Here is a 44,419-nt window from a genome sequence, read left to right as displayed (position 1 = left end):
TGGAGCGGATGATGCGCGACGCCAAGATCACTCAGATCTACGAGGGCACCAACCAGATCCAGCGGATGGTCATGGCCCGCCAGATCCTCAGGTAGCCAGAGAGCCGGGCCCGGCGGCCGGAAGCCGCACCTCGAACAGCGCGCCGCCGCCGGGGGCCTCGCGGACGGCGAGGTCCCCGCCGTGCGCCAGCACCAGGTCGCGGGCGATGGCGAGCCCGAGCCCCGCGCCGCCCTCGTCGCGGCTGCGCGCGTCGTCCAGGCGCACGAACCGCTCGAAGATCCGCTCGCGGTCGGCGGGCGGCACTCCCGGGCCGTCGTCGGCGACCCGCACCACCGCCGTTCCCGCCTCCTCGCCCACCGACAGGCGGACCTCCGAGCGCGCGTGGCGCTGGGCGTTGTCGAGCAGGTTGCCGACCACCCGCGACAGCCGCCCCGGCACGCCCATGACGCGCGGATCGGCCTCGATGGACGCCCGCACGGCGATCCGGTCGCCGGGCGCGCGGCGCTCCAGCTCGTCCAGGGCGAGCCCGCCGAGCGCGACGGGCCGGGCCGGCGGACGGTCCCCGGCGTCGATGCGGGCGAGGAGCAGCAGATCCGCGGCGAGCCGCTGGAGCCGCAGGACGTCCTCGACCAGCCCGCCGACGTCCAGCAGCTCCGGATGCGCGGCGGCGACCTCCAGCTGGGTGCGCAGCGAGGCGATGGGGCTGCGCAGCTCGTGCGAGGCGTCCGCGACGAACCCGCGCTGCCGTGCCACCGACTCCTCCAGCGCGGCGAGCGTCGCGTTCGTGGTGGCGGCCAGTCCGGCGATCTCGTCCCGCGCGTCCGGCACCGGCACCCGCCGGGCCAGGTCGCCGGAGGAGGTGATCTCGGCCAGCTCCGCCCGGACGGCCTCCACCGGGCGCAGCGCCCTCCGCGTGACCAGCCACGTCACCCCCGCGACGACGGCGAGCAGCGGAGGCAGCCCCGCGAGCATCGCCCGGACGGCGGTGCCCACCGCGTCCCGGGCGGCGGCCAGGTCGGCGCCCGCGTAGACGGTCACGGTCTCGTCCTGCGGCGTGGTCACCTCGACGGCCGCGAACCGGTAGTCGGCGGTGTGGTCGTCGACGGTGGCGCGGCCGGTGGAGAAGGCCGGGTCGTCGCCCGACACCTCGCCGCGCGCCGGATCGTCGTCACCGCCGCCGTCATCGTCGCCGCCCCGCGGGGGCTGCCCAGGCCGCACGTCCGGGGAGCCGGTCCCGTGGATCCGCCGCAGGTCCTCGCTGGCCGCCCGCACCCGGCCACTCTCGTCCACGACCTGCACGGGATGGTCCTCCCCGTCCGGCAGGTCGAGCGCCGCGAACGGGGTGCCGGCGGCGAGCTGCGAGGCCACCTCGCGGGCCGCCACCTCGGCCTTCAGATCGGCCTGGCCGCCGAGGTTCGAGCGCAGCAGCAGCACCACCGCGAGCCCGGCGGCGACGAGCGCGACGGCCACCACGGCGGTCGCGCCCAGAGTGGTCCTGGCGCGGACGGACGCCGGGCGGCGGGGCATCTCAGGCGCCCCCGTCCCGGGCGAGCCGGTACCCGGCGCCGCGCACCGTCGTGATCGACCGGCGTCCGAACGGGACGTCGAGCTTGCGGCGCAGCGCGCTCACGTACACCTCGACGATGTTGGGGTCCCCGTCGTAGGCGAAGTCCCAGACCGCCTCCATGATCTGCGCCTTCGACACGACGCGGCCCGCGTTCGCCGCAAGGTGCTCCAGCACCGCGAACTCCTTGGCGGTCAGCTCCACCTCGGTCTCGCCCCGGTGCACGCGCCGCGCCGCCGGGTCGACGGTGAGGTCGCCGAGCACGATGGCGGGCGCCGCGCCCCGCGTCCGGCGGCGCAGCAGCGCGCGGACGCGGGCCACCAGCACCACGTAGGAGAACGGCTTGGTGAGGTAGTCGTCCGCGCCGGTGTCCAGGCCCTCCGCCTCGTCGTACTCGCCGTCCTTGGCGGTCAGCATCAGGATCGGCGTCTCGTCGCCCGCCGCGCGCAGGGCGGCGCAAACCCGGTAGCCGTTCATCCCGGGCAGCATGATGTCGAGGATGATCAGGTCGTAGCCGCCGCCGAGCGCCCGGTGCAGCCCCTCGGCGCCGTCGTGGACGGCCTCGACCACGAACCCCTCGGCCGTCAGGCCCCGCGCGAGCGAGGCGGCCAGGCGTCTCTCGTCCTCGACGATCAGCAGGCGCATCCCCACAGCCTGCCAAACCGCACCTGAAGGCGGCTTCAGGTTGCTTCAGCGGCGCTACAGGAACGCCCGGCATCGTCCAGGGCGGAAGGTGCGGCCGGACAGGCCGGCACGGCACCCGGAGATGGGAGTTGCGATGAGGTTCGACGCACGGCGCATGGTCGCGGGCCGCGGCCTGCTGGTCGCGGTGGTCGCCGCAGGCGCCCTCGCGGCGGGAGGAGCCACGGCCGCGATCGCCGCCGCGGACGGCGGCGAGGGCGACTCGCCGTCCGGGGAGAAGCCGGCCCGGACCGCGGTCTCGCTGGCGCAGGCCGCGGACGCGGCGCTGAAGACGGTCCCCGGGAAGGTGCGGGAGATCGAGCTGGAGAGCGAGGACGGCGCCACCGTCTGGGAGGTCGAGGTCCTCACCGGTGACGGCGCCGCGCGCAAGGTCGTCGTCGACTCCGGCAGCGGCAAGGTCGCGGCCGACCGCCCCGAGAAGGGGGACGACCACAAGGGCGAGGCCACCGCGCTGAGCGGCGCGAAGACCTCCGTGGCCGACGCGGCCGCCGCCGCGCTCAAGGCGGTTCCCGGCCACGCGACGTCCGCCGGCTTCGACCGCGACGGCGGCAGGGCGGTCTGGGAGGTCGACGTGACCGGGTCTGACGGGAGCGAGCACGAGGTCACGGTGGACGACGCGACCGGCAAGGCGGCCGCCCAGAAGGGGGACGACGATGACTGACCCGTCCCGTAAAGGGAAGGGATCGGCCGAGGGGGTGGGCGCATGAGCGACCGGAAACCCGTGCCAGGCATCGACACGAGCGTCCCGCACGTGGCGCGCATCTGGAACTACTGGCTTGGCGGCAAGGACAACTATCCGGTGGACCGCGAGGTCGGGGACCAGATCCTCGGGATGCTGCCGGACGTCGCGAGGCTGGCACGGGCCTCCCGGCTCTTCCTGAACCGGGTGGTGTGGCACCTGGCCGCCGAGGCCGGGATCCGCCAGTTCATCGACATCGGCACCGGGCTGCCCACGGTGGACAACACCCACGAGGTCGCCCAGCGCGCCGCCCCCGAGTCGAGGATCGTGTACGTCGACAACGACCCCCTGGTCCTGGAGCACGCGAAGGGCCTGCTCACCAGCACGCCCGAAGGGAGCACCGCCTACATCCACGCGGACGTGCGCGACCCGGACGCGATCCTGGAGGGCGCCGCCGAGACGCTCGACTTCAGCCGTCCGATCGCGTTCACGCTGATGGGCATCCTGGAGTTCGTGACGGACGACGACCAGGCGTACGGGATCGTGCGGCGGCTCATGGACGCGGTCCCCTCCGGCAGCTACTTCGCCATGTACGACGGGACGAACGTCGTGCACGGCGCGGCGTCCGACCGCATCGTGGACGTCTGGAACGCCTCGGGCAACGCGTCCCTCGTCCTGCGGACGCCCGAGGGGATCGGGCGCTTCTTCGACGGCCTGGAACTCCTGGAGCCGGGCATCGTCCCGGTGACGCACTGGCGGCCGGACGCGGCGGCCGAGCAGGAGGCCGTGGACGCCTACGGCGCCGTGGGCCGCAAGCCCTGAACGCCCCCCAGGCCCGCTGGAACAGGACGCTATGACCGGAAACGAGTTCGTCTACACCATCTACATCAGGAGCACGCCGGAGCGGCTCTGGGAGGCTCTCACCGACCCGGCCTTCACCCGCCGCTACTGGGGCGTCGCCTTCGAGACCGACTGGCGGCCGGGGTCCGCCGTCATCTGGCACGAGGAGGGCGCGACGACGTCCGACCCCGAGCAGGTCGTCCTCGAAGCCGAGCCGGGACGGCGCCTCTCCTACACCTGGCACACCTTCACGCCGGAGTGGGCGCGGTCCGCCGGCGTGGACGAGGGGACCCGGGCCCGGCTGCTGCGGGAACCGCGCTCGAAGGTGACCTTCGAGCTCGAACCCGCCGGGGAGACGGTGCGGCTGACCGTCGTCCACGAGGGCGGCGAGGTGCTGCTGAGCATGTCGCGGCAGGGCTGGCCGCACGTCCTGTCCGGCCTCAAGACCCTCATGGAGACGGGCGCTCCCCTCCCCACGGCGTAGCCGGTCGCGCGCGTCCGCCGGACACGGCGGCAGGGCACCCGGCCACCTGCGCTTCGGAACGCTCCACGCCCGCTCGCCCGGTCACATGCGCATGCTGCTGCCGCCGGACTCCTCTTCGCCGTCGGTGGTGTGCTCCAGCTCCAGGTACTCGTCGTCGGGCCAGAGCTCGTCGGCCACGAAGGCGAGGTACTCCTCGTCGCCCGGGTCCAGCTCGGCGGTCATGGACTCCGGGTGGCCCGGGGGCTCGGCGGCGGGGGGCGGGACGGCGGGCGACGCCTCGGAGGCGTGATGCCGCGGCTCAGGAGAGGGCGGCGCCGGTTCCGGGGCGCGTCGCGGCGGCATGGGGTGGAGGAGGTTCGGCAGGAAGAGGCCGAACAGGGCGACCAGGGACGCGAGGACCAGGACTGTGACCACACCCACACCGTCCTTTCGCGGTCGAGTTCCGCATGAATGTTGCGTAAGTAGCAAAACAGTTGAACGCTACCGGGATCGCCCGCCGGATGGGAGCCCGACATGCGGATCGCTGGAGACGGACGGGGCGTGACGTCTCATGCGGACGCGCGCGCACGGGCGTGGTCCGTCCGGGGTCGCCTCGCCCCTGTCCGATCTCGCCTCCAAGGCTGAGCGCGTTTCTCGCGCGGAGGCGCCACGACACGCGGGCTTTCGTCGCGCGCTGCCAGGGTTTGGCACGCGGGTTGGAGTCCGGTGGTGGTCGCCTCATGAAGGCGCGGAAAGGTGGCCTCGGCGTGGGCCGGAGCTGGGAGAACGGCGCCGGGTCGCGGCGGCTGCCGGAGCGGCGCGGCTTCGCGGGGCGCGAGGAGCTCCACGGCGGGGCGTGGAGAGTGCGGCGGCCACAGCGCGGCGGTCACGCCGCGGCGGCGGTGGCCCGGGGGAGTGGAGGATTTCAGCGCGCCGGCCGCGGGCCGGCGCGTTCGGGGACGAGCGCCGGTTCATGAACTCATGCGGGAGTCTGCGACGGATGGCCGTCTCTGAGGGAGCGGGCCGTCAGGGGCGCCGATACGGCGCGCTCGGTGTCCCGGGCGGCACCGGCTCGCCCGGCGTCGGCGACGACCGGCACGCGATAGACGATCGTGCCGGGACGGGGCGCCGGCTCTAGGCGGCGGTGGTGGGGCGGTGCGGGGCGATGACGCGGCCGTCGGGAAGGAGCTCGCCGGTGTCGTCGAAGACGACGACGCCGTTGCACAGGAGGCTCCACCCCTGCTCGGGGTGGGCGGCGATGATGCGGGCGGCCTCGCGGTCGAGGTCGTCCGGCAGCGGACAGGACGGCTGGTGCTGGCAGATGGTGTCGTTCTGGGCGGTCACAGGGTTCCTCCACGGGTGTCCCACGTGATTAAGGACATATTGCAGCCTGCCGCGCCACGTCCGAAATATGCAAGTGGCTGGCGAATCTTTTACCCTCGACCGCGTGTGAACCCGTCGAAGCTCGGGCAATCACGGGCGATTCACCGCAAGATGCCACCGTCCGGTTCGCCGCCGTGGTCCACGTCCAGCCCGACGACGGCGGTGCAGCCCGTGCAGATCCACTCGGCGACGACCGCCTCGGAGTTGGTGCCGTGCGTCCGGTAGGGGCGCTCGACCGTGCGGCGCCGCATCCCGTGGCCGCAGGAGGAGTGCAGGAGCCTGCCGCAGGCGGGGCACGGCCAGACGTCCTCGCGGCGCAGATCGCACCGGGGGCACAGCGGCGACTCGTAGTGGCCCGCCGGCTCGCCGAACTCCAGCTCGATCCGCCACTCGTGCTCCAGGTCGAGGTACTCGTCAGCCGGCCAGTGGTGGTCGGCCAGCCACGCGAGGTACTCCTCGTCCCCCGGGTCGAGGACGGCCGTCAGCGACTCGGGGTGCCCGTCGTCCGAGCGGTCGGGTCGCCTGCCGTGCCGCGCGGTGGCCAGGAGCGTCAGCAGGCCCACGAGCGCGGCCGCGGCCAGGCCTGTCGCCAGGGGCATCGCGGCGTCCTCACATGATCTTGTGGCGGGAAAGTCCGATCATGAATGCACTTCACAAAACGCTGCGAACGCTACAAGAAAGGCTCTAAACGGAAAAGTCGATCAAAAAGATCTTTTACCTGGATCATGACCGGACTCGGGTCCGAAACCGGGGGGCGAGGCCGTCCGTAACCGCGCGGCCTGCGGGAATCGGGCCTCCGAGGCTCCTCCCGCGCCCGTCGCCGGCGGAACCGGTTTCACTCTCCGCTGAATCCGCCGATCAGTCCTTCCGCCCGAGCACGGCGACGATCTGGGTGTGCAGCGGGTGCTCCAGCGGCCCGGCGGGCCCGGCGGGCCGCCACTCGGTCACGTGGGCCACCCCCGGCTCCAGGATCGTGAGGCCCTCCATGAACCGCTCGACCTCGGAGGAGTGCCGGAAGTAGGACCCGCCGAGCCCCGACTGCAGGATGCGCTTGGCCTCCTCCACGCGCGGGTCGTCGCCCGAGTCGTGCAGGTGGGTGAGCACGACGTGGCTGCCGGGCGCCAGGAACGGGAGCAGCGCCCGGACGACCCCGGCCGGGTCCCGCTCGTCCGGCACGTGGTGGATGATCGCGGCCAGCACGATGCCCACCGGGCGCGAGAGGTCGAGCAGCCCGGTCAGCGCGGGGTCGGTGAAGATCTTCTCGGGCTCGTACAGGTCGCCCTGGATGAACGTCGCGACGCCGGTCTCGGTCAGCAGCGCCCGGCCGTGCGCCAGCACGATCGGGTCGTTGTCGACGTACACCACCCGCGCGTCCGGGTTGGCCGCCCGGGCGAACTGGTGCACGTTGGACGACGTGGGCAGCCCGGATCCGATGTCGACGAACTGGTCGATCCCGAGGTCGCGGGCCATGTAGGTCACCGCCCGCTCGATGGCGACCCGGTTGCCCTGGGCCACGACGGGGGCCTCCGGCACGAGCTGCATCACCATGTCGGCCACCTCGCGGTCGGCGGCGAAGTTGTCCTTGCCTCCGAGGAAGTAGTCGTACACGCGCGCGAAGGTGGGCGTGGAGGGGTCGATGCCCGGAGGTGCGTTCTCGGGGAGGTCGTCGGCCACGCGCGCGGCTCCTTCTGTTGTGCGCCCAGATCCCCTGAACGGGCGACGGCGGTGATCCAACACTAGGGCCGATTCCCGCGCCCGTCCGGGGTTTCGGCGCGGTCGGGGTGCGGTTTTCCGCAGGGTGGGGGTGCGGCGCGCGGCCGGGTGGATCGGCGGTGCGCTCCATGGTGGCGGGGCCGCCCGGTTCCTAGCGTCGTCAGCATGATCGAGACGATGTACGCGGCGGCCGGGAGCGAGCCCGCGGGAGGCGTCGCGGGGTGGGCGACGGACCTGATGGACAAGCTGGGCGCGCCCGGGGCGGGACTGGCGATCGCGCTGGAGAACCTGTTCCCGCCGCTGCCGAGCGAGGTGATCCTGCCCCTGGCGGGGTTCGCCTCCGCGCAGGGCCGGATGAGCCTGGTGGCGGCGCTCGCGTGGACGACGGCCGGCAGTGTGGCCGGGGCGCTGGCCCTGTACGGGATCGGGGCGCTGATCGGGCGGGACCGGATCCGCGCGATGGTGGCCCGGCTGCCGCTGGTCAAGCTCGACGACCTGGACCGGACGGAGGCGTGGTTCGCCCGGCACGGCGCCAAGGCCGTGTTCTTCGGCCGGATGATCCCGATCTTCCGCAGCCTGATCTCCGTCCCGGCCGGGGTCGAGCGGATGAGGATGGCGACGTTCGTGCTGTACACCGCGCTCGGCAGCCTGCTGTGGAACACGGTGTTCGTGCTGGCCGGGTACGGGCTCGGGGACAACTGGCGGACCGTGGAGGAGTACGTCGGCGTCTACTCCAAGGCCGTGGTCGCGCTGGTCGGGCTGGCGGCGGTGGCGTTCGTCGCCGTACGTATCGTGAAGTCCCGCCGGTCCGCGCGGCCCGGGCCGGGGGTCCATCGAGCGGAGGCGAGCGGGGGCCATCGAGCGGAGGCGAGAGAGCTCACACGTGATCGCAACTTTTGAGGTGCCGCGCGGGGGGCCGCGCGCGGCGGCGCGGGCCGCGGCGGGCCTGCTGCTCGGCGCGGTCACGGCCGCGGCGGAGCTGGTGCTGCTGGCGGTGGCGGCGATCCTGATGGCGTACTCGATGGCGTTCTCGCGCGGGCGCCGGAAGGTGCCCGCTGCCGTCGCGGACGGCGCCGAGCTCCTGGCCGAGCTGGAGCTCTGGAGGCTCCGGGCGTTCCTCGGCGAGGACCGGGCGGTCCGGTACGGCCCGCTGAAGGCGCTCGCGTACCTGGTGCTGCGGGTGCCGGTGGGGTTGCTCGGCGGTGTGATCCTGCTGCTGCTCGCCTACGGGGCGGCGGCCGCGGTCCGGCTGGCGGTGGGCTGGTGGATCACGGGCGACCATCTGGACGGCATCCCGCCGACCTGGTGGATCGTCCTCTACACGGCCGTCGCGGGCGTGGTGCTGCTCTTCCTCGCCGTCCAGGGCCTGGTCGGGGTCGCGGCGATGGAGCGGAGCGTGGCCAGGCGCTGCCTCGGGCCGAGCCCGCTGGAGGAGTACGAGCGCCGCATCGCGCAGCTGTCGGTGACGCGGGCCCAGGTGGTGGACGCGGTGGACGACGAGCGCCGCCGCATCGAGCGCGACCTGCACGACGGCGTCCAGCAGCGGCTCGTGGCGCTCGGCATGCTGATCGGGCGGGCCCGCCGCGCCGGCGACGGGGAGCGGGCGGCCGAGCTGCTGAGGCAGGCCCACGAGGAGTCGCAGCGGGCGCTGGCGGACCTGCGGGAGGTCACCTGGCGGGTCTACCCGGCCGCGCTGGACGGCGAGGGCCTGCGGGCGGCGCTGGAGACCGTGGCCGAGCGGTCCGCGCTGCCGGTGGCGATCGAGTACGACGTCCCCGGCAGGCCCCCGCACGCGGTAGAGACGGCGGCCTACTTCGTCGTCTGCGAGGCCGTCACGAACGCCGCGAAGCACTCCGGCGCCGCGTCCGTGCGGGTGGCCGTGGCGGGATCGGCGACAATGATCGGCGTGCGCATCGAGGACGACGGGGACGGGGGAGCCGACCCGGGCGGCGGCGGGCTCGCCGGGCTGGCCCGCCGGGTCGCCGCGCTGGACGGGACGTTCTCCGTGGACAGCCCGCGCGGCGGCCCGACCGTGATCACCGCGGAGCTGCCGTGCGGGTGATGCTGGCGGAGGACTCCACGCTGCTGCGCGAGGGCCTGGTGCGGCTGCTCGCCGAGGAGGGCCACCGGGTGGAGGCGGCGGTCGGCGACGGCGACGCGCTGATCGCGGCGGTGGCCGCCGGCCCGCCCGACGTCGTGGTGGTCGACGTCCGGATGCCGCCCAGCCACACCGACGAGGGGCTGCGCGCCGCCCTGGAGATCCGGCGGCGCTGGCCGGGCGTCGGGGTGCTCGTGCTGTCGCAGTACGTGGAGAAGCGCTACGCCGCCGAGCTGATCACGGCGGACACCGCGGGCGTCGGCTACCTGCTGAAGGACCGGGTCGCGCAGGTCGACGAGTTCCTCGACGCCCTGGAGCGCGTCGGGGCGGGCGGTGCGGCGTTCGACCCGGAGGTGGTGCGCCGGCTGCTGGCCGCGCACGGCGCGCAGGGCGACCCGCTGGCGCGCCTGACCCCGCGCGAGCGGGACGTCCTCGACACGATGGCGCAGGGGCACACCAACGCCTCGATCGCCGCGCACCTCCACATCTCGCAGAGCGCCGTCGAGAAGCACGTCAACGCCATCTTCGACAAGCTCGACCTGTCGCACGCGACGGGGTACAGCCGCCGGGTCCTGGCCGTCCTGCGGTACCTGGGCTCCTGACGGCGCCTACCCGATCCCCTCGGCGATCCGCAGCGCCATCGCCATGATGGTGAGCTGCGGGTTCACCTCGGGGCAGGACGGCAGGATCGACGCGTCGGCCACGTGCACGCCCCGCACGCCGCGCAGCCGCCCGGCCGGGTCGACCGGCGCCCGCGCGGCGTCGGCGCCGAGCCTCGCGGTCCCGGTCGGGTGGAACCCGGCCAGGTGCAGGTCGCCGGCGGAGGCCATGGCCGCGGCGCGCGTGAGCTCGGCCTCGTCGCGGGCGACCGGGTGGCGGGGCAGGCCGGTGAGGACCTCCTCGGCGCCGGCCGCGAACAGGATCCGGCCCATCGCGACGAGCGCCCGCCGCAGCCGGGCCGCGTCCTCCCGGGCGAGGTCGTAGCGGACGAGCGCGCGGTGCCGGGCGCCGTGCACGCGGCCCGAGGGGGCGTCGGCGATCATCGCGCCGAGCACGGCGAGGCGGTCGGCGTCCCGCAGCGCGCGGCGCAGCGCCCGTCCCACGCCCGGCAGCGGGAACGAGCTCATGCCGGGCGGGCTCGCGGTCGCCTCGATGAGGATCCCGTCGCCGTGCAGTTCCTCGACGCCGACGCTCTGCATCACCCCCGACCAGGACACGACGGGCTCGGCGAACCGCCCGGCGATGTTCGTCGCGGGATGGACGGCCATGCCGCGTCCCAGCTCGGGATGCGCGCCGATGCCCGACCGCCTCAGCAGGAGCGGCGTCTCCAGGGCGCCGGCCGCGACGACGACGCGGGGCGTGAGGATCTCGAAGGCCGTGCCGTCCGGGCGGCGCGCGCGCACGCCGGTGGCCGTGCCGCGCTCGACGAGGACGCGTTCGACGCGGGCCCGGGAGACGATCCGCGCCCCCGCCTCGCAGGCCTGGGGGAGCGCGTTCAGATGGACGCCGTGCTTGGCGTTGTGCGGGCAGCCGGCGGCGCACTGCCCGCTGCCCACGCAGCCGGGCGCGTTGCGGCGCAGCGGCCCGGCGCGCCAGCCGAGGCGCTCGGCGCCCTCCAGCGCGAGCAGCCCGTTGCGGCCGAGGGGCCCGAGCGGCTGCCGCGCGACCCGCAGCGTGGCCTCGACCTCGTCGAGGTGGTCGCCGAAGCCCCCGACCTGGACGCCGAGCGCCGCCCACCGCCGCAGGACGCGGTCCGGCGTCCGGTAGCAGGTCCCGCTGTTGACGACGGTCGTCCCGCCGACCGCGCGGCCCTGGGGCAGCAGCACCGGGGGACGGCCGAGCGCGACGGTGGAGCCGCCGTCCCTGTACAGGTCGAGGAACCGGTCGAGCGGCGGCCGGTCGCGGAACTCGGCGACGGTGAACCGCCGGCCCTCCTCCAGGACGACGACCGACATGCCGCGCCGGGCGAGGGTCCGCGCCGCCATCGCGCCGCCCGCGCCCGAGCCGATCACGACGGCGTCGGCGGTCGCGCAGGCGGGCCAGCCGTCCGAGGGCGTGCAGTCCAGCGGCGCGTCGGGGCGCGGGTCGCCGGAGGTCCGGGGGAGCGGCAGCAGCTCGGTGCCGGCGGCGAGCAGCAGCGGGATCTTCAGCGCCTCCACGAGCCGCGCCGCCGGTTCGCGGGACGTCAGCAGGGCGCAGAACGCGTCGCGGCGATCGGGGTCCAGAGCGTCCAGCGGGTGACCGGTGGCGAGCCGGGACAGCGCGTCCAGGGCGCCCGCGCCCGCGCGCAGGCCGAGCCGCGCGGGCGCCGGGAGCGCCCGGCCGATGGCCTCCGCGCGGGCGGACACCCGCGCCAGGTCGCCGGCGTCCTCGATGCCGAGCAGCGCGGCGACCGTGCCGGTCATCGCGCTCACCGCAGCCCCACCTCCGCGTGGCCGGTGCCGTCCAGCCGCCATTCGCGCTCGGTCTCCCAGCCGCGTCCCGCCCGCCGGGCCAGCGCGATCCGGACGTCGGCGCGCTCGGAGTTGTGGCAGACGGCCGGGGCGCCGTCCGGGTCGGCGTAGTCGACCGCGACGGTCTCCCCGGGCGGCAGCGCCACGCGCACGTGGAGGCGCCGGTCGCCGATGCGGCCGTGGACCGTCCAGACCGGCAGGCCGATGCGGGCGCGCAGCCGCGGCGCCGCGAGCAGCGGGTCGCCGGCGGCCAGGTCGGCGCCGTCCACCCGGAGCCGGACGAACGGCAGCGGGGGGAGCCGGTCCAGCCCCGGGCGTGTCGACACCGCCGCCACGATCTCGCACACGTCGCCGCCGCCGAGGTCGGCGTGCAGCCACGCCCAGCGCCGCGCGTTCCCGTGCCCGTAGACGCGGGCGGACGCGCCGGGCGCGGCGGCCAGGTCGAGGACGCGGTCGCCGAACCGCACCACGCCGTCGTACGCGGCGGCGGGCTTCGGGACGATCTGCGCGGCGGGCAGGAGCTCCGACTCCCACGCCCAGCGCGGGAACGTGTAGAGCGGCGCTCCGCCTCCCGATTCGCGCAGGTCCCAGGCGACGGCCCCGGCCGTGCCGGTGAGCCGCCCGCCGGTCTGCTCGACGGGCCCGGCGGCGAACACGGCGTCCTCCGGGGCGCTCCACTGCTCCGGGCCGAACCGCCCGAGCACCGGCGCCTCGCCGGGCGGGAAGACGGCGGCCCAGCCGTGCGCCCGGGCGGCGCCCGCGTCCGCCGCGCCCCTGTCCGGCGCGACCAGCTCATGGTGGATCCAGACGCCGGTCCCGGTCGCCGGGTCGGTCAGCGTCGTGTACCAGACCTCCAGCCGCCCCGCCTGCCCGCGCCAGCGCGACCGCAGGGGATCGGGGCCGGGGAAGCGGAAGCCGCCGAGGAAGCGGGCGAGGTCCCGGCGCAGGTGGAAGCGCAGCCGCGCCTCACCCACCATGGTCCCGTCCTCGCCGGTCACCGTGAGCGGCAGGAACGTCATCGACCGGACGGGGCGCCGCGCGCTGACGGTCTTCCAGCCGTCCAGGCGCAGCCGGCGTCCGTCGACGGCGGTGAAGCCCAGCGTGTAGCGGATCCGGCGCGCCGCGATGGGCGCCACCCGCAGCCGCCCGGACGCCGCCGGGTCGTCCGCCCAGCCCGGCACGTGGACGCGTCCGGTCAGCGCCCCCTCCGCGTCGCCCCAGGGGCGCAGGACGCCCGGCAGGTCGGCGGTCAGCTCCAGCCGCATCGGGCGGTCGCGGTCCTCCCCGGCGAGCCGCAGCGACCCCTCCATGACCTCGGCGAAGACCGTGCGCCGCGCGCTCATCGCAGGCCCCGCATGACCGACTCGGTCTCGGTGAAGTACGCGCCCGCCGCCTCGCGCGCCCGCGCGGCGTCGCCGTCGCACAGGGCGTCGACCAGGGGGGCGAGCCGGTCCGCGGCCGCCGCCGGGTCGGCGAAGGCGTGCGTGAAGCCCTCCCGGACGGCGAGGTAGGCGTTCAGCAGGGCGTTGACCATGAACCCGTAGACCCGGTTGCCGGTGGCCGCCGCGATGACCCGGTGGACCTCGCACTCGGCCAGCTGTGCCTCGTCGGCTCCGGCGGCGTCCCCGACCCGCGCGGCCAGCTCCCGGAGCCGGGCCCGCTGCTCGGCGGTCGCGTGGATCGCCGCCTTGGCCGCGACCTGCGCGCCGACCTCGCGCCGCACCTCGAAGATCTCCGCCATCCAGGCCGTGCCGACGGTGCTGACCAGCATCGGCAGCAGTTCGGGCCCGCCCAGCCGCTCGTAGTCGCGGACACGCGTCCCCACGCCGTGCCGCGTCTCCAGCAGGCCGGCCTGCGCGAGCCGGACGATCGCGTGCTTGAGCGACGTCCGGGTGACCGCGTAGCCGGCGGCGAGGTCGCGCTCCGGCGGCAGGTAGGAGCCGGGCGGGTAGCGGCCGCCGAGCACGTCGTCGCGCAGCCGGTCGACGAGCGCGTCGACGACCGTGTCGCGGGGGATCGGGGAGGACGGCACCGATGACCTCCAGAGGATGAGTGGATGAGCCACTGGACCACGCTCGGAGCTCCGCCGTCAAGACCGTGGCAGGGTGGGGGGCATCACGAGAGGGGATGAGACATGGTCGGCACGCTCGACTGGGGACCCGCGAACGAACGGCGCGAACTGCTGGCGGCCCCGGTGGCCGCGGCGATCGGCGGCCTTCCCGGCGCGGAGGCCGCCGGGATCGACCCGGACCTCGCCGACACGGCGGCGTTCTGCGAGCGCTACGGGGTCCCCCTCGACGTCAGCGCCAACTGCGTGGTCGTCGCCGCCAAGCGCGGGGGCGAGGTCGCTCACGCCGCCTGCATGGTCCTCGCGACCGGCCGCGCCGACGTCAACGGCGTGGTCCGCAAGCACCTGGGCGCCCGGAAGGTCTCCTTCGCGCCGATGGCCGACGCGACGTCCCTGACCGGGATGGAGTACGGCGGCATCACCCCGGTCGGCCTCCCCGCGGGCTGGCCGATCCTCGTGGACGAGGCCGTCGCCGCCGCCCCGCTCGTCGTCATCGGCAGCGGCCTGCGTAAATCGAAGATCCTCGTGCCGGGCAAGGCCCTCGCAGGGCTCCCCGGAGCGGAGGTCATCGCTCTGGCGCAGTAGGGGGAGGGCCGGGAAGCCGCTACCGTGCCGGGATGCCCTCGCCGATCCTGCGCCGCGCGCTCACCGAACCCGGGCTCCGTCCGCTGCCGGAGCGGGCCGCCCGCCTCCTGGAGGACCTCGACGCCCCGCCCCGGCTGGCCGCCCACCTGCGGGCCGTCCACGACGTGGCCGCCGACCTGGTCGACTGGGCGCGCGAGCGCCGTCCCGGACTCGCCGTGGACGCGGAGGCCGTCCTGTTCGGCGCCGCCACCCACGACATCGGCAAGGCGCTGCACCCGGCCGAGCTGTCCGGCCCCGGCGCCGAGCACGAGCGCGCCGGGCACGCGCTGCTCCGGGAGCGGGGCGTCGAGGAGCGGCTGGCGCGCTTCGCCCGCACCCACGCGTCCTGGAAGGACCCCGGCGCCGGCGTCGACGACCTGCTCGTCAGCCTCGCCGACGCGATCTGGAAGGGGCAGCGCATCACCAGCCTCGAACAGCGACTCGTGGAGGTGCTCGCCGCCGCGTCCGGCCAGGCGGAATGGGAGGCCTTCATGGACCTCGACGAGATCTGCGAGCGGATCGCCGCGGGGGCCGACCGGCGGCTGGCCTTCCAGTCCGCCTACCCCGTGGGCGGCGGGACCGCGTCGACGGCGTAGCGGACGCCGCCGACCGCCTCGGCGCGGTCGAGCAGAAGCCGGTTGGCGGCGAGCATCTCCGCGACGGACGCGCACCCCGGTGAGGCGGTGCGCAGCACGCCGAACAGGACCGGGTCGTCCGGCGCCCTCAGCATCGGGACACGGCCGCCCCGCAGCGCCTTGACCACGATGGCGCCGCCGAGGCCGAGATCCGCCGCGGTCATGCCGGCGACCGTCGACCCGATCAGCGCGGCGGCCGCGGGGCCGGGAAGCAGGACGATGCCCCACGGGTGCGGGCGCGCCCACTCGCCGAGGGCGATCAGCTCCTCCACGTCGGGTCCCATCCGGTCGGCGAAGTCGGCGTAGGAGAGCTCCTCGGTCTCTTCGGTGCCCGGAGGAGGCTCGCCCTGGCCGTACAGCACGGCCTTGGCCTCGTACGCCCAGCCGTCTTCCGAGGGCTTGGCCTGGCCCGAGATGTGGTCGGCCGGCGTCTCGCGCTGGACGCGCAGGAGGTCCGCCGCGTCCCGGCACGGGATCGTGCAGCTCAGCACCCGCCCGGGCGCCGGGACGAGCCGCAGCGTCGCCGCGGTGATGACGCCGTGCCGGCCGAGCCCGCCGCGGACCGCGTCGAAGACGTCGGGGCGGACGTCGGGGGAGCAGGTGACGAGCTCGCCGTCCGTGACGACCTCCAGTGCGAGGACGTTCTCGGCCTGCGTCCCGTACCGGTGGGACGTCCCGCCGACGCCCCCGGCGGAGAGCGTTCCGCCGACCGTGATGTCGAGATGGTCGGTCAGCACGGGCGGGGTCAGCCCGAGCGGCAGCGTCGCGGCGAGGACCGCGCGCCAACTCGTCCCCGCGCCGACGACCGCGCGGTCGGGGCCGACCTCGTGCACGCCCGCGAGCCCGCCGAGATCGAGCGAGACGCCTGCGGTCAGGGACTGCCCGTTGGTGGAGTGCCCGAGGCCGCGCGGCACCGTCTCCAGGCCCTGCGCGGCGGCCTCGCGGACCGCCTCCGCGGCCTCCCGCGCCGACGCCGGCCGTACGACCCGCGCGGGCGAGCGCTCGACGATCCCCCCGAAGTCGCGCAATGCGATGCCCCCTCACCGATGGTCACCGCCTCCGGTGACGTCAGCCCGTCGCGGCCGCTCACGCGGTGATTCTAGATTTCCCGTAGGCGGGGAGAGGGCTCGCCCCCCGGAGTCCGCGGCATCGCCGCCGGGTTACGGGGATGTGATCTGGATAACATTTTCCTGTGGCCGATCGGGGCGTGTGACCCACGGATCAACAGGGGTCACCTGCCGGGAAAGGAATATGGCCCGATCCAATCCCCCCTCCGGGGCGCCCCGACCGTCTGACATCCCCCTTTGCGGGCGTCGGGCCCTTTGCGTCGAAATGACAAGATGTTCCCGTTGACCGTATGTGGGCATGAGTGAGCGCTGAGAGTTTCCTGGAGAGGCGGGTCGCAGAGTGTCGCGCGGTAGTGAGTTCGTGGTGGTGGCCAACCGGTTGCCGGTGGACCGGAATGTCGGAGCCGACGGCGTTCCGCGCTGGCGGCGCAGTCCGGGCGGACTGGTGAGCGCGATCGCCCCGGTGATGAGGCGCAGGAAGGGCACGTGGATCGGCTGGACGGGCGCGCCGGACGAGCAGCTGGAGCCGTTCGAGGAGGACGGCATGTCGCTGCACCCCATCGCCCAGTCCGCGCGGGAGGTGGAGCTCTACTACGAGGGCTTCTCGAACGCCACGCTGTGGCCGCTCTATCACGACGTCGTCGCGACCCCCGTCTACGACCGGGCGATGTGGGACGCCTACGTCCGCGTCAACCGGCGCTTCGCCGAGGCGGCGGCGAAGGTCGCCTCGAAGAACGCCATCGTCTGGGTGCAGGACTACCAGCTCCAGCTCGTGCCGCAGATGCTCCGCGAACTGCGTCCCGACCTGCGGATCGGCTTCTTCCTGCACATCCCGTTCCCGCCGGTGGAGCTGTTCTGGCAGCTGCCGTGGCGGCGCCGGATCCTGGAGGGGCTGCTCGGCGCCGACCTGGTCGGCTTCCAGCTCCCCGGGGCGGCGGCGAACTTCGTGCGGCTCTGCCGGCGGCTCCTGGACGCCCGTTTCTCGAAGCAGAACGTCTTCTGGGACGACCGCGTCGTGCGCGCCCGCGCGTTCCCCATCTCGGTGGACGTCGGAGAGCTGAACGACCTGGTCGGGCGCGAGGACGTCCTGGAGCGGGCGCAGGAGATCCGCACCGACCTCGGTGACGCCACCGTGCTGCTGGGCGTCGACCGCCTCGACTACACCAAGGGCATCACGCAGCGGCTCCAGGCCTTCGGAGAGCTGGTCGAGGAGGGCCACATCAAGCCGGGGCAGGCGGTGTTCGTGCAGATCGCGACGCCGAGCCGGGAGCGCGTCGAGCAGTACCAGCTGCTCCGGGAGGAGATCGAGCAGCTGGTCGGGCGGATCAACGGGGAGCACGGCGAGATCGGGTTTCCGGTCATCCACTACCTGCACAGCTCCTATGACCGCGCCGAGCTGGCCGCGCTGTACCTCGCGGCGGACGTGATGGTGGTGACCCCGCTGCGGGACGGCATGAACCTGGTCGCCAAGGAGTACGTGGCCTGCCGCAAGGACCTGCGGGGCGCGCTCGTGCTCAGCGAGTTCACCGGGGCCGCCGCCGAGCTGAAGCGCGGCGCCTTCCAGGTCAACCCCTACGACATCGACGGCCTGAAGGGGACGCTGATGGCCGCGCTGAACGCCGAGCCCGCCGAGCAGGCGCGGCGCATGCGCGTCATGCGCCGCCGCGTCATCGAGCACGACGTGGACCGGTGGGCGCAGGAGTTCCTCAGCGAGCTGGAGAACCCGGCGCGCCAGGCCGCGGAGCAGGCTGTCAGCGGGCTGGAGAGCTGAACCGCAGGTCGAAGGCGGCCCAGACCGCCTTTCCTCCGGTCGCCAGGCGCGCCCAGCCCCAGGAGTCGCTGACCGCGCCGACGACGACGAGGCCCCGGCCGCCCTCGGCGCAGCGGTCGGGTTCGGTCGGCACCGGCTCGGGCGCGCCTGCGCCCGGGTCGGTCACCGACACCACGAGCCGCCTCGGGTGACCGATCAGGACGAGCTGGATGGGGCACAGCGGGAGCGGCTGGGAGAGGCCCTCCAGTCCGTGCCGCAGCGCGTTGGTCACCAGCTCCGACACGGCGACGACCACGTCTCCGGCGTCGCCGGCCAGACCCCACGCGTCCAGCGTGACCTGGGTGAACTCGCGTGCGGACCGGGGTGCGGTGATCTCAGCCGGGAGCACCCGGCGGGCCGTGCGCGGCGTGCCCGCGTGCGGGGCCGGCCAGAGCCCGGCGAGGCCTGGGGTCGAGGCGGGGCCGCGCGCGGCCTCCCCGGGGGCGTTCGGGCCGAGCGTCATCGGCGGGGCGTCCGGCCAGGGCGTGCGGACGGCAGAGAAGTGCCGTGGCCGCCCGCCCCCCATGGCGGCGTGGGCTGCGACGTCGTCTGCCTGGTCAACGGTCATGGTCAAACCTCAGAGGCGTGCGGGTTGGTCACCGGCGAGCGTTCGCTATCTTGCTCCCCAAGCCGTGCAGATGCAAGACCGTCTGCATGAACCAATGCAAGAACGAATGCACGTGCATCTCGTACCATGGTGTGGGGTGGGGCGAGATCGCGGTCTCCCGGGACAGGGAGGCCGAGACGCCTAGAGGGGGCGATGATGGACGGCCACCAGATGTCGGACGTCCGGTGCGGCGGGCTCGTCTGGCAGAAGAGCCGGCGGAGCAACCCGTCCGGCAACTGCGTCGAGATGGCGGAACTCCCCACCGGGGAGATCGCCGTGCGCAACTCCAGGGACCCCGAGGGAGCGATCCTCGTCTACACGCGCGAGGAGGTGGAGGCGTTCGTCGGGGGAGCCAAGGACGGTGACTTCGACCACATGCTCGTCTGACCCCGCAGCAAAACCGAATGGGATTCCATTCGCCGCCCCGGCCGGGTAGGTTGCGGCCATGCACCTGGGGCAGATCGCCGCTCGGACGCCTGACAAGCCCGCCGTGGTCATGGCAGGCTCCGGGCGGGTCGTCACCTTCCGCGAACTGAACGAGGAGTCCAACCGGCTCGCGCAGCTGCTCCGCGCGGAGGGGCTGCGCCCCGGGGACCACATCGCGTTCATGATGGAGAACCATCCGCTGTACCTGGCCGTCGCCTGGGCCGCGCAGCGGTCCGGGCTCTACTACACCGCCATCAGCTCGCGCCTCCAGCCCGACGAGGTCGCCTACATCGCGGGCAACTGCGAGGCGAAGGTCTTCATCACCAGCGCCTCGATGGAGGCCGCCGCGCAGTCGCCGCCGGACGTGCCGCTGCGCCTGATGCTCGGCGGCACGGCCCCCGGCTACGCCTCCTACGAGGAGCGCGTCGCCCAGCACCCGCCCACGCCGATCGAGGACGAGTGCGAGGGCGCGGACATGCTTTACTCGTCCGGCACGACCGGCCGCCCCAAGGGCGTCAAACCGGCCCTGTCCAAGGCCCCGATGGGCGAGGGCGGGACGCTGTACCAGCTGCTGGCGTTCCTCTTCCAGCCCGACGCCGACTCGGTCTATCTGTCCCCGGCGCCGCTCTACCACGCCGCGCCGCTGCGGTACTCGCTCAACTTCCACCGGTTCGGCGCCACCGTCGTCGTGATGGAGAAGTTCGACGCCGAGCAGGCCCTCGCCGCGGTCGAGAAGTACGGCGTCACGCACAGCCAGTGGGTTCCGACCATGTTCATCCGGATGCTCAAGCTCCCGGAGGAGACCCGTGCCCGCTACGACGTGTCGTCGCTGCGCTGTGCCGTCCACGCCGCCGCGCCCTGCCCCGTCCCGGTCAAGGAGCAGATGATCGCCTGGTGGGGGCCGATCCTGCACGAGTACTACGCCGGCACCGAGGGCAACTGCTTCGTCTACACGAACTCGGAGGACTGGCTGGCCCACAGGGGCACCGTCGGCCGTCCCATCCTCGGCGAGGTCCACGTCTGCGACGAGGAGGGCCGGGAACTGCCGCCGGGCGAGCCCGGCACGCTCTACTTCGGCAACGGCCCCGCGTTCGAGTACCACGCCGACGAGGCCAGGACCGCGGCGTCGCGCGACCCCTGGGGCCACGGCTGGACCACCCTCGGCGACGTCGGGCACGTGGACGAGGACGGCTTCCTCTACCTCACCGACCGCCGCGCCTACATGATCATCAGTGGCGGGGTGAACATCTACCCGCAGGAGGCCGAGAACGTCCTCGCGGTGCATCCGAAGGTCGCCGACGTCGCGGTGTTCGGCGTCCCGGACGCCGAGATGGGGGAGGCGGTCAAGGCCGTCGTGCAGCCGCTGTCCATGGACGACGCGGGCCCCGCGCTGGAGGCCGAGCTGATCGCGTACTGCCGCGACCGGCTCGCCCACTACAAGTGCCCGCGCTCGGTCGACTTCCGCGCCGAGCTGCCCCGGCACCCCACCGGCAAGCTCTACAAGCGGCTGCTGAAGGACGAGTACTGGGCGGGCGTGCGCCCTGCCACGGCCTGAGGCGGCCCTGAAAGGCCAAACCCCGGCCGGGGCCCCTGAGGGGTCGGCCGGGGTTTGGAACGCGCCAGGGACGTTCTAGTGCATCGGCATCGGCGCGTCGGCCACGGGGGTGTCCGGCTTCTTGCGCGGCAGCAGCAGCGCCGGCAGGAACGCCAGCAGCAGCAGCCCGGCCGAGTACCAGTAGGTGTGCTGGAACGCGCTCGCCATCGGCCCGGCGATCTTCTGCATGATCGCCGGCGGCACCTTCTCGGCGCTGCCGATCTCGCCGCCGGCCCCGCCGCCGAGCTCCGAGACCAGCCGGTTGGCCAGCAGGACGGAGATCAGCGCGGTGCCGATGGACGCGGACACCTGCTGGATGATGTTCAGCATCGTGCTCGCCCGCGGCACCTCGTCGTGGACGAGCGTCTGGATGGCCGCCGCCATGGTCGGCATCATCGTCATGCCCATGCCGAGGCCCATCACGAACAGGGTCCCGCCGAGGGCCCAGTAGGAGGTGTCGGCCTCCAGGATCGAGGCGAAGCCCGACACCGACAGCACCACGACGATCATGCCGACCAGCACGACCCGGCCGGGGCCGATCCGGTCGGTCAGCTTGCCGCCGATCGGCATCGTGATCATCGCGCCGAGGCCCTGCGGGGCCAGCAGCAGGCCGGACTGGAGGGCGCCCTCGCCGCGCACGGTCTGGTAGTACAGCGGCAGCAGCAGCATCGCGCCCATGAACGCGGCCATGAACAGCACCATCGTGCCGGACGCGGCCGCCACCGAGCGCCGCTTGAGCAGCCGCAGGTCGATCAGCGGGTTCTTGGCCTTCAGCGCCCGGACCACGAAGCCGAGCATCAGCACGGCGCCGACGGCCCAGAAGGCCAGCGACCCGGTCTTCAGGAAGTCCTTCATCTCGGCGCCCTTGGCCACACCGTAGATCAGCGAGGCCAGGCCGGGGGAGAGCAGGAGCAGCCCGATGAAGTCGAGGCGCTCGGCCGGCTTCGGCTCGTCCTTCTTGAGGATCCGCGCGGCCAGCGTCAGGGCGACGATGCCGATCGGCAGGTTGATGAAGAAGATCCACCGCCACGACACGTCGTCGACGAGGTAGCCGCCGATGATGGGGCCGAGGATCGGGCCGAGCAGCATCGGCACGCCGACGATGCTCATCACCTGGCCGACCCGCTGCGGCCCCGCCGCCTGGGTCAGGATCGTCATGCCGGCCGGCATGATCATGCCGCCGCCCAGGCCCTGCAGCACCCGGAAGGCGATCAGCGACTCGGCGGACCATGCCATGCCCGCCAGCATCGAACCGGCGACGAACAGCCCGATGGAGATCATGTAGAGGCGCTTGGTGCCGAACCGGGCCGAGGCCCATCCCGTGATCGGGATCACGGTGGCCAGCGCCAGGGTGTAGCCGGTCGCGACCCACTGGATCGTCGCCAGCGAGGTCTCGAACTCCTTCGCCAGGTCGTTGATCGCGACATTGACGACCGTCACGTCCAGGATGGACATGATCGCCCCGAGGACGACCACCATGGCCGTGGCGAGCACACCGCGGTCCAGGCCTCCTCCGGTGCCGGAATCCTCCAGCGGGCCGTCCGCCACCTTGGGAGATGCGGGAGCGGTCAACTCTCTTCCAATCGTCAGGCCCGCATGTGGGCACGCGGGGGCCGTGGTCACGTTGCTCAGGGGGTTGTCAGGGCTCGCTCAGGGGCTCGCCTGGGTACTGCGGCAAATTACTGCAGTGACTGACACTTTCGCGAACGATTAAACTTCGAGCGCTTCGGGAGTATTCCAGCGGGGTCCGACAAATCTGCCCTGCTCCGCGCCGTTCGGCCTTCCGCGGCCATCGCCCCCGAGGCCGACCAAGTGTGACAGACGCGACATCCGAACGCTCCCTCGGCCGCAGGTCCCCGACCGGAGTCCCCGGGCCCGGCGTCTCGCCGCTACTTCGGGGGCAGGGACAGGGCGTAGGCGAGTCCTCGATCCACCCACGCGGCCACGTCGGACGGCGCGGCGCAGGCTTCGGGCGAAACCGTGATCCATCCTCGCATCGGGTGGCCGCGCATGACCGTCGTGGCGGCGCCCGGCTCGGCGAGCAGGTCGTCGTGGTCGTCCGGGGAGACCCGGACCATCAGTCCGCCCTTGCTCCTCACGACCACGGCCATGTTGCCGTTCACCATCCAGGCGAGGCCGCCGAACATCCGCTTCGGGGTCGCGTCACGCCTCGCTCCGAGCAGATCCTCCACGCGGTCGGCCAGTTCCTCGTCGTAGCTCACCCGTCCATCTTCTCCCGTGCGCCCGACATTCATCATTCGCGCCCTCGCCCGCGACGGCCGGCCGCCGTCAGCCGTGGCGACGGCGGCCCTCCTTCGTGCGAAGGCCGTAGCCGAAGGCGCGGTCGAGGGCGATGTGAGCCATCCAGCCGCACAGGGCGGCGAAGATGGGCGCCCAGGTGATGGGGGCGACCGTGTAGAGCACCATCAGCGCGAACGGCACCAGGGCCCGGTGCGCGGCGTTGTAGTACGGCACGGCGCGCGGCTGGAGCCGCCCGTGCTCGACGGTGCCGGATCCTCGCAGCCCGACGAGGAAGGTCAGGTCGGGGGCGATGAAGAAGGCGAGCGCGGCGAGCGCCGCGAGCCACCCGTGGTTGACGCCTTCGAGGACGGCGAAGGCCGTCCAGAAGAGCGCGCCGGCGGACCATGCGGCGCGGCGGAGGGTGCGGATGCCGGGGATCTCGCTCCGGGTGACGGCTGCGCTCACGATGACGGCCCTTCGGAAGGTCGGCTAATGACGTTAGCCAGATTAAAGCTAAGAGCATTAGCTGTCAAGCTAGCTGTCGTTTGGCGCTTGCGGGACGGCGTGCCGGGCTCGTGCGGGGGCCGGGGAAAGGGCCGCGCCCGGGACCTGCGCGCCGCTAGCATGATCGGGTGTCGCAGACGGTGGGGATCGCGGAGTTCGTCCGGCAGCCGAGTGACCTGGGCGAATGCCGGGGCGGAACGGACCTGATCGGCCGGGACGAGGTCCAGGCCTTCCTGGGGTCCATCACCGATGTCGATGCCGCGATGGCGGAGCTGGCCGCCTCGCTCGGGTCCGGTGACGTCTTCCGCGCGGGGATGATGGCCTTCGTGTGCGGGGTGCTCGTCGAGCGCGGCGGCTCGGTCACGGTTCCGGTCGACGCGGTCATGCAGGTGACGGAGCGTTACCTGCACCTGGCGAAGCAGTTCACGGCGCAGGGCGGGGCGAGTGCGCAGGACGAGCTGTTCCAGGCGTCCCCCGACCTCGTCCGCGCGGCCGGCGCGGCTTCGTCCTCGGGCTGACCGGCGTCCAGGACCGGATGTACCACTTCTTCGCTCTGGCCCAGGACGCCCTCGAACGCCACGCGGGCCCCGGCTATCTCGGAGCCGAGCCGACCGACCCCGCGGCGGTGCGGTACGCGCGGAACCGGGGCCTGACCCCGCAGGAGCACCAGCAGGCGCAGGAGCTCATCGACCACCAGCGGATCGGGTTCCACTACCCGGGCGCCGATGCGAGGCCGGCGCTGTTCTTTCCCGGTTCCGCGCCCTTCGAGGCGGTCCCCGTGGTCGACGGCCTTCCCACCCTCTTCCTGGACGAGAAGTCGATCAACGCCCAGTGGTCTCCCACGAACATGTATCCGGTCCTGCACGAGGCGCTGGAATCACGGGTCAGCCTTCGCGAACTGCCCCGTGAGGACGTGGAGGCCAGGCTCGCGGTCTTCGCGGGCTAGGAGCCGAAACCGGTAGTCGTAGGCGCTCCCGCTGCGGGCCGCCCCCCCCGCGAGGTCACTCGGCCACGACCGGGTCGGCGTCGGCGACCACGCTGGTCAGGACGACCTCGGGTTCGCCAGCCGGGCGGCGAGCCAGTCGAGCGTGTCGGGGAGCCAGGCCCAGCGGCAGTTCTCCAGGAGGTGGTTGCCCTCAGGGATCAGGACGTACTCGCCGTTCGCCGCCCGGCGGGCCAGTTCGGCGCCGCCGGCGACGCCGGGGATGACGTCCAGCCCGCCGTCCAGGACGCGCAGCGGCTGCTGAACCGGGGGTGCGGTCACCCGGTCGGCGAACTCGCGGGCGGCGGTTTCCCCGCCCATGCGCAGGACGAACGACTCCGTCACATAGGGCGGAAGCTCGTCCCAGGTGAGGGCGGTGGGCCCGCTGACGGTGACGACGGCGCCGATCCGCGGTTCGTGCCGCGCGGCGACGGACGCGAGGAAGCCGCCCATGCTGAGCCCGACCAGTCCGACGCCGGCGGGCAGGCCGTCCACGGCGTCGAGGGCCTGCCCCACGACTCGCTGGTAGTCCGGGTTCCAGGGGCCGCGCACGGCGAGGTCTCCCTGGCCGGGCCCGTCGATGGCGAGCGCGGCGAGACCGCGGTGCAGGAGCGCCTCGGCGATCGGCATGAACTCGACCTTGCCGGAGTTCATGCCCGGCACCAGGACGACCAGGGGAGCGTCCGGCGAGGGACGCCGCAGGACGCCGGTGAAGTCAGGGCCGGTGAGGTGCTCGGCGTCCGGCGCGAGGCGGGCGAGCGAGCGGCGCAGGGCGTCGGCGGACGCCGCGGCGGCCCGCCCGTGCTCGGCGAGGTCGGGGTTCGGCAGGACCGTCGCGAAGTGGAACCACAGCGCGGCGTCGCGGAACGCTTCGCCCGCCGAGCGCGGAAGCCGCGCCTTCCCGGCGCGGGCGAGGTGTTCCCGCCCGGTCCGCACGAACGCGTCCGTCCACTCGCGCAGGGAGGCCAGGCCGGCGGTGACCGCATCGTACTGGTGGGGGTCGACGCCGGCGGCGACGGCACGCGACCGGTTGGCGGCGGCGAAGGGGGCGACGGGCTCGTCGAAGAAGGCGGTCATCGGTTCTGCTCCAGGGTGAGGACGGCGTTGCCGCGCACGCGGCGCTCGCGGAGATCGGTGATCCCGCTTCAGGGAAGAGTGCTCTCGGGCCCGCAGCGAACCGGACGAGCGGCAGGCCGGTCCAACAGCCGCCCGGCGAGGTTGACAACCATCGGTTGTCGCCCACGATGGGAGGCATGGACCTCGACCTGGGCCAGGTGCGCGCGTTCGTCGCCGTCGCCGAGCACCTGCACTTCGGGCGGGCCGCCGAGGAGCTCTCGATCACCCAGCAGGCGGTGTCCAAGCGGGTGGCCAGGCTGGAGGCGGCGCTCGGAGTCCCGCTCCTCACCCGCGGGAACGTGGCGCCCACCGACGCGGGGCGCCGTTTCCTGGAGCCGGCGCGGGAGGCGCTGCGGGCCGCGGAGGCCGCGGTCGGCGCGGTCCACGCCGTCGGCAGGCCGCTGCGGCTCGACCTCTGGGGCCACCTGTACGGCCCGTCCCGGACGGTCGCCGCGGTGATCGACGCACGACCGGAGCTCGACGTCGAACTCGGCATGAGCCGCGACCTTCCCGCGGCGGCCGCGGCGCTGCTGCGCGGCGACGTCGACGCCGGGTTCGGGCGCGTGCACCCGCCGCTGCCGGACGGGCTGGCGCACCGCCTCGTCCGGCTCGAACCCGTGGACCTCCTCGTCGCCGCCGGGGATCCGCTCGCCGCCGCGTCCGGCGTCCGCCCGTCCGACCTCGCCGGACGCGACCTGTGGTTCCCCGCGGCCGTCGACCGGCTCGACTTCATCGGCCGGTTCTGCGGCGAGTTCGGCGTCCGCGCCGCGTCCGGCGGCGCCAACCTCGGTGTGGAGCACCTGCAGGCCGGCCTCCTGGCCGAGCCGGGACGGATCACGCTCTTCCCCGCCGACGCCCGGCTGCCCGGCGTGCCGGGCGTCCGGGCGATCCCCCTCGTCGACCCGGTTCCGCTCTACGCCTGGTCGCTGGTGTGGCCGCGGCGGTCGCCGCATCCGATGATCTCCGCGCTGGTCCGGGGGTTCGCCGAGCACGGGCGGCGGCACCGCTGGCTGGAGTACGACCCTGCCCGCGACTGGCTGCCCGGCGAACCGGTCGCCGGAGACTGACCCCGGGTCAGGGTTTGCGGGCCAGGCCTCCGTACATCGACACCTGGGAGTCGTCGATCGCGCGGGCCTTGTCGTCCGGGCGCCAGCGGTGCACGGGGGCCACGCCCGGTTCGACGAGCTCCAGGCCGTCGAAGAAGCTCGTCACCTGGGCCTTCGTGCGGGCCTTCGACTTGATCCCGCGCGCGTTGTACTTCTTCACGGCGTCCCCGACCTCGTCGGGAGCGCTGTCGATGGCGATGGTGGAGAGCGCGAGCCAGCTGCCCGGCGGGAGAGGCTCCATCAGCCGCCGGACGACGTCGTGCGCGAGTTCGTCGTCGTGGACGAAGTGCAGGACGGCGATCAGGCACAGCGCCACCGGCTCGCCGAAGTCCAGCGTGGCCCGGACCTCGGGCGACGACAGGATGGCCTCCGGCTCGGCCAGGTCCGCGTGGATGTAGCGGGAGCGGCCCTGCGGGGTTCCGGTCAGCAGCGCGCGGGCGTGCGCCAGCACGATGGGGTCGTTGTCGACATACACGACGCGGCCGGACGGGTCGACCTCCTGGACGACCTCGTGGAGGTTCGGGGAGGTCGGCAGTCCGGTCCCGACGTCGAGGAACTGCCGGACACCGCACCCGGCCGCGAGGTGGCGGGCGACCCGGACCATGAAGTCGCGGTTGGCCCGCACGGAGGTGCGCATGTACGGGGCGACCCTGACGACCTCCTCGGCGGCGGCCCGGTCGGCGGCGTAGTTGTCCTTGCCGCCGAGCAGGTAGTCGTAGACCCGGGCCGAATGGGCGACGTCCGTCCTCAGGTCGGCGGACGTCGGTTCACGGGCGGTCTTGTCCGGCACGATGGGCCCCCGTCGCTTGGTGTGCTGGCACCCGGCGATATTAGTAAGTCTTGTTGTCTAATGGGATGCCTTCGGCGCAACCCGGCCGGTGTCGCGGAGGCGGGCGTAGATGTCGCCCGACCGTCCGCGCGGGCGGATCCTGTCCAGCCGCCGCCGCAGCTCGGCCGCGTCGAGCCAGCGGGGACTGGCCAGCCGCATCGTCTCGATGGGGGAGTAGTTGTAGACGTAGTCGCCGAGCCGGTCGACGAGCTCCAGCGCCTCCAGCGAGGCGTCGTGCGCCGACGGCACGTACTCGAACGACAGGGCGGGCAGCGGCCGGGACAGCCCCGCCAGCACGTCCGCCTCGAAGCCCTCGACGTCGATCTTGCAGAAGGCCGGCACGCCGTGCAGGGCGATGAGCTCGTCCAGCGTGGTCACGTCGACGCCGATCGAGCGGTCCCAGCGGACGCGGGCGAAGCCGCGGTCCGTCGTCACCGCCCTGATCCAGCCGGGCGACATCGAGGACACCGTCGGCGTCGCGGTGGACAGGGCCAGGTGCGCCCGTCCGGGCGCGGCGCCCGCGGCGCCGGAAACGAGCGTGACGCCGCGGTCGCGGCCGAAGAACAGGCGCAGGACGCGCAGGCAGTCGGGCTGCGGCTCCACCGCGACGACGCGCGCTCCCAGCCCCCGCCACACGCGCACCCGGCCGCCCACGTGCGCGCCGATGTCGAACGCGAGGTCGCCGGGCCCGAGGAACTGCCCGTAGAGGCGCGACGCGCGCCGGTGCCTGCCCGGAATTCCGTGGTACATGACCAGTGAGCGAGCGATCCCGTAGGCACGCAGCAGCATCCGCCGACCTTACCGCGCCGGGCTCCGCCGCCGGTGGTGACTTCGCGGGGGCGGGCCCGCGCCGGTGCGGGGCCCGGCGGGGGTCAGGACGGCGGGAGGCCGAGGGCGCGGGCGATCAGCATGCGCTGCACCTCCGAGGTGCCCTCGCCCACCTCCAGGATCTTCGCGTCGCGGTAGAAGCGGCCGACGGCGTACTCGTTCATGAAGCCGTAGCCGCCGAAGACCTGCGTGGCGTCGCGGGCGTTGTCCATGGCGGCGTTGGAGGCGACCAGCTTGGCGATGGCGGCCTCCTTCTTGAACGGCTCCCCGGCCAGCATCTTCGCGGCCGCCGCGTAGTAGGCGAGCCGGGCCGTGTGCGCCCGGGTCTCCATGTCGGCGACCTTGAACTGGATCGCCTGGTAGCGGCCGATCTCCTTGCCGAACGCCTCCCGCTCGCGGACGTAGCGCAGGCACTCGTCCACGCAGCCCTGGGCGAGGCCGACCGACAGCGCGGCGATCGCGATGCGCCCCTCGTCGAGGATCCGCAGGAACTGGGCGTACCCCCGGCCGCGCTCGCCGACGAGGTTCTCGGCCGGGACGCGGACGTCGTCGAACGACAGCTCCCGCGTGTCGGACGCCGACCAGCCGACCTTGGAGTACTTGCGCCCGACCGTGAAGCCCGGGGTCCCGTTCGGGACGAGGATCGTGGAGATCTCGCCGTCGCCGGTGAAGGCGGTCACGGTCACGAACGCGGTGATGTCGGTGCCGGAGTTGGTGATGAACGACTTGGACCCGTTGATCACCCAGGAGTCGCCGTCGAGCCGGGCCGTGGTGCGCATGCCGCCGGGCACGTCCGACCCGCCGCCCGGCTCGGTCAGCCCGAAGGCCGCCAGGCGCTCACCCGAGGTGAGCAGCGGCAGCCACCGCTCCTTCTGCTCGGCCGACCCGAACCGGTAGATCGGCATCGCGCCCAGCGACACCCCGGCCTCCAGGGTGATCGCGACGGACGAGTCGACGCGCGCCAGCTCCTCCAGGGCGAGGCAGAGCGTGAAGTAGTCGCCGCCCATGCCGCCGTGCTCCTCCGGGAACGGCAGCCCGAACAGGCCCATCTTCCCCATCGCGGCGACGATCTCGTAGGGGAACTCGCCGCGCTCGTACAGGTCCCCGATCACCGGGGCGACGCTCTCGCGGGCGAACCGCTCGACCGTGCGCCGCAGCTCCTCCTGCTCCTCGCCGAGCGTGAAGTCGATCATTGGCTACTCCGATTCAGGTGACAGGGCTTGCACTACGCGGGACGGGCTGGGGCGGCCCAGCCGGCCCGCCATCCAGCGGCTCGTGGCCACGAGCCCGGCGAGGTCGACTCCGGTCTCGACGCCGAGGCCGTTCAGCATCCAGACGAGGTCCTCGGTGGGCAGGTTGCCGGTGGCGCTCTCGGCGTACGGGCAGCCGCCGAGGCCGCCGGCCGAGGAGTCCACGACGGCGACGCCCGCGCGGAGCGCGGCGAGGGTGTTGGCCAGCGCCTGCCCGTAGGTGTCGTGGAAGTGGACGGCGAGCCGGTCGGCGCCGATGCCGGCCTCGCCGAGCGCCTCGATGAGCGCGGTGACCTGGCCCGGCGTGCCGACGCCGATGGTGTCGCCGAGGCTGAGCTGGGAGCAGCCCATGTCCATCATGCGGGACGCGACGGACACGACCTGCTCGACGGGGACGTCGCCCTCCCACGGGTCGCCGCACACCATCGACACGTAGGCGCGCACCCAGAGGCCCTCGGCCCGCGCCCGCTCCACGACCGGGGCGAACATCGCGAGGGACTCGTCCACGGTGCGGTTGAGGTTGCGGCGGGCGAACGTCTCGGTGGCGCTGCCGAAGATCGCGATCTCGGTGACGCCGTTGGCCAGGGCCCGGTCCAGGCCCCGCTCGTTCGGCACGAGGACGGGATAGCGCAGCTCGGGGGAGCGCGGCAGGATGTCGAGCAGCTGCTCGGCGTCGGCGAGCTGCGGCACCCACTTGGGATGGACGAAGCTGGTCGTCTCGATCGTGCGCAGCCCCGCGTCGGCCAGCCGGGTCACGAACTCCGCCTTGACCTCGGCGGGGACGACCGCCTTCTCGTTCTGCAGCCCGTCCCGCGGCCCGACCTCGTAGATCGCGACCCGCTCGGGAAGGCCGGAAAGGGGTACCGGCACCGTCATGCCTCCTCGATCACGGCCAGCACCGCGTCCAGGGCGACCTGCGCGCCCGCGCGGACCGGCAGCTTCGCCACGACGCCGGCGAGCGGCGCGGTGACGGTGTGCTCCATCTTCATCGCCTCGACGACCACGAGCGGCTGCCCGGCCTCGACGCGGTCGCCCTCGGCCGCCTTGACCGCCAGCACCGTCCCGGGCATCGGGCTGCGCAGCACCCCGTCGCCCGCGGCGGCGGCGTCGGCGCCGCCCTCGGCGCGGACGTGCTCGCTCAGCGCCCACGCGTGCCCGTCGCGCCCGAGCCACAGGGTGCGCCCGTCGCGGGCGCCGGCGAAGGAGGTCGTCCTTCCACCGTAGGTCAGGGTGAACGGCCTGGTCAGCGACGCGTCGACCGGCGGCTCGCCGCCGACGGCGACGCGCGCGGACGCCGCCCTGCCCTGGACGCGGACCTCCACCGGGTCGCCGCCGGACGGGGTGATGATCCACGGTGCCCAGGCGTGGGCGCCGGGGCGCCAGCCGTCCGGGACGTCCCACGGGTCGTCGCCGGACTCCAGGTCGAGCATCCGCTCCAGCGCGGCGGCGGCGAGCACCTCGGGCGGCACGGACGCGCCCGCGACCAGGTCGTCCAGGGAGCGCTCGACCAGGCCGGTGTCGAGATCGCCCGACACGACCGAGGGGTGCCGCAGCAGCGCGCGCAGGAACGCCACGTTCGTCGGGACGCCGAGCAGCGTGTAGGACGCGAGCGCGCGGTCGAGCCTGTGGAGGGCCTCGGCGCGGTCGGCGCCGTGGACGATGACCTTGGCGAGCATGGGGTCGTAGGAGCCGCCGACCTCCGTCCCCACGTCCAGCCCGGAGTCGACCCGCGCGGCCTCGGGCTCCCTGAGGGCGAGCACCCGCCCGCCGGTGGGCAGGAAGCCGCGCGCCGGGTCCTCGGCGTAGACGCGGGCCTCGATGGAGTGGCCGTCGAGGCGCACGTCGTCCTGCGTGAACGGCAGCGGCTCTCCCGCCGCCACCCGGAGCTGGAGCTCCACCAGGTCGAGGCCCGTGACGAGTTCGGTCACGGGGTGCTCGACCTGGAGCCGGGTGTTCATCTCCATGAAGAAGAACTCGTCGGGGCGGTCGGCCGAGACGATGTACTCGACGGTCCCGGCGCCCACGTACCCGACGGCCTGCGCGGCGGCGACGGCGGCGGCGCCCATCCGCTCGCGCGCGGCGGCGTCCAGCAGCGGGGACGGCGCCTCCTCGACGATCTTCTGGTGCCGGCGCTGGAGGCTGCACTCGCGCTCGCCGAGGTGGACGGCGCCGCCGCGCGAGTCGGCGAAGACCTGGATCTCGATGTGCCGCGGGTTCTCCACGAACCGCTCGGCGAGCAGCGTGTCGTCGCCGAACGAGCCGCGCGCCTCACGCCGGGCGGACGCGATCGCCTCCGGCAGGTCCGCGGCGTCCCGGACGAGCCGCATGCCCTTCCCGCCGCCGCCCGCGGACGGCTTGAGCAGCACCGGCAGCCCGACCTCCAGCGCCGCGGCCTCCAGTTCGGCGTCGGACAGGCCGGGCTCGTCCCGGCCCGGCACCACCGGGACGCCGGCGGCCGCGACCGTCCGCTTCGCGCGGATCTTGTCGCCCATCGCCTCGATCGCCCCGGCCGGCGGCCCGATGAACACCAGCCCCGCCTCGCCGCACGCCCGCGCGAACGCCGTGTTCTCGGCCAGGAACCCGTAGCCGGGGTGGACGGCGGACGCGCCCGCGGCGCGGGCGGCCTGGACGACCGCCTCGATGTCCAGGTACGACGGCACGAGCAGGGCCTCGTCGGCCTCCCGCACGTGCCGCGCCCGCGCGTCGGCCTCGGTGTGGACGGCCACGGACCGGATGCCGAGCCGCCGCAGCGTGCGGAACACGCGGACGGCGATCTCCCCGCGGTTGGCGACCAGGACGCTGTCGAACATCAACACCCTCACATCCGGAAGACGCCGTAGCCGACCGGCTCCAGCGGTGCGTTGGCCGCGACCGACAGCCCGAGCCCGAGCACGCGCCGGGTGTCGAGCGGGTCGATCACCCCGTCGTCCCACAGCCGCGCCGTCGAGTAGTACGGGTTGCCCTGCGCCTCGTACTGCTCGCGGATCGGCGCCTTGAACCCTTCCTCGTCCTCGGCGGGCCACTCCTCGCCGCGCGCCTCCATCTGGTCGCGGCGGACGGTGGCGAGGACGCTCGCCGCCTGCTCGCCGCCCATGACCGAGATGCGGGCGTTCGGCCACATCCACAGGAAGCGCGGCGAGTACGCCCGGCCGCACATCGCGTAGTTGCCGGCACCGAACGAGCCGCCGATCACGACGGTGAACTTCGGGACGCGGGCGCACGCGACGGCGGTCACCATCTTCGCGCCGTGCTTGGCGATGCCGCTCGCCTCGTACTCCCGGCCCACCATGAACCCGGTGATGTTCTGCAGGAACACCAGCGGGACGCTGCGCCGGTCGCACAGTTCGATGAAGTGCGCGCCCTTCTGCGCCGACTCGCCGAACAGGATGCCGTTGTTCGCGACGATCCCGACCGGGTGCCCGTGGATGCGCGCGAACCCGGTGACGAGCGTCGCGCCGTACTCCTTCTTGAACTCCTGGAAGCGGCTGCCGTCGACGATGCGGGCGATGACCTCGCGCACGTCGTAGGGGGTGCGGGAGTCCGGCGGAACGATCCCGTAGAGCTCGGACGGGTCGGCGGCCGGCTCCTCGGGCGGGGCGACCTCCCACGGGCGCGGCTCGCGCGGGCCCAGCGTGGCGACGATGTCGCGCACGATCCGCAGGGCGTGCGCGTCGTCCTCGGCGAGGTGGTCGGTCACGCCGGACGTGCGCGAGTGCAGCTCGCCGCCGCCCAGCTCCTCCGCCGTCACGACCTCGCCGGTGGCGGCCTTCACCAGCGGCGGCCCGCCGAGGAAGATCGTCCCCTGGCCGCGGACGATGACGGCCTCGTCGCTCATCGCCGGGACGTAGGCGCCGCCCGCCGTGCACGAGCCCATCACCGCCGCGATCTGCGGGATGCCGCGGCCGGACATCGTGGCCTGGTTGTAGAAGATGCGGCCGAAGTGCTCGCGGTCGGGGAACACCTCGTCCTGGCGGGGCAGGAACGCGCCGCCGGAGTCGACCAGGTAGAGGCAGGGGAGGCGGTTGTGCAGCGCCACCTCCTGCGCCCGCAGGTGCTTCTTCACCGTGACCGGGTAGTACGTGCCGCCCTTGACGGTGGCGTCGTTGGCCACGACGACGCATTCGCGTCCGGAGACCCGCCCGACGCCGGTGATGATCCCCGCGCCCGGCGCCTCGTCGCCGTACATGCCGTTCGCGGCGAGCGGCGACAGCTCCAGGAAGGGCGAGCCGGGGTCCAGGAGCGTGTCGACCCGGTCGCGGGGCAGCAGCTTGCCGCGCGCCACGTGGCGCTCGCGGGCGCGCTCGGGTCCGCCGCGGCCCGCCCGGTCGACGCGGTCGCGCAGCTCCGCGACGAGCGCCTCGTTGTGCGCGGCGCTCGCCTTGAACGCCTCGCTCGCGACGTCGGCGCGCGAGCCGATCTCGGGTCCGCTCATGACCCCCCTTCCCGGTTAACGTTCATTAACAATGCTGATGTTAACGGTCGTTAACAACTCTAGTCTAGACTGGCGCGCATGACGTCCCACCCCGCCGAGGCGCCGCCGGGCGCGCCCAACCCGCGCCGGGCCGAGATCCTCGGCGCCGCCGCCGAGCTGTTCGCGCGCCGCGGCTACCACGGGGCGTCGATCGGCGACCTCGGCCGGGCCGTCGGCCTCACCGGCCCCGCCCTCTACCGGCACTTCAGCGGCAAGGAGGCCGTGCTCGCCGAGATGCTGCTCGACATCAGCGAGCGGCTGCTCGCCGAGGGCCTGCGCCGCGCCGCCGACCCCGACCCCGGGCGCGCCCTCGACGCGCTGCTGAGCTGGCACATCGCGTTCGCCCTCGACAATCCCGCGCTGATCACCGTGCACGAGCGGGAACTGGACAACGTCCCCGAGCCGCAGCGCCACCGCATCCGCCGGCTCCAGCGCGCCTACGTCGAGGAGTGGGTCGCCGTCCTGCGCCGCCTCGACCCCCGGCCCCAGGACGAGCGCGCCCGCGCCGCCGTCCACGCCTGCTTCGGCCTGCTCAACTCCACCCCGCGCAGCGCCGCGCAGGGCCTCGACCGCGAAGCGATGGCCGGGCTCCTGCACGGCATGGCCCGCGCCGCCCTCGACGGCGCCCGCTGACCGAGCACGGTCAGCACGACGCCGTGCGCCCGTCGAGCGAGCGCTCCACGGCTCTGGCGAACGTCTTGGCGTCCGTCCCCGTCCCGTCGAAGAGCTTCTGCACGCACCCGCGGAACGTGCCGGTGAACGTGCTGTAGTGCGGCGTGACAGGACGGGGCCGCGCCCGGTCCAGGGCGCTCACCACGGCCGTTCCCAGCTCGGTCAGCTGCGCCTGGTCGAGTTCGACGTCGCCGGGATCGAGACGCTCCTGGGTGAAGGCCGAGCAGTTCTGCACCCGCACGTCGGCGGCGGCGTGCCGCCCGGGGCGCAGCCCGAGGGCGCTGTAGCGTCCCGGCGCGAAGCCGCCGCACGAGAACAGCAGTTTCTGGCTCTCCGTTCCGCTCAGGTACTCCACCAGCTTGAGGGCGCCGTCGGGATGGGGGGAGTACTTGGACACGGCGAGGTTCTGGCCTCCCAGGACGGTGCGGCCGGGCAGGGCGGTCACCCCGTACCGCAGGCGCGCTCCGTCCCGCATGCCCGGCTCCGTCGCGAGCGTGGAGAACGCGTACGGCCAGTTCCGCATCAGCGGTGTCCCGGACATGAACGCCTCCATGCTCCTCTGCTCGTCGTACGAGCGCGACGCCGCCAGCGGGCCGCGCGCACGCGCCCCGGGCCGCGGGTCGGAGGCACGGGCCGCCAACCTCTTCAACGCCGGGAACACCCTCGTTCGCAACGCCTTTCCGTCCGGGCGCCTCTCACCGGTGAGCAGCCCGCCGCCGCCGTCGTTCCACACCGCTTCCAGCGCGTTGACCGTCAGCCCCTCGTAGTCGTCGAGCTGCATGGCGACGCCGGAGTCGAGCAGGCGCGGCCAGTCGCGCGGGGTCTGCGCGCCGTCACGCCGGTAGAGGAGCCCGACGTCGACGTTGAACGGGACGGCGTACTGCTTCCCGTGCCATTCCCCGCTCTCCAGAGCGGCCGGGAAGAAGTCGCCGCGGTTCCCGATGCCGTCGAGCGGGCGGAGGTAGCCGCCCGCGGCGAACTCCGCCGTCCAGGTGTTGTCCATGACCAGCACGTCGTAGCCGCAGCCGCGGGACTCCTGCATCGCCTTGATCTGGCTGTGCTGGGCGTCCGTGGACTCCGAGATCTCCACGAGCGTGGCGTGCGGGCCGCCGCCGGCGTTCCACTTCTGGATCAGCTGGCGGCGCTGGCTGTTCAGGCTGACGTCGGTGCCGCCGGCGACGACCAGCTCCGAGCGGTCGCAGCGCGGCGCCAGGGCCTGGTAGGAGGAGCCCGGCCAGAAGGCCAGCGCCTCGGCGCAGACCAGCACCGCCGCGGCCCCGCCCACGGCGCTCAGCCAGGCCGTCCGCCCGTGGGGCGCGAACCGTCGCCGCCGTCGCGTCATGGCCCTCCGTTCATCGCAGGTCGGAGAGGAGCTGGGCGGCCTGCTGCGGTTCCGGCGCGCCCGTCAGCGACACGCAGCCCCTGCCGCCGGACGGGCCGAACGCGTCCACGATCTCCTTGACGGGGGAGGCGCCGCAGCCCGTCGGGCCGGTGAGGACCACGGTCACCCGCACGTCCCGGTGCCGCTCGCGGAACTTCGCGGCCGCCTCGCGGGCGGACGGCCCGCGGCCGTTCGTCCCGGGGGACTGCCCGTCGGTGACGACGACCAGGTTCGAGCCCGGCTCCACGTCGGCGTCGCCGATCATGTCGGTGAGCGCGACGTCGCCTCCTGCGGTCGCGACGGCCTGGAGATGGCTCGTGATGCGGTTCTTCTGGACGGGGCTCGTCCCCGCGAGCCGCACGTTCTCCAAGGTGTAGGGGCTGTCGGGCGGCTTCTTCCGGGAGGCCACCTGGAGCCCCGCGCCGTCGCGGCTCTGCAGCTGGGCCACCAGGCTCTGCAGGAAGGAGACACTGCGCGTCAGGCGGGTGTCGCGGCCCTGCGCCGGGCGGTCCATCGACCCCGACACGTCTAGCATGAGGGAGACGGAGGCCGGGGGACGGGCCGCGGCGACGCGCTGGAGGCGTTCGGCCACGTACCTCCCGCCGCGGTCGTCGCCCGCCGGGACCGGCGGCTTCGGCTCCATCCGGCTCGGGATGACGTTCGGGCCGAGCAGGGTCCACAGGGCCGTCAGGTCCTGGCGGGCGGAGTCGCCCTCGTGCGCGGACGGCATGGCGCCCTTGTCGTCCCGGAGGCCCTGCCGGGTGAGCGGATGGCGGGCCAGCCACCGGCGGAACGCGGTGACCGCCGCGTCGCGCTCCCGCGTGTCCTGTCCGCGCCACGTCACCTGGATGAACGGGTGGTCGAGCGACGGCAGGTCCTCGGCGTAGTAGGGGTACAGCGTCCACTCGGCTCCGGCGCCCGGCGCGTCCGCGGCGCCGCACTGCTTCTTGAGGCGCCCCGCGTCGTAGTCGCTGACGACCTGCTCGGGAACGGCGAAGGCGACGCGGTCCGGCGGGTGGGCGCGCTGGCGGGCCTTGCAGAGCAGGGTCACCGCGTCCGGCGCGACCAGGTCGGTGGGCTCGACGAACTCCTCGTTCTGCTGGTCGCCGCCCGGAAGCGTGTCGTAGAGGACGGGCGTCACCGCCAGCGCGGCGGCCGACGTCTCCGGGACGGGACGGGCGATCTCGCGCAGCTCCACTCCCGCCTTGGCGAAGCGCTGGAGCAGGGCGGCGGTGGACCGCTCCGGAGGCTTGATGGCCAGATCCTCCACCTGGGCGTGGTCGCCGCCGAACAGGGCGAGCACCAGTGGCGACGACCCCAGCGAGCCGCGCGTGGTGAACACCGGATCGGCCTTGGCGGGCGGGCCCGGGCTCGGGGACCCGGCGCCCGTCGCCCTTCGGACCTGGTCGGGGCTCTTCTCCACGTAGTCGAACTCGGCCGTGGACGACGGGATCCAGACGTCGGGCTGCGGCCCGTACAGCCGCTCGTCCTGCGGCGCCGGCGCCGCCTCGCCGCCGGGAGGCTCGCTGCGCCGCCACAGCCGCCCGAACGCCTCGGAGAGCTGCACGAACTCCGGCTCCGGTGCGACGCTGACGCTGTACTCCCGGCAGCCCCGCTCCTCGCTGTCCTCCTCGAAGCCCCTCGCCGCGTCGCGCAGGGGGGCGAGCGTCTCCGGGGCGGTGACCACGCGCAGCTCCAGCGGCTGCCCGCACGGCCGGGTGTGCTCCACCAGCGAGGCCACGCCCGCCTGGGCGAGCAGGACCGCCGCCATCGCCGCCGCGCCCGCGCACGCCCACGCCACCGCACCGGCGTTCCAGGGCACGATCCGGGAGAGCCGCTTCAGCGCGGCGCCCGCCCGCTCGGAGCGCAGCAGCGCCGCCGACACCGCCACGATCACCAGGGCGATGACGGCCAGCGGCAGGACGGTCTGCAGCCAGGCGACCGCGTCGACCAGCTTCAGCACCTGGTTGGCGATCAGCCCGGAGACGACGCCGACGATCAGCCCGGGAACCGCCGCGCGCACGAGCCGGTCGAGCGGCGCGTCAGAGTCACCGTTGCCCGACTCACTCATTCCGGCTCCGTGGCCGCGGAAAGCACGATGTGTCGTCCTTCGGTCTGACGCCCAATGGTAATTGCCGGAACGAGCAAGGTCATGGAAAAAACCTGTCCTGCATCGGACGATCTTCACCGTCCGCGGACGGGTCCTGCGGGGCCGGCCTTGACTCTCCCGGCGCCTCCCCGTTCAGATGGTCGAACAGGATTCGGTTCAGGCCCCGCACGGAGGAGGCCCGTATGGGCGTCGAGGGTGTCGGCTTCTACGAGATCGCGCGCGACGACCCGGACCGGCCCGCCGTGCTCGCGCCCGGCGTGCCGATGTCCTACGGCGAGCTGCACGCCGAGGTGAACCGGCTCTCCAAAGCACTGGCCGGGATCGGGCTGCGTCCCGGCGACACGCTGGCGACCGTCCTCGGCAACCGTCCCGAATTCCTGACCGTCCTGCTCGCCGCGGTCCAGTCGGGCCTGTACCTGGTCCCGGTGAGCCGCCACCTGACCGCGCCCGAGATCGGCTACATCCTCGCCGACAGCGGCGCCAGGGCCGTCATCACCGAGAGCGCCCTGGCCGAGGCGGTGTCCGGCGCGGCCGACGAGGCGGGCGTCCCCGCCGAGGGACGGGTGAGCGTCGACGCCGGCGACGGGCACCGGTCGATGGCCGCGCTCTGCGCGACGGGCAGCGCGGAGCCGCCCGCCGGACGGCGCATGGGCTCGGTGATGCTCTACACCTCCGGGACGACGGGGCGGCCGAAGGGCGTCCGGCGCCCGCTGCTCGACATCCCGCCCGAGGTGCTGATCGACATCATGCGGCGGACGCTGGGGCGGCACCTCGGGCTGGAGCCCGGCGACGAGGTGCACCTCGCCGTCGGACCGCTCTACCACTCCGCGCCGTGCGTCCACGCGATGATGGCGCTGAACCTCGGCCACGCCGTCGTCGTCGCCCCGCGGTTCCACCCCGAGCACACCCTGGAACTCATCCAGCGGCACGGCGTCACCAACACGTTCATGGTGCCGACGATGTTCCACCGGATGCTGGCCCTGCCGGACGGCGTCCGCGCCCGGTACGACGTGTCGACGCTGCGGCAGGTGTACCACAGCGCCGCACCCGTCCCCGTGGAGACCAAGCAGAAGATGATGGAGTGGTGGGGGCCCGTCCTCTACGAGTACTACGGCTCCACCGAGAGCGGCCCGGTCGTCGTCGCGACCCCGCACGAGTGGCTCGCCCGTCCCGGGACCGTCGGCCGCGCGGTCGACGGCGTGCGGATCAGGATCCTCGACCCGGAGGGGGCCGAGCTGCCGCCGGGGGAGACCGGCCTCATCTACGCGGCGGGGCAGCCCGGATTCGAGTACCACGGTGACCCGGCCAAGACCGCCGCCGCCATGCGGGACGACTACTACACCCCCGGCGACCTCGGCCACCTCGACGAGGACGGCTGGCTCTTCATGAGCGACCGCCGCACCGACCTCATCATCTCCGGCGGCGTCAACGTCTATCCCGCCGAGGTCGAGTCCGTCCTGCTCCAGCACCCGGCGGTCGCCGACGTCGCCGTCATCGGCGTCCCGGACGACGACTGGGGGCAGCGCGTCGTCGCGCTCGTCGAGCCCGCGGAGGACGCCGACCCGGGGGAGGCGCTCGCCGCGGAGCTGCTCGCGCACTGCGAGCCCCGGCTGGCCCGGCTGAAGCACCCCCGGCGCCTGGAGTTCCGCGAATCGCTGCCGCGCACGCCGTCCGGCAAGCTCAGCCGCCGCCGCGTGCGGGAGGCCTACCTGCGCGAACACGCGGACTGACGCCGCCGGGGCGGCCGGCCGCGACTCGTCTCCGCGAACGTCGAACGCCTGCGGCCTCCCCTGCGTACAACGGCACATGGAAGACCAGAAGGTCGCCCCGTTCGACAACGTCGCCCCGACCCCCGCCGCCCCGACGCAGACCGACCTTCCCGTCATCACCGACCCCGCCGCCTATGCCGGAGGCGACGACCCCGCGGCCCCGCGCGGGGCCTCCGGGGGGATGCCGGACGCCCTGCCGGCCGGCGCGCAGGAGACGCCGGGCCCCGAAGACGACCGTGCCGGGATCGCACGCCTCGGTGACCCGGTCGCGGTCTGGCCGTGCGCCGGCTGCGGACGGCCCGTGCCGCAGCCGGCGCGCGGCGCCCGCACCGTCCGCTACTGCCAGGAAGGCGACGGCGCGTGCGAGCGGGCCGCGCGCGAGAGCCGGGAGCGGGGCCTGGAGGCGCCCGGCCTCACCGGCCAGGTCGCCTGGACGTGGGAGATGGTCGACCGGCTGGAGGGCCTCGCCGACCGGCTCGCCGGATCGCTGATCTCCGAGCTGAGCGTCGCCGGCGTCGAGCGGCGGATCGCCGAGGCGCGCGCCGAGGCCGCCGGGCTCGTGGCGATCGCGCAGCGGGAGCGCGACGCGTCGCAGCGGCAGGCCGAGGTGGCGTGGCGCGAGACCGCCACCGCCCGCGCCCGCGCCGAGGCCGCCGAGCAGGAGGCGGCGTCCGCCCGTGCCGAGGCCGAGCGGCTCGCCGCCGAACGGGACGCCGCGCGGCGGGAGCGCCAGGAGGCCCGGGACGACGCCGACGGCGCGGGCGCCGCCCGCCTCGCAGCCGAGCGCGAACGCGACCGGGTGGCCGCCCGGGAGGGCGAGCTGCTCGCCTCGCTGGAGAGCGCCCGGGCCGAACTCGTCGCCCTGCACGGGCGGCTGTCGGAGGCCGAGACCCTTGTCGAGGGGCAGCGCGTCGAGGCCACCGCCGCCACCCGCGCCGCCGAGGACCTGCGTTCGGCCGTCCGCGACGCCGAGGCCAAGCGGGGGCAGGCCGTGGCCGACCTCGACCAGGTCCAGGCACGGGCCCGCGAGCTGGAGCGGCACAACTGGCAGCTCGCCCGCGCCGCCGACGAGCTGCGCGCCGCGGTGCGGGCGCTGACCGCCGAGCGGGACGCCGCCCGCGCCGAGGCCGACCGCGCGCGCCGCCGCGTCGACGCGCTCACCGCGCTGTCGGAGGGGCGCGCGGACCCGGGCCCCGCCGGGCCGCGGCCGGCCGTCGACCGGGAGCCGCCGACCGGGGTGCACTCCCTGCCGCCGATGAACGGGTCCCTGCTGGACGGCGGCGACCCGCTCGCCACCGACCCGCTGCGCCGCCACGGCCACGCCGGGCACAACGGGCATCGCCTTCCCCACGCCGGCTGACCGTCATGCCGGCCGCGCGTCGCACAGGGAGGAGGTGAGGCCCGAACCCCACACTGCACTGGCCCTGAGACCGGCCGCCGTACCGCACCGGGGTGGTACGGCGGCCGGTGCTAGCCGCGTGCCTCCAGCCGGGCCGCGTAGTCCACGGCCCCGGCGCGGACGGCGGCGTGCACCGTCCGCGCGATCCTCGCGCCCCAGGTGGAGCGGGGCCCGGCGAAGACCTCCGGCGTTCCGCCGGTCGCGGCCGCGACGCAGATCGCGTCGGACGCCGTGCCCGTGCACGGGAAGCCCGCTTCGAGCAGCGCCTGCGTCTTGGCCTCGGTCGCGGTGACGACCGCGTTCACCAGCGCCGCGTCGCTCATCCCGACGGGGACGGCGACCACGATGTTGATCGTCCCCGGTTTCCAGGCGGGCGTCCCGTCCCCCTCCAGCGGGGCCAGCTCGGGATCGGGCGTCCCGGCGGGGGCGGCCGCCCAGGTCGGGACGCGCAGCCCCACCGTCGCCGACACGCGTACGCCCTCGCCGTCCCGCCGCACCGTGCGCGCGACCGGGGCCGCCGTGAGCATCCCGACGCCGGGGCCCTCCAGCCCGGCCGCCGCCGCGAGCTCGGCGAGGTGCGCGACCGGGTCGGTGCGCGCGTAGGCGCCCGGCACCTGGGCGTTCAGCACCCAGCGGGCCGGGCCGATGCCGCCGCTCAGCATCGCCGAGGAGATCATCCGATGGCCGCGGCCGGCCCGCCACACCGTCGAGGCCAGCCGTTCGCCGTCCTCCGTCCGCCACACCGTCTCGAGGTTCACGGACGCTCCAGCGACAGGATCGGCCGGCCGCCCGGCCCGGGGGCGACGCTCACGCGGGCGCCGAAGTGCTCCTCGACGGCGTCGCGGGTGAGGACCAGGTCCGGCGGGCCCGACGCGGCCACCCGCCCGCCGGAGAGGAGGACGAGCCCGTCGGCGTACTGCCCGGCGAGCGTCAGGTCGTGGATCGTGGTCACCACCGTCAGCCCGTCCGACAGCCGCAGCCGGTCGATCAGCTCCATCACCTGCTGCTGGTGGCCGATGTCGAGCGCGGTCGTCGGCTCGTCCAGCAGCAGCACCGAGGTCTGCTGCGCGAGGGCGCGGGCCAGCACCACGCGCTGCCGCTCCCCGCCGGACAGGTGGTCCAGGGGGCGGGCCGCGAAGGAGGTGAGGTCCAGCCGGTCGAGGACCTCCGCGGTGACGGCCCGGTCGCGGGCGCTCTCCCGGCCCAGATGCGGGACGTAGGGGGAGCGCCCCAGCAGGGTGTAGTCGAACACCGTCATGCCCACCGGAAGGTTCGGGCTCTGCGGGGCGTAGGCGACGAGCCGGGCGCGCCGCCTCGGCTTGAGCGCCTGCAGGTCCGCGCCCGCGAGGGTGATCTCGCCATGGGACGGGACCAGGCCGAGGACGGCGCGCAGCAGCGTCGACTTCCCCGCGCCGTTCGGCCCGATGACCGCCGTCCACGACCCCGCCGGCGCCTCCAGCGACACACCCTTCAGCACCGGCCGCCCGCCGAGCGCGACGTCCAGGCCGCGCACCGCGACGGTCACGTCTCCACCTGCCGCCGGGACGCGCGGAGCACCACGACGAAGAACGGCCCGCCGACGAACGCCGTCACCACGCCCAGCGGCAGCTCCCCGGGCCTGATCACCGTCCGCGCCACGAGGTCGGCCACCTCCAGGAACGCCGCGCCGCCCAGCAGCGACAGCGGCAGCACGATCCGGTACGACCCGCCCGCCAGCCGCCGCACCACGTGCGGGACGACGATGCCGACGAACGCGATCAGCCCGCTCACCGCGACCGCCGACGCCGTCGCCAGCGACGCCGCCGCCACCACCGTCAGCCGGACCCGCGCCGCCGACAGGCCGAGCGAGGCCGCCTCCTCGTCGCCGACGCTGAGCACGTCCAGGAGCCGGCCGTGGGCGAGCAGCACCGCGGTGGAGACCAGCGCGTACGGGAAGACGAGCGCCAGCTGATGCCAGTCGGCCGACCCGACCCCGCCGAGGATCCACGAGTAGATCCGCTGGAGCTCCTCCGCCCTCATCTGCTGGATCAGCGTCTGCACCGCGGCGAGAAAGGACGACACCGCGACGCCGGCCAGCACCAGCGTCGCCGTCCCGTTCCCGCGCCCCGTCGCGGCGCTGCCCAGCAGGTAGGCGAGGGCCACCCCGCCGATCGCGCCGACGAACGCCGCGAGCGGGACCGCGTATCCGGGGTCGCCCGGCACCAGCGCGATGACCAGCGTCGCCCCGACCCCCGCGCCCGCCGCCGCGCCCAGCAGGTACGGGTCGGCGAGCGGGTTGCGGAACACTCCCTGGTACCCGGCGCCCGCGACGGCGAGCATCCCGCCGACCAGCGCCGCCATCAGCGCCCTCGGCACGCGCAGCTGGAACAGCACGTTCTCGTCGATGACGCCGAACCCGCTGTCGGCGTGCACGAACGGGATCCGGTCGGCCAGCGCCTTCAGGACCCCGCCCACGGGCAGCCCGGCCGACCCCACCAGCACCCCGGCCAGCAGCGTCGCGAGCAGCAGCCCGAGCGCCGCCGCCAACGGCAGCGGCCGCAGCCTGGCCTGGCTCCGCGGGCCGGACGACGAGCCGCCAGGGCCCGGACCCGCGAGGCCGCCGGAGCGCTCTTCCGTCTCGGGCGGCGCGTCGCCGCGGCCGTCGGAGACCTCGGGCGCCCGCTCCCGATCGGAGACGTCCTCGGGACCCGCGCGGACGTCCGAAGACGTCCCGGCCGCGTCGTCGGCGTCGGCCGGGACGTCCCCGGTGTGCGGTCGACGCCTGCTCACGGGCGGGCGTCCTCGGCGGCAGCGGTCACTGAACCTTCTGGACCGCGTCGCCGATCGCCTTGACGAACTCCGCCAGGCGCGGCCCCCAGCGGGAGGCGATGTCGTCGTCGAGCTCCACCACGCCGCCGTGCCCGACCGCGTCCAGGTCCGACCAGCCCGGGCGCTTGGTGAGCGCGGCGGCGTTCTGCCCGCAGCACTTGGTGTCGGCCAGGAAGATCAGGTCGGGGTCCTGCTTGAGCAGGTACTCGCGGGACAGCTGCGGGTAG

45 protein-coding genes (1 of these 45 only partly in view) are annotated in these 44,419 nt (G+C 74.1%); 18 read left to right on the top strand and 27 right to left on the bottom strand.

All coding sequences use genetic code 11. From position 1 onward, the window contains the following. A partial coding sequence (locus AB0C87_RS17910) for an acyl-CoA dehydrogenase family protein (RefSeq protein ID WP_360577316.1) occupies positions 1–95 on the top strand: 95 nt, incomplete at its 5' end. Here the strand turns inward: AB0C87_RS17910 and AB0C87_RS17905 are convergent. Together AB0C87_RS17905 and AB0C87_RS17900 are read right to left on the bottom strand one after the other, a co-directional pair. Further along, positions 88–1,527, bottom strand: coding sequence for a HAMP domain-containing sensor histidine kinase (locus tag AB0C87_RS17905; RefSeq protein WP_360578498.1), 1,440 nt, complete (start codon positions 1,525–1,527; stop codon positions 88–90). The genes AB0C87_RS17910 and AB0C87_RS17905 overlap by 8 nt on opposite strands. Before the next feature lies 1 nt (position 1,528). Further along, positions 1,529–2,209, bottom strand: a complete 681-nt coding sequence (locus AB0C87_RS17900; protein ID WP_353833662.1) for a response regulator — start codon at positions 2,207–2,209, stop codon at positions 1,529–1,531. A gap of 133 nt (positions 2,210–2,342) precedes the next feature. On the opposite strand from AB0C87_RS17900, the gene AB0C87_RS17895 reads away from it, so the two are divergent. The 3 genes from AB0C87_RS17895 to AB0C87_RS17885 are packed head-to-tail and all read left to right on the top strand — an operon-like array spanning position 2,343 to position 4,269. Next, complete coding sequence (locus AB0C87_RS17895) at positions 2,343–2,927, top strand: PepSY domain-containing protein (RefSeq protein ID WP_360578496.1); 585 nt, start codon at positions 2,343–2,345, stop codon at positions 2,925–2,927. 42 nt (positions 2,928–2,969) lie between these two features. Beyond that, on the top strand, positions 2,970–3,767 hold the full coding sequence (locus AB0C87_RS17890; RefSeq protein ID WP_345171851.1) for an SAM-dependent methyltransferase: 798 nt from the start codon (positions 2,970–2,972) through the stop codon (positions 3,765–3,767). 31 nt (positions 3,768–3,798) lie between these two features. After that, entirely contained in the window at positions 3,799–4,269 is a 471-nt protein-coding gene (locus tag AB0C87_RS17885; RefSeq protein ID WP_353833664.1) for an SRPBCC domain-containing protein, read from the top strand. Between the two features lie 81 nt (positions 4,270–4,350). Here the strand turns inward: AB0C87_RS17885 and AB0C87_RS17880 are convergent, their stop codons facing one another. The 4 genes from AB0C87_RS17880 to AB0C87_RS17865 form a co-directional block, all read right to left on the bottom strand. After that, on the bottom strand, positions 4,351–4,683 hold the full coding sequence (locus AB0C87_RS17880; protein ID WP_345171855.1) for a hypothetical protein: 333 nt from the start codon (positions 4,681–4,683) through the stop codon (positions 4,351–4,353). Positions 4,684–5,382: 699 nt separating this feature from the next. Then, positions 5,383–5,571, bottom strand: coding sequence for a DUF5999 family protein (locus tag AB0C87_RS17875; protein WP_345172494.1), 189 nt, complete (start codon positions 5,569–5,571; stop codon positions 5,383–5,385). 161 nt (positions 5,572–5,732) lie between these two features. After that, positions 5,733–6,230 (bottom strand): hypothetical protein, encoded by a 498-nt coding sequence (locus tag AB0C87_RS17870; RefSeq protein WP_345171857.1) that lies wholly within the window; start codon positions 6,228–6,230, stop codon positions 5,733–5,735. Positions 6,231–6,489: 259 nt separating this feature from the next. Next, entirely contained in the window at positions 6,490–7,305 is an 816-nt protein-coding gene (locus tag AB0C87_RS17865; RefSeq protein WP_345171859.1) for an SAM-dependent methyltransferase, read from the bottom strand. 204 nt (positions 7,306–7,509) lie between these two features. On the opposite strand from AB0C87_RS17865, the gene AB0C87_RS17860 reads away from it, so the two are divergent. The 3 genes from AB0C87_RS17860 to AB0C87_RS17850 are packed head-to-tail and all read left to right on the top strand — an operon-like array spanning position 7,510 to position 10,044. After that, positions 7,510–8,244 (top strand): VTT domain-containing protein, encoded by a 735-nt coding sequence (locus tag AB0C87_RS17860; RefSeq protein ID WP_353833665.1) that lies wholly within the window; start codon positions 7,510–7,512, stop codon positions 8,242–8,244. Further along, positions 8,228–9,406 carry a histidine kinase gene (locus tag AB0C87_RS17855; protein WP_345171863.1) on the top strand — a complete coding sequence of 393 codons (1,179 nt, stop codon included), beginning with the start codon at positions 8,228–8,230 and terminating at the stop codon, positions 9,404–9,406. Before AB0C87_RS17860 ends, AB0C87_RS17855 begins: the two co-directional genes overlap by 17 nt. After that, entirely contained in the window at positions 9,397–10,044 is a 648-nt protein-coding gene (locus AB0C87_RS17850) for a response regulator transcription factor (protein WP_185023742.1), read from the top strand. The genes AB0C87_RS17855 and AB0C87_RS17850 overlap by 10 nt, the downstream gene beginning before the upstream one ends. A 6-nt stretch (positions 10,045–10,050) precedes the next feature. On the opposite strand, the gene AB0C87_RS17845 is transcribed toward AB0C87_RS17850, so the two are convergent. The 3 genes from AB0C87_RS17845 to AB0C87_RS17835 are packed head-to-tail and all read right to left on the bottom strand — an operon-like array spanning position 10,051 to position 13,927. Further along, complete coding sequence (locus tag AB0C87_RS17845) at positions 10,051–11,847, bottom strand: GMC family oxidoreductase (RefSeq protein WP_360578504.1); 1,797 nt, start codon at positions 11,845–11,847, stop codon at positions 10,051–10,053. A 5-nt stretch (positions 11,848–11,852) separates the two neighbouring features. Further along, the gene (locus AB0C87_RS17840; RefSeq protein WP_360578493.1) at positions 11,853–13,238 is read right to left on the bottom strand and encodes a hypothetical protein; all 1,386 of its coding nucleotides are present in this window, start codon (positions 13,236–13,238) and stop codon (positions 11,853–11,855) included. Continuing rightward, on the bottom strand, positions 13,235–13,927 hold the full coding sequence (locus tag AB0C87_RS17835; protein ID WP_345171870.1) for a GntR family transcriptional regulator: 693 nt from the start codon (positions 13,925–13,927) through the stop codon (positions 13,235–13,237). The genes AB0C87_RS17840 and AB0C87_RS17835 overlap by 4 nt, the downstream gene beginning before the upstream one ends. A gap of 102 nt (positions 13,928–14,029) precedes the next feature. Here AB0C87_RS17835 and AB0C87_RS17830 point away from each other — a divergent pair, with 102 nt between their 5' ends. Together AB0C87_RS17830 and AB0C87_RS17825 are read left to right on the top strand one after the other, a co-directional pair. Continuing rightward, entirely contained in the window at positions 14,030–14,548 is a 519-nt protein-coding gene (locus AB0C87_RS17830; RefSeq protein ID WP_353833667.1) for a YbaK/EbsC family protein, read from the top strand. A gap of 32 nt (positions 14,549–14,580) precedes the next feature. After that, complete coding sequence (locus AB0C87_RS17825) at positions 14,581–15,183, top strand: HDIG domain-containing metalloprotein (RefSeq protein ID WP_353833668.1); 603 nt, start codon at positions 14,581–14,583, stop codon at positions 15,181–15,183. Here AB0C87_RS17825 and AB0C87_RS17820 read toward each other — a convergent pair. Further along, on the bottom strand, positions 15,147–16,250 hold the full coding sequence (locus AB0C87_RS17820) for an FAD-binding protein (RefSeq protein WP_353833669.1): 1,104 nt from the start codon (positions 16,248–16,250) through the stop codon (positions 15,147–15,149). The genes AB0C87_RS17825 and AB0C87_RS17820 overlap by 37 nt on opposite strands. A 379-nt stretch (positions 16,251–16,629) precedes the next feature. Between AB0C87_RS17820 and AB0C87_RS17815 the strand changes: the two genes are divergently transcribed. After that, positions 16,630–18,060: a trehalose-6-phosphate synthase gene (locus AB0C87_RS17815; protein WP_345171877.1), complete on the top strand. Its 1,431-nt coding sequence runs from the start codon at positions 16,630–16,632 to the stop codon at positions 18,058–18,060. Here AB0C87_RS17815 and AB0C87_RS17810 read toward each other — a convergent pair. Then, on the bottom strand, positions 18,041–18,667 hold the full coding sequence (locus AB0C87_RS17810) for an ATP-binding protein (protein ID WP_353833670.1): 627 nt from the start codon (positions 18,665–18,667) through the stop codon (positions 18,041–18,043). The two genes, AB0C87_RS17815 and AB0C87_RS17810, sit on opposite strands and share 20 nt — an antisense overlap. A 195-nt stretch (positions 18,668–18,862) precedes the next feature. On the opposite strand from AB0C87_RS17810, the gene AB0C87_RS17805 reads away from it, so the two are divergent. Then, positions 18,863–19,093 carry a DUF397 domain-containing protein gene (locus tag AB0C87_RS17805; RefSeq protein ID WP_345172498.1) on the top strand — a complete coding sequence of 77 codons (231 nt, stop codon included), beginning with the start codon at positions 18,863–18,865 and terminating at the stop codon, positions 19,091–19,093. A gap of 58 nt (positions 19,094–19,151) precedes the next feature. Continuing rightward, positions 19,152–20,687 (top strand): AMP-binding protein, encoded by a 1,536-nt coding sequence (locus tag AB0C87_RS17800; RefSeq protein WP_353833671.1) that lies wholly within the window; start codon positions 19,152–19,154, stop codon positions 20,685–20,687. Between the two features lie 75 nt (positions 20,688–20,762). Here AB0C87_RS17800 and AB0C87_RS17795 read toward each other — a convergent pair whose 3' ends face one another. The 3 genes from AB0C87_RS17795 to AB0C87_RS17785 form a co-directional block, all read right to left on the bottom strand. After that, positions 20,763–22,298, bottom strand: coding sequence for a DHA2 family efflux MFS transporter permease subunit (locus AB0C87_RS17795; RefSeq protein ID WP_360578488.1), 1,536 nt, complete (start codon positions 22,296–22,298; stop codon positions 20,763–20,765). A 317-nt stretch (positions 22,299–22,615) separates the two neighbouring features. Next, positions 22,616–22,948: a TfoX/Sxy family protein gene (locus tag AB0C87_RS17790; protein WP_345171885.1), complete on the bottom strand. Its 333-nt coding sequence runs from the start codon at positions 22,946–22,948 to the stop codon at positions 22,616–22,618. A gap of 67 nt (positions 22,949–23,015) precedes the next feature. Then, on the bottom strand, positions 23,016–23,432 hold the full coding sequence (locus AB0C87_RS17785; protein ID WP_360578486.1) for a DUF4260 family protein: 417 nt from the start codon (positions 23,430–23,432) through the stop codon (positions 23,016–23,018). 167 nt (positions 23,433–23,599) lie between these two features. Here AB0C87_RS17785 and AB0C87_RS17780 point away from each other — a divergent pair, with 167 nt between their 5' ends. Both AB0C87_RS17780 and AB0C87_RS17775 read left to right on the top strand, forming a co-directional pair. Then, complete coding sequence (locus tag AB0C87_RS17780; protein ID WP_353833673.1) at positions 23,600–23,989, top strand: hypothetical protein; 390 nt, start codon at positions 23,600–23,602, stop codon at positions 23,987–23,989. Between the two features lie 17 nt (positions 23,990–24,006). Continuing rightward, positions 24,007–24,417: a hypothetical protein gene (locus AB0C87_RS17775; RefSeq protein ID WP_353833674.1), complete on the top strand. Its 411-nt coding sequence runs from the start codon at positions 24,007–24,009 to the stop codon at positions 24,415–24,417. Positions 24,418–24,513: 96 nt separating this feature from the next. On the opposite strand, the gene AB0C87_RS17770 is transcribed toward AB0C87_RS17775, so the two are convergent. After that, entirely contained in the window at positions 24,514–25,530 is a 1,017-nt protein-coding gene (locus tag AB0C87_RS17770; protein ID WP_345171893.1) for an alpha/beta fold hydrolase, read from the bottom strand. A gap of 176 nt (positions 25,531–25,706) precedes the next feature. Between AB0C87_RS17770 and AB0C87_RS17765 the strand changes: the two genes are divergently transcribed. Beyond that, on the top strand, positions 25,707–26,636 hold the full coding sequence (locus AB0C87_RS17765) for a LysR family transcriptional regulator (RefSeq protein ID WP_345171895.1): 930 nt from the start codon (positions 25,707–25,709) through the stop codon (positions 26,634–26,636). Positions 26,637–26,643: 7 nt separating this feature from the next. Here the strand turns inward: AB0C87_RS17765 and AB0C87_RS17760 are convergent, their stop codons facing one another. The 6 genes from AB0C87_RS17760 to AB0C87_RS17735 form a co-directional block, all read right to left on the bottom strand. Next, entirely contained in the window at positions 26,644–27,465 is an 822-nt protein-coding gene (locus tag AB0C87_RS17760; RefSeq protein ID WP_360578483.1) for an SAM-dependent methyltransferase, read from the bottom strand. Positions 27,466–27,522: 57 nt separating this feature from the next. Beyond that, positions 27,523–28,293: an FkbM family methyltransferase gene (locus AB0C87_RS17755; protein ID WP_360578481.1), complete on the bottom strand. Its 771-nt coding sequence runs from the start codon at positions 28,291–28,293 to the stop codon at positions 27,523–27,525. Positions 28,294–28,376: 83 nt separating this feature from the next. Next, positions 28,377–29,525 (bottom strand): acyl-CoA dehydrogenase family protein, encoded by a 1,149-nt coding sequence (locus AB0C87_RS17750; protein ID WP_345171900.1) that lies wholly within the window; start codon positions 29,523–29,525, stop codon positions 28,377–28,379. 3 nt (positions 29,526–29,528) lie between these two features. Continuing rightward, entirely contained in the window at positions 29,529–30,452 is a 924-nt protein-coding gene (locus AB0C87_RS17745; RefSeq protein WP_345171902.1) for a hydroxymethylglutaryl-CoA lyase, read from the bottom strand. Positions 30,453–30,454: 2 nt separating this feature from the next. Next, the gene (locus AB0C87_RS17740) at positions 30,455–32,392 is read right to left on the bottom strand and encodes a biotin carboxylase N-terminal domain-containing protein (protein ID WP_353833679.1); all 1,938 of its coding nucleotides are present in this window, start codon (positions 32,390–32,392) and stop codon (positions 30,455–30,457) included. An 8-nt stretch (positions 32,393–32,400) separates the two neighbouring features. Further along, positions 32,401–34,014 carry a carboxyl transferase domain-containing protein gene (locus AB0C87_RS17735; protein WP_345171904.1) on the bottom strand — a complete coding sequence of 538 codons (1,614 nt, stop codon included), beginning with the start codon at positions 34,012–34,014 and terminating at the stop codon, positions 32,401–32,403. Positions 34,015–34,092: 78 nt separating this feature from the next. Between AB0C87_RS17735 and AB0C87_RS17730 the strand changes: the two genes are divergently transcribed. After that, positions 34,093–34,686 (top strand): TetR/AcrR family transcriptional regulator, encoded by a 594-nt coding sequence (locus AB0C87_RS17730; RefSeq protein WP_360353863.1) that lies wholly within the window; start codon positions 34,093–34,095, stop codon positions 34,684–34,686. A gap of 10 nt (positions 34,687–34,696) precedes the next feature. Here the strand turns inward: AB0C87_RS17730 and AB0C87_RS17725 are convergent, their stop codons facing one another. Beyond that, on the bottom strand, positions 34,697–36,067 hold the full coding sequence (locus AB0C87_RS17725) for an extracellular solute-binding protein (protein ID WP_345171908.1): 1,371 nt from the start codon (positions 36,065–36,067) through the stop codon (positions 34,697–34,699). A gap of 10 nt (positions 36,068–36,077) precedes the next feature. Further along, positions 36,078–38,177 carry a hypothetical protein gene (locus AB0C87_RS17720; protein ID WP_345171910.1) on the bottom strand — a complete coding sequence of 700 codons (2,100 nt, stop codon included), beginning with the start codon at positions 38,175–38,177 and terminating at the stop codon, positions 36,078–36,080. A gap of 221 nt (positions 38,178–38,398) precedes the next feature. On the opposite strand from AB0C87_RS17720, the gene AB0C87_RS17715 reads away from it, so the two are divergent. Beyond that, complete coding sequence (locus tag AB0C87_RS17715; protein ID WP_360578478.1) at positions 38,399–39,946, top strand: AMP-binding protein; 1,548 nt, start codon at positions 38,399–38,401, stop codon at positions 39,944–39,946. Positions 39,947–40,022: 76 nt separating this feature from the next. Then, on the top strand, positions 40,023–41,345 hold the full coding sequence (locus AB0C87_RS17710) for a chromosome segregation ATPase (RefSeq protein ID WP_360578476.1): 1,323 nt from the start codon (positions 40,023–40,025) through the stop codon (positions 41,343–41,345). 110 nt (positions 41,346–41,455) lie between these two features. Here AB0C87_RS17710 and AB0C87_RS17705 read toward each other — a convergent pair whose 3' ends face one another. The 4 genes from AB0C87_RS17705 to AB0C87_RS17690 all read right to left on the bottom strand — a co-directional run. Next, complete coding sequence (locus tag AB0C87_RS17705) at positions 41,456–42,142, bottom strand: adenosylcobinamide amidohydrolase (protein WP_360578474.1); 687 nt, start codon at positions 42,140–42,142, stop codon at positions 41,456–41,458. After that, positions 42,139–42,909, bottom strand: coding sequence for an ABC transporter ATP-binding protein (locus AB0C87_RS17700; RefSeq protein ID WP_345171918.1), 771 nt, complete (start codon positions 42,907–42,909; stop codon positions 42,139–42,141). The genes AB0C87_RS17705 and AB0C87_RS17700 overlap by 4 nt, the downstream gene beginning before the upstream one ends. Beyond that, positions 42,906–43,925, bottom strand: a complete 1,020-nt coding sequence (locus AB0C87_RS17695) for an iron ABC transporter permease (protein WP_345172502.1) — start codon at positions 43,923–43,925, stop codon at positions 42,906–42,908. Before AB0C87_RS17695 ends, AB0C87_RS17700 begins: the two co-directional genes overlap by 4 nt. A gap of 253 nt (positions 43,926–44,178) precedes the next feature. Beyond that, positions 44,179–44,419, bottom strand: the final stretch of a protein-coding gene (locus AB0C87_RS17690) for an ABC transporter substrate-binding protein (RefSeq protein ID WP_345171921.1). It continues 677 nt past the right edge of the window; 241 of the gene's 918 nt are visible here — the last part of the coding sequence; its start codon lies beyond the right edge, outside the window; it ends in the stop codon at positions 44,179–44,181.

The sequence above is a fragment of the Actinomadura sp. NPDC048021 genome (genome assembly GCF_040653135.1).
GTDB lineage: Bacteria > Actinomycetota > Actinomycetes > Streptosporangiales > Streptosporangiaceae > Spirillospora > Spirillospora verrucosospora.
Note: the sequence above shows the minus strand (reverse complement) of the source record. Positions and strands in the feature narration are given on the sequence as shown.

Excerpts from the sequence above, each read along its gene's own strand:
- AB0C87_RS17740 (WP_353833679.1), bottom strand. The coding sequence starts at position 32,392 with ATGTTCGACAGCGTCCTGGTCGCCAACCGCGGGGAGATCGCCGTCCGC.
- AB0C87_RS17770 (WP_345171893.1), bottom strand. The coding sequence starts at position 25,530 with ATGACCGCCTTCTTCGACGAGCCCGTCGCCCCCTTCGCCGCCGCCAAC.
- AB0C87_RS17710 (WP_360578476.1), top strand. The coding sequence starts at position 40,023 with ATGGAAGACCAGAAGGTCGCCCCGTTCGACAACGTCGCCCCGACCCCC.
- AB0C87_RS17845 (WP_360578504.1), bottom strand. The coding sequence starts at position 11,847 with ATGACCGGCACGGTCGCCGCGCTGCTCGGCATCGAGGACGCCGGCGAC.
- AB0C87_RS17750 (WP_345171900.1), bottom strand. The coding sequence starts at position 29,525 with ATGATCGACTTCACGCTCGGCGAGGAGCAGGAGGAGCTGCGGCGCACG.
- AB0C87_RS17810 (WP_353833670.1), bottom strand. The coding sequence starts at position 18,667 with ATGACCGTTGACCAGGCAGACGACGTCGCAGCCCACGCCGCCATGGGG.
- AB0C87_RS17725 (WP_345171908.1), bottom strand. The coding sequence starts at position 36,067 with ATGACGCGACGGCGGCGACGGTTCGCGCCCCACGGGCGGACGGCCTGG.
- AB0C87_RS17755 (WP_360578481.1), bottom strand. The coding sequence starts at position 28,293 with ATGCTGCTGCGTGCCTACGGGATCGCTCGCTCACTGGTCATGTACCAC.
- AB0C87_RS17765 (WP_345171895.1), top strand. The coding sequence starts at position 25,707 with ATGGACCTCGACCTGGGCCAGGTGCGCGCGTTCGTCGCCGTCGCCGAG.
- AB0C87_RS17730 (WP_360353863.1), top strand. The coding sequence starts at position 34,093 with ATGACGTCCCACCCCGCCGAGGCGCCGCCGGGCGCGCCCAACCCGCGC.
- AB0C87_RS17885 (WP_353833664.1), top strand. The coding sequence starts at position 3,799 with ATGACCGGAAACGAGTTCGTCTACACCATCTACATCAGGAGCACGCCG.
- AB0C87_RS17715 (WP_360578478.1), top strand. The coding sequence starts at position 38,399 with ATGGGCGTCGAGGGTGTCGGCTTCTACGAGATCGCGCGCGACGACCCG.
- AB0C87_RS17860 (WP_353833665.1), top strand. The coding sequence starts at position 7,510 with ATGATCGAGACGATGTACGCGGCGGCCGGGAGCGAGCCCGCGGGAGGC.
- AB0C87_RS17900 (WP_353833662.1), bottom strand. The coding sequence starts at position 2,209 with ATGCGCCTGCTGATCGTCGAGGACGAGAGACGCCTGGCCGCCTCGCTC.
- AB0C87_RS17720 (WP_345171910.1), bottom strand. The coding sequence starts at position 38,177 with ATGAGTGAGTCGGGCAACGGTGACTCTGACGCGCCGCTCGACCGGCTC.
- AB0C87_RS17890 (WP_345171851.1), top strand. The coding sequence starts at position 2,970 with ATGAGCGACCGGAAACCCGTGCCAGGCATCGACACGAGCGTCCCGCAC.
- AB0C87_RS17905 (WP_360578498.1), bottom strand. The coding sequence starts at position 1,527 with ATGCCCCGCCGCCCGGCGTCCGTCCGCGCCAGGACCACTCTGGGCGCG.
- AB0C87_RS17870 (WP_345171857.1), bottom strand. The coding sequence starts at position 6,230 with ATGCCCCTGGCGACAGGCCTGGCCGCGGCCGCGCTCGTGGGCCTGCTG.
- AB0C87_RS17775 (WP_353833674.1), top strand. The coding sequence starts at position 24,007 with ATGTACCACTTCTTCGCTCTGGCCCAGGACGCCCTCGAACGCCACGCG.
- AB0C87_RS17805 (WP_345172498.1), top strand. The coding sequence starts at position 18,863 with ATGGACGGCCACCAGATGTCGGACGTCCGGTGCGGCGGGCTCGTCTGG.
- AB0C87_RS17840 (WP_360578493.1), bottom strand. The coding sequence starts at position 13,238 with ATGAGCGCGCGGCGCACGGTCTTCGCCGAGGTCATGGAGGGGTCGCTG.
- AB0C87_RS17825 (WP_353833668.1), top strand. The coding sequence starts at position 14,581 with ATGCCCTCGCCGATCCTGCGCCGCGCGCTCACCGAACCCGGGCTCCGT.
- AB0C87_RS17800 (WP_353833671.1), top strand. The coding sequence starts at position 19,152 with ATGCACCTGGGGCAGATCGCCGCTCGGACGCCTGACAAGCCCGCCGTG.
- AB0C87_RS17830 (WP_353833667.1), top strand. The coding sequence starts at position 14,030 with ATGGTCGGCACGCTCGACTGGGGACCCGCGAACGAACGGCGCGAACTG.
- AB0C87_RS17735 (WP_345171904.1), bottom strand. The coding sequence starts at position 34,014 with ATGAGCGGACCCGAGATCGGCTCGCGCGCCGACGTCGCGAGCGAGGCG.
- AB0C87_RS17895 (WP_360578496.1), top strand. The coding sequence starts at position 2,343 with ATGAGGTTCGACGCACGGCGCATGGTCGCGGGCCGCGGCCTGCTGGTC.